This window comes from Sphingobacterium nematocida (assembly GCF_900168125.1).
In the GTDB taxonomy this organism is placed as follows: domain Bacteria; phylum Bacteroidota; class Bacteroidia; order Sphingobacteriales; family Sphingobacteriaceae; genus Sphingobacterium; species Sphingobacterium nematocida.
Window position 1 is genome coordinate 115,344 of sequence record NZ_FUZF01000010.1, and the last position, 52,924, is coordinate 168,267.

A 52,924-nucleotide genomic window follows, 5' to 3' on the forward strand; every position below is an offset into this window, starting at 1 on the left:
GATAATCTAAAGTTCTTTTTTGGGTATCAGATCGGTCATATGTATGGTCGTTACTTTATGTGGAACTTTGTGGGTAGACAGAATGATGTACAAGGGCACGGTTCTGTTTTGGAAGGGAATTGGATTTCTGGAATAAAACCTATTGATAATGTGTTTGTGGGCGGTCAGTATGACTTGCCGGAATCGGAAAAACAGAATCCATCGCGTAATACTTACTTCTTTCTGCCTTTATTGCTGGGATTGATAGGTGCATATTGGCATTTTGGAAAGAACCAACGTGACGCAGGTGTTGTTATGCTGCTGTTTTTCTTTACAGGGTTAGCAATTGTTTTGTACTTAAATCAGACACCGCTACAACCGAGAGAGCGGGATTATGCATACGCAGGTTCTTTTTATGCGTTTTCCATTTGGATTGGGCTCGGGGTTCTTGCTCTTGCAGATTTTCTGAATAAAAAGGTTTCTGCTAAGACAGCAGGAATAGTCGCTTCTGTAGTGGGGTTATTTGCAGCGCCGGTATTACTGGCGTCGCAAAATTGGGATGATCACGATCGTTCACACAAGTTCTTGGCAAGGGACATGGCTAAGAATTATTTGGAGTCTTGTGCGCCTAATGCTATTTTATTTAGCTACGGAGACAATGATACCTATCCGCTATGGTATGTACAGGAAGTCGAGGGATTCCGAACGGATGTGCGTGTTGTTAACTTGAGTCTTTTGTCTTCTGATTGGTACATGCGTCAGATGTTGGAAAAAGTGAATGATGCAGATGCATTACCTATTAATATTGATCCTGAAAAATTTAAGGATGGTGTACGTGATGTTATTTATTACCAAGACTTTCAGATTCCAGGACATATAGAAGTGAAGAATTTGCTAGATATTATGTTGTCGGATAATGCGCAAAATAAAGTACAATTGCAGAGTGGTGACTGGGTGAATTTATTGCCTACGAAGAATATGAAGCTTACTGTTGATAAAAATGCAGTGTTGGCTAATAAAGTAGTGCCAAAAGGCTGGGAAGATGCGATTGTAGATACGATGCAATGGACCTATTCGATGAATTATGTGAGTCGTGCAGAGTTGTCTTTGATGGCTATATTGGCGAATAATAATTGGAAACGTCCTATTTACTTTACTTCTACTACTCCAGAGGTCAATTATATCGGCTTGGATAAATACTTGGTTTCTGAAGGTTTTTCGATGCGTCTGATGCCAGTTAATGTGGGCGATAGCACATCCGAGGATGGTTTTGCTCCGGTGACAGATATTGACGGTTTGTATAGTAATATCGTTAATAAATATAAGTGGGGTAATATTGGACAGTCTCCTTATCTGGATCCGGATTCTTACCGTTACATCAGTCTATATGTAAGTTCTATCTTTGGTGAGACGGCACAAAACTTATTGCATGAAGGCAAGAAAGAAGAGGCTCGTAAAGTGGTGTTGAATGCCTATGAAAATATGCCAAAGAAGACGTATCAGATGAGTGAGCCTATGAGTTATGTACTGTTAGTAGATGCGATGTATAAGACAGGAGAATCGGCAAAAGCGAAAGAAATAGCATTGCGTAATCTAGCTTTTATCGGAGATAACATGCGTTATTACACCTCCAATAAATTGTTGACCAACTTGGGCTCTGAGCGAAATGTACGTTTAGGGTTAATGGGACTTCAACGTTATAAAATGATAGCAGACGAGAGCAAAGATGCTGATGTTCAAAAATCCGTGGATGGATTGCTAAAAGAGTTCGGTTACTTTTTTGGTGAACAATAATATTTAATCGTATAAAACAGAACGGCCACTTAATTTTAAGTGGCCGTTCCGTTTTATAGTTTTTTTACTTTCCATCCCGACCATTCGGGACAAGTTAATGACAGATAAAAATCAAATAAAAATACATATAAAGGAAAAAAAGCCTATTTTTGGCTAAATATTCCCATAATGAAACAATCTATTTTATTAGACGGTCCCAAGTTTCAAATAACAATCAAGAGGTTGTGTCAGCAATTGATTGAAAATCACGGTGATTTTAGTAATGCAGCTTTAATAGGAATCCAACCTAGGGGTACTTATTTGGCAAATAGAATTGCTAAAGAGTTGAAAGAAATGATAGGAAGGGATGTCGATACCGGCGTGTTAGATATCACTTTTTTCAGAGATGATTTTCGGATGAAAGGTGCAACACCACTTTTGGCCAATAGTACACAGATCGATTTTATTGTTGAAGGTAAAAACATCATTTTTATCGATGATGTTTTATGGACAGGACGTACTATACGATCGGCCATGGATGCTATTCAAGCTTTTGGACGTTCGGAGGTTATCGAATTACTGGTACTTGTCGATCGCCGATTCTCCAGACAGATCCCAATTCAACCCGATTATATTGGAATTCAGGTCGACTCTATCGATTCTCAAAAGGTAATTGTGAGCTGGGAAGAAGTGGATAAAGAAGATAGTATAGTGTTAATTACGGAGAAAAAATAAGTGAGAACTAGCGTTTTTACTTTTAAATTTTTACTTTTTACTTTGAGAAAATGTCAACAACAGCAGAACAGTTAAGCACACGGCATCTACTTGGTATCAAGGACTTGACTGAAAGTGATATTCAACTTATCCTAGATACAGCAGCTAATTTCAAGGATGTTTTGAATAGACCTATAAAAAAAGTACCCTCTTTGCGCGATATCACTATTGCGAATGTCTTTTTTGAAAACTCAACACGGACACGTTTATCCTTTGAACTGGCGGAGAAGCGCTTGTCCGCTGATACGATCAATTTTGCAGCGTCTTCTTCTTCTGTTAGTAAGGGAGAAACGTTGATCGATACGGTCAATAATATTTTGGCAATGAAAGTCGACATGATCGTGATGCGGCATCCTTATGCAGGAGCTGGCGTTTTTCTGAGTAGACATGTTGATGCGCAGATTGTCAATGCGGGAGATGGGGCTCATGAGCATCCTACCCAAGCATTATTGGATTCGTTTTCTATCCGTGAAAGGTATGGGGATGTTGCCGGTCGCAAGGTGGCGATCATAGGAGATATCTTACATTCACGTGTGGCGCTATCTAATATTTTGTGTCTTCAAAAGCAAGGGGCTGAGGTGATGGTCTGTGGACCCACTACTTTGATTCCTAAATATATTACTTCATTGGGGGTTCGTGTAGAGCATGATTTAATGAAGGCACTTAACTGGTGTGATGTTGCTAATATGTTGCGTATTCAGTTAGAGCGACAAGATATAGCTTATTTCCCTTCCTTGCGCGAGTATTCTATGCTGTATGGTCTTAATAAAGAAATATTAGATTCTTTAAACAAGGAAATTACTATTATGCATCCAGGGCCTATTAATAGGGGGGTGGAAATTACTTCAGATGTTGCTGATAGTAAACATTCGATTATATTGGATCAGGTCGAAAATGGGGTGGCTGTACGCATGGCTGTGCTGTATTTGTTGGCCGGAAAAAGAGGTTAAAGGTTGTTAAACCTTGTTAAATATTGATAAGCCATCAAAATATTGATGGCTTTATTTTTACCTTTCCTATTAGATCAACGTGGTACATACTATTGACTGTAGCGCGTTTTGGATGAGTTATTAACAGGTGTTAACAACTTTTGGGTAAAACTTGATAATGATGCCTTAATTTAGTATACTGAATAAAAAGTATCAACTTGAAAGAGGATTCTGGCATAATAAGTGGTAGGATCAGACTATTTAGAATTTTATAACACACACATAAAGATTTAAGCACCGATATGTACAAAAAGATTTACGGATTAGGGGTCGCATTGAGCTTAATGACTTTGCCTACATTTGGTCAACAAACGGCTTGGCAAGACATTAATAAGGCTTATAAGACGGGGTTAGAATTGTTTGAGAGAGGCAAGTATAGTTCTGCGGCGAAGCAATTTGATAAAGTCGAACAGTTGCGTACAAAATCTACCCTTCAATTGGATGAAACCGAAGAGTTGACGTTATTAAAAGAAGGAGTTCGTTTTTACCAAGCAGTATGTGCTTTAGAACTGGGCGATTCTGACGCAGAGGTACAGTTTTTAAAATATATCAAAGATTACCCTTCCAGTGCTAACTCTAAAGCTGCTTTTTTTCAAATTGGACGTTCGTATTATGCCAAAAAAGACTACGTAAAGGCAATTGAGTGGTTTACAAAAATTGATTCTAAAAATTTGGCGGGAGCGGAAAATACAGAATACCGATTTAAATTGGGATATGCCCGTTTCATGACCAACGACTATAAATCAGCAAAACCGTTGTTTGAAAAGCTAAAGGATGAGCGTAGCCAATTTCAAGAAGCATCGATTTATTATTATGCCTATTTGTGCTATTTGGACGCGGAATATAAGACCGCATTAAATGAGTTCGAGCGTTTGAACGGTTCGAAGACATTTGAGAATAGCTACCCTTATTATATTACGGCGTTGTATTTCTTGGATAAGCGCTATGACGATGTCCTGAGCTATGCACTACCTATCTTGCAAACGACTAAACAGGAGCATGAAACTGAAATGTTTAGGGTAATTGGTGCTACCTACTTTATTAAGGGCGACTTAGCGAAATCTAAAGAGTTTTACGATAAGTTTCAAGCTCAGGATCAAGGTAAGACACAAAATAACCAAGATAGTTATCAGATCGGATATATCGCTTACAAGTTGAAGGATTATCCAAAAGCAATTTCGGAACTGGAGAAACTGACTGAACCGGATGCATATTACCAAAGTGCTATGGTGACATTGGGAGATGCTTTCTTGAAAACTGATAATAAGCAAAGTGCTCGTAATGCATTTTTTAGGGCCTCTAAGTTGGATTTTGATCCGCAATTGAAGGAGGAGGGATTGTTTAATTATGCGAAGCTCTCCTATGAACTGGATTTTCATCAGGTGGCGCTAGATGCGATTCAGGAATACCTCGGAACATATAAGCAAACGAAACGTAAAGAAGAAGCGAATACATTATTAGCAGAAATTCTTTTGAGTACAAAGAGTTACCGTGCGGCGGTTGATGTTCTTGAGTCTATTGATCGTACCTCCAAAGAAACGAAGAGTGCATATCAGAAAGTAACATATTACCGTGGCTTGGAGTTTTATAATGAGCGCGCATTTGAAAATGCGATCTCTATGTTTATGCGTTCTGAAGCTAATCGTTTTGATGAAGAAATCTATGCTTTGTCTAACTATTGGAAAGCAGAAGCCATGTACGAAGTACGAAAATATAAAGAGGCTGTAGCAAGTTTTAATAAATTTTTACAGCTTCCTGCTGCGCGTAATACGGATGTTTATCATTACGCCAATTATGCATTAGCTTATGCTGCATTCCGGAATGACAATTTTAATACTTCGGCCAACTATTTCGAGCGTTTTTTGGCAGGTGGCGGAAAAGATGGAATTGAACTAAATACCCGAAATGATGCAATTGCTCGTCTGGCGGATTCTTATTTTGCGACAAAAAATTATGGTAAGGCTATGTCTTATTATGATCGTCTAATCAGCTCGAATGCACAGAGTCAGGACTATGCATTATTCCAGCGTGGAATTATCCAAGGACTTCAAGGTAATAATGATGCGAAGCTAGCGACATTAAATTCTGTTATTGCGAAGTATCCAAAATCGAATTATGCGGATGATGTTGCCTTCGAGGTGCCTTATACCTATTTCTTAATGGGGCAATATGATAAGGCTATTTCCGGATTGCAGTCTATGGTCGAAAAGTATCCACGTAGTTCGTATGTGCCGCGCGCGTTATTGACTATTGGTCTGGTACAATACAATCAGGATAACAATGATGCTGCACTTGCTACTTTTCAACGTGTCGTGAATCAATACGCTACAACAGATGAAGCAAAACAGGCTATACGTTCGATTGAGAATATTTATCTGGATAAAAATGATGCTACTGGATACATCAAGTATGCAACATCAACGAACATCGGAAATTTATCTACCTCTGAACAAGATGCACACACCTTTGCCGTAGCTAAGAATCTTTTTGATAGACAGAATTGGCAGGGGGCTGTGGAAGCTATAAACGCGTATTTTGATAAATTTCCTAAACCGATTCAAGAGAAATTTGCTCGTTTTATCCGTGGAGAAAGTTATGCTAATTTAGGTAAGGATAAGGAGGCGTTGCATGATTTCAATATTATTATGAATGATTGGACATCTGCTTATACGGAGAAAACTTTGATTAGTGTTTCTAAGTTGCACTTGCGCAATAAAGCCTATAATGAAGCTGTACAGGTGTTGAAGAAGCTTGAGCTAACTTCAGAGTATAAGGAGAATTATGGCTTTGCTATTAAAAATTTATTGGTGAGTTATTTTAATATAGGTGACTACATCGAGACTTTGAATTACGCAAACTTGTTGAAAGGTTATGAGAAGTCTTCGGAAGAGGATATTGCTTTAGCACATCTGTATGCTGCAAAGGCCTATCTGGCGACTACGAAATGGGCGGATGCTACAAAGGAGTTGAATTTGGCGGCATTGAAGTCGAAAACCGAAACAGGAGCGGAAGCACGCTATTTAGTAGCGGAGCAGCAAGTTAAAGCAAAGCAGTACGACAAAGCTATTCAATCAGCTTTTGATATTTCGAATACATTTTCATCGTATGATTACTGGGTAGCCAAAGGATTTATCTTAATGGCGGATGCTTACATCGGAAAAGGTGACAAGTTTCAAGCTAAGGCTACTTTAGAGAGTGTAATTGATAATTACGAGAATAAAGAAGATGGTATATTGAAAGCTGCCAAAGATCGTTTACAAAAGCTTAAATAAGAAGAAATAGGAAATAAGATGAAACCGAGTCTGATGCGGTCGGACGAGCTCTCATCTTCCATAAAGAAATATAATTAGATGAAGTTGCATAAAACAGTTTTTAAAAATTACGCAATAGTTGCTTTGCTCTTGGGGGCCGGATATCAAGGCTATGCTCAACAAGATCCAACTAAGCCAGTAACGATAGATTCTTTTGATGTCGTACGTGATTATAAGCCTATTCTTGCGGATGCGGTGAAAATACGCCGTAGTCCTGATATGAGTAATAAGCGTAGTTATATGCCCAAGTTGAGTTATGGTAGTGTACCTGATAAAAAGTTGGATATTAACACCGGGCTTAAAGAGCTTAACGTACAGCAACTGCCTTTTACGAAGACACAGGATATCACGAGTAATTATGTGAAGTTGGGAGTTGGAAATTTAGGTACGATACTGGGCGAGGCTTACATCGCAGTTGAAGATTATGAAAACATGCGCTTTGGTGGATTTGTTAAGCATCTTAACCAAAAGGGCTCGTTGGATGATCAGAAATTCTCCAGACAGGAGGTTGGCGTTTTTGGCCGTCGTGTTTTATCGGCCTTTACCGTAGATGGAGTTTTGGGATATAATAGATATGGTACCCGTTTTTATGGAATCCCGGTTGACGTAAATGGTTTGACGCTGAATCCTTCGCGGGAAGCACAACGTTTTAATGATATTTATTTTACGGGCGAGTTGACCAGTAATTTTGACCCAAACAATGAAGAAGCACTTTCTTATTCGGCTAAGGTAGATGCCTATACGTATAAAGATAAATTTGAGGCCAGTGAGAATTCTGTAGCATTGTCCGGATATCTGAATAAACGGTTGAGGACTTTTAATATAGGTGCTAATATGGCCGTGGATGTAAACTCGATAGGAGGAAGCTCAAATGTAGCCAAGGATACGAAGTTTAAGAATTCTCTTGCGAATATTAATCCTTACATCAGTCTGAAGGGAACAAATTATACGTTGACACTAGGGGCCAATATTGTTTCTGAATTTGGGGATAGTACACGTTTTAATGTGTTTCCATCTGCAGAAGTCGATTTTTCTCTTGTACCGGGATATATTCATCTTTTTGGAGGTATAAATGGTGGCGTACAAAAGGCTTCATTTAAGACGTTCTCTCAAACAAACCCTTACTTAGGACCAGACTTAGCTTATCAGAATATGGTTGAGCGTCTGAATTTCTTTGGAGGTATCAAGGGAAATGCCGGTGCAACATTTGGCTACAAAGCGAAAGTTATGTACAAGTCGTTGGAAGGTATGCCGCTTTTTGTGAACAGTCAAGAGCGTCCATTCCAATTTGATTTGGTTTATGATGGTAACGGCGATGACAAAGTGAAGTATCTTGGCGTTGAGGGAGAGATTAACGTACGCTTGTCTGAATTGGTTAATTTAGGCGGTAGATTGAATATTGATAATTATACCATGGCTAAAGAAGAGGAAGCTTGGTTTACACCAAAACTTCGGTTGGCAGCTAATGCTCGCTTTAATATCTCTGAAAAGCTGTATATCGATGCAGAGGCTTTATTTCACGGAATGTCTTATGCGAAGACTTTTCAGTATGACAGTAGCTTAAATCCTGCTTTGTTGCCAAATTCTTATAAAAAAGAAACTGTTCCTGAGTTTTTTGATTTGAGCGCTGGTGCGGAGTATAAGGCATTGTCCAATTTAGGGATTTTTGTAAAAGCCAATAATATTCTGAACAAAGAATATCAAAGATATATGTACTATCCGAAGTTAGGATTTAATGTGATCGGTGGCGTTAATTTTTCATTTTAATAAAAATAGATTATAACTTTGCACCTTACGGTGCTCCAGAAAAAGATGAATTTAGGAAGGCAAATACATACATTACTTAAGCGACAGACGTCCGTCTATGTGAATAGGTTGGGGGTGTTTAAGCGTGTGCACACACCCGCTACTTTTGATGCTAAACGCCATGTCTTTTTGCCTCCTATTACTTTTATCGAGTTTGATAGTGTTGCGACCGATGGCTATGATTTCGTAACCTATGTGCAACAGGCCAATCAGCTTGACCGTCATGAAGCCGAATTACTGGTTGAACAGTCTGTTGCTACTGTATTGGATAAATTGAATCAGTCCGGTCAGGTTAGCTTAGACAATCTCGGACAACTGATCAGTTACGGCAATTCGTACGTTTTTAAACCACTTGATCTCTCGGGATTTAATTATACTGCGGTAGAGGACAATTTTTCTCATGATGATACCGTAGTAACCAAAGATAGTATAGAGACCGAGCAGGCAACAATAGCAACGGAGGTTGCGAGTACGGATAATTTCAAGAGTGAAGAGATCTCGGATGATGCGATTAAAGCGGACTCCGAAGTTAATATGGAACCTGTACAGGAGCCTGTTGAAGCGCCGAATACTGTTTTAGAAGAACCGGATACAGCAGGTGGCGAAGAACTCTTGTTGCCTACTGAACGTAAATCTACAAGCGCTTATGTGTATGCTTTAGTTGGGGTCATTGCTGTAGCTTTACTGGGGGGCTTGTATTACTACAGTACTTATATGCAGGAAAGTCCTGTTTTGGTAGCTAACGAGCAAGTGATAGTTCCATTGGATACAACGACAACTGATACGTTAGTGGCAGAATTACCTGTGGATTCGACGTTGATTAAACAAGATTCTGTACATTCATCCTCTGACTTGCAGCCCGACCAGGAGAAAATTGAAGAAGCGACTCCTCCTCCTGTCAACCATAAATACACTATCGTTATAGGAACGCATCGGACACTTGCACAGGCTTATGAAGAAGCTGAGGCATTTAATAAAGATGGACATAAATCAGTTCGCGTGATTACCCCCAACTTGGCTAAGAACCTAAAGCGGGTTGTTTGGGATACTTATGCGAGCAAAGAAGAAAGAGACTCGGCTTTGCGTTATGTGAAGAAGCATATCAAGACAGATGCTTGGCCGGATCTGATTAAATAGAGAACATAAACCTGTAAACAAATATTTTTTAACGCTATGTCATTATTACAAGGCAATCTACCCGTAGATACATTAAACCAAGTGCAACAACAATCGGTACAACTTGCTACACAAGAGGAAAACCTGAATTTACTTCAGCTGATGATGAAGGGGGGCTGGATTATGATTCCGATTCTTTTATTGTTTTTCTTGGGGCTCGTAATTTTTATCGAACGCTATATTACGATTCGTAATGCATCGAAGACAGATGGTAGTCTGATGGCGCAGATTAAAAGCAATGTGCTTTCTGGTAAATTGGATTCAGCGATTGCGGTGTGTAGATCCAGCAACTCTGCTTTGGCTCGTATGTTGCAAAAAGGGTTAACACGTGTTGGACGCCCCATTAAGGATATTGAAGGGGCTATTGAAAATGCTGGTAAGCTCGAAGTAGCCCGTTTGGAGAAGAATATAAACATCTTAGGAATTATTGCCGGTATTGCGCCGATGCTAGGTTTCGTAGGGACCATCTTTGGAGTTATCCAGATCTTTCGTGATGTAGAGATTGCAGGAGGTATAGATATTGGTTCTGTTTCTGGAGGTTTGTATGTCAAAATGATCGCATCTGCTTCTGGTCTTACGATTGGTATTTTGGCCTATATTGGTTATCATATTTTAAATATGATGGTCGAACGTCTTATTTTAAAGATGGAAACTGAAGCGGTAGAATTTATCGATTTATTGGACGAGCCAGGGGTTTAAATTTTCAGCGATGAATCTAAGAAATAGAAGAAACAGACCTACAGCAGAGGTGCATACGGCGGCATTGAATGATATCATGTTTTTCTTGATGCTGTTCTTTCTGTTGGCATCTGCAGTGGCTAATCCACAGGTTGTAAAATTATTGCTTCCAAAATCAAGTGCAGGAGAGCAATCTGTAGCAAAGAAGACGATTACGGTATCTATTACTAGTGATTTGGCTTATCATATCGATAAGCAAGTCGTTCCGTATGAAGTGTTGGAACAAACCTTACAGGCACAGATGAATACAGGAGAGGAAGTGACTATTATGCTGTACGCAGATAGTAGTGTGCCGATTCAGAATGTGATCGCTGTAATGGACGTCGCGAATAGGTTGAAAATAAAATTGGTTTTAGCGACTGAGCCTAAAAAGGATTAATAAAGCAATGCATCGATCGTATTAAACATTTGATGATTAATATGGTCTAAGCTTTTAAAATATAAGTACTATGTATTATCATCTCAAGGAAGAAAACAATATGCCAAAGGCCCTGGGGTATTCTGCTCTAGTAATGGCTGTATTGGGGGTAATTAGCTTCTTTATTGTGTTTGGACAACCTGAAATTCCTGAAATTGGTATGGGGGGAATAATAGTGAACTATGGGACGTCTGATGAGGGAATGGGCGATGATTATATGAGTGTAGAGGAGCCATCCATGGATGAGAATGCAAACGATGTGAGACCGGATCGGATTGTCCCTACAGAAACACCTACACCAACACCGACCCAACAGGTAGCTGATAAGGTTGTGGCAACACAAGATATGGAAGATGCGCCTGCTGTAGCAAAAGCGGAAAAGGCGGTGAAAACCCCGGCTGCGGAGACCACTAAAGAAACGAAGAAAAGCACTCCTGCGGTTAATACCAATGCTTTGTATAAAGGAAAGAAAAATAATGGTACTGGAACAGGAGATGGTACGGGCTCTACTCCTGGAAATCAAGGTTCTGAATTGGGAGACCCTTTAGCCTCAAATTATGGTGAGGGTGGTTCCGGATTTGGTAATGCGATGATTTCTTTGGCCAATAGAAAATTTACAGTCGCACCAAAAATTGATGATAATGGACAACAAGCCGGGATCGTGGCGGTGGAGTTTAAGGTAGATAAGAATGGAGTGATCACTTATGCCCGAGCCGGAGCTAAAGGAACTACTATTTCGGATGGTGGACTTTGGTCAAAATGTGAACGTGCGGTAAGAGGAGCTCGATTAAACCAGATTGCTAATGCTCCCGACAGCCAAACCGGTATTATCAAATTCAATTTCAAATTAAGATAGAAATCATTTATGTATACATATACGGAAGCAATCGACTATCTATACAGTCGATTGCCTATGTTTACAAGGGATGGGGCTTCGGCCTATAAGAAAGATTTGGATCGTACCATAGCGCTGTGTGATGCGGTAGGAAACCCTCAAAATAGGTATAAGACTATTCATGTCGCCGGTACCAACGGCAAAGGTTCCTCTTCACACATGTTGGCTTCTATTTTAAATGCTGCCGGTTATAAGACTGGGCTATATACCTCGCCTCATTTGGTTGATTTTAGAGAACGTATCCGTATTAATGGGGAGCAGATCGATCCGCAGTTTGTTGTGGACTACGTAAATAGCCAAAAGCAGCTTATTGAAGAAATACAACCCTCTTTTTTTGAAGCTACTGTCGCACTGGCATTCGACTACTTTGCCGTGAAACAAGTGGATGTGGCTGTCATTGAAGTCGGATTGGGGGGGCGATTAGATAGTACCAACATTATTCATCCAGATGTAGCCTTGATTACTAATATAGGCATGGATCATATGAATCTATTGGGCAATAGCCTGGAAGAGATTACTGTTGAGAAGGCCGGAATTATTAAAGCAAATACGCCAGTAGTTATCTCTGAAAGTAACTCTATAACAGCTCCAATCTTTATAAATCGGGCAGCTGAAATGGATGCAGGCTTGTTTTTTGCAGATCAATTTATTAAAGCCCGGTGTATTGAAAAGACCTCTACTTATCAAAAAATAGAAATTGTTTCAGCAGATTCTACGGAAGAATTTGAATTGGATCTGACGGGGTCGTATCAATTGAAAAACGTTTTGGGAGTTCTTGGTGTTGTTGAGCAATTACGAAAATTGGGTTATACCATCTCGACAGAACACGTACGATTGGGGCTTGCAGGAGTTCAACGTCGAACAGGATTACAAGGACGGTGGCAAACGCTATCTACAGAACCTTTAATCATTTGTGATACCGGACATAATGAAGATGGCATCAAGGAGGTGATAAAAAATCTGGAAGGACTACATTTTGAGCAACTGCATGTTGTTATTGGAGCGATGAAAGATAAGGACTTGGATCACATGTTGCCATACCTTCCCAAGGATGCTCTTTATTACTTTTCTAATCCAGATATGCCTCGTGCTATGGGGGCTGAAGAGTTAGCCGAAAAAGCACTTTCCTACGGTTTGAAAGGCAATGTCTGTGGTACAGTGGAAAATGCCCTGAACACAGCGAAAGTTGCCTACCGCCAAGGTGATTTAATTTTTGTAGGTGGTTCTAATTTTGTAGTTGCTGAGGTACTTGCGAGTAATCAGTGATGAGTGACGAGTGATTAGTTATGTACTTGTCACTCGTTACTCCATCAATTTGTCATCCTATTTCATTTCCTCTTTTAAGAAGCGTCCAGTCTCACTGTTCTTTTGTTTGATTAGATCCTCTGGCAATCCCGCAAACATCAATTTTCCTCCTTCTCTACCACCTTCTGGCCCCATATCAATAACCCAATCTGCAGTCTTTATCACATCTAGGTTGTGTTCGATAATCAATACGGTATTTCCTCTATTGACCAGTCTGTTGATTACGCCTAATAAGACGTTTACATCTTCAAAGTGTAATCCGGTTGTGGGTTCATCTAAGATGTAAAATGTGTTGCCTGTATCTTTTTTGGAAAGTTCAGTAGCCAATTTTACACGCTGTGCTTCTCCACCAGATAGTGTGGTGGAAGATTGCCCCAGTGTAATGTAGCCCAAGCCCACATCTTCTAGAGTTTTGATCTTGCGATGGATAGATGGGATATGTTCAAAGAATGCCACTGCATCGTGTATACTCATGTCCAATACATCCGATATTGATTTGCCTTTGTATCTTACCTCTAAGGTTTCGCGGTTGTAACGTTTGCCATGACAGGTTTCGCAAGGTACCTGTACATCTGGGAGAAAGTTCATCTCAATGATTTTCATACCCGCCCCTTGACAGGTCTCACATCTTCCTCCTTTGACATTGAATGAAAATTGCCCAGGCTTATACCCTCTAATCTTTGCTTCAGGTAATTGTACGAAAAGGGTTCTAATGTCGGAGAAGACGCCGGTATAGGTGGAAGGGTTTGAGCGGGGGGTACGTCCGATAGGACTTTGATCTATTTCAATAACCTTATCAATATGTTCAAGTCCTTCTATACTTTTGTAGGGCATAGGGGTGGCTTTTGCCCGAAAGAAGTGTTTATTGAGAATTGGATATAAAGTTCCCGTAATTAGACTTGATTTTCCAGAACCCGATACACCAGTCACCAGTATTAATTTGCCAAGAGGAAAGTCTACTGAAACGTTTTTTAGATTATTCCCGCTGCTACCTTTTAATGATAAGGTATGTCCGTTTCCAGTGCGACGTTCTTTGGGTATTTGAACTTCTTTTTTGCCGTTCAGATAATCTGCGGTCAAGGAGTCTGCTTGGAGGATTTGCGCTGGCTTACCTTGTGCAACGACCTGTCCGCCATGAAGACCCGCTGCAGGTCCCATATCGATTACATAGTCGGCGTGGAGTATCATATCTTTATCGTGCTCTACGACAAGTATCGAATTGCCGATATCCCGAAGGTTTTTTAAGGAATTAATTAGTCGCTCATTGTCTCGTTGATGAAGACCTATACTAGGCTCATCAAGGATGTATAATACATTGACCAATTGGGAACCAATTTGAGTGGCTAGACGTATTCGCTGTGCCTCGCCCCCTGAAAGGGTTTTTGATGAGCGGTCCAATGTAAGGTAGTTTAGACCTACATCCAGCAAAAAGCCTAGGCGCGTACGGATTTCTTTTAGAATCTCTACCGCGATTACTTTTTGCCGCTCGTCTATTCGTTCTTCGATATTTTCTAGCCAAGCCATTAACGAAGAAATATCCATTGCGGCTAAGTCGCTGATGTTTTTATTGTCTAGCTTAAAGTGTAGGGACTCTTGTTTTAATCGAGCACCTTTACAGGTAGGGCAACATACCTTTGTCCTGAAGTCTTCTAATGCAGGTGCATCGTCATTCGATTTTCCAGCGTATTCTTCCAGCATTTTGAAGATGCCTGAGAAGTTTACTTTGTATTCGCGTGCCCCGTATGAGCCGTAGGATACCGTCAAGGAGATCGGTTCGTCGGCTCCAAAAAGTAAGGTGTCGATTTGATCTTCCGTGAGCTTCTCGACGGGGGTAGTTAGCGTAAATTCAAACTTTTGTGCTACCGCTTTCAAGACGGCGAAGTTCCAGGATTCTCTAAAAGGTCCAAGAGGTACGATAGCTCCCTTTTGTATACTTAGTTTACGATCTGGGATAACGATTTTTTTGTCGATTTCAAATATATAGCCCAAGCCGTCACACTTTGGGCAGGCGCCATAAGGGGAATTGAAAGAGAAGGTATTAGGTTGCGGTTCGTCATAGGAAATACCGGACTCGGCATCCATAAGATAACGGCTAAAAAATTGTTCCTTGGTATTCTCTTTGTTCGCAATCTTAATAATTCCCTTTGCGGACTTCATGGCCTGAAGAACGGAGGTATAAAGGCGTTTTCGATCATCATTCTCCACGATGACACGATCTACAACAATCTCAATATCGTGTATTTTATAACGGTCTACCTGCATCTTGGGGACGAGATCCATCAATTCGCCATCAACACGTACTTTAGTATATCCTTGTTTGCGGATTTGCTCAAACAATTCTCTATAATGTCCTTTACGTCCCTTGACTATAGGTGCAAGGATATAGATCGCTTCATTTATAAAGTCTTCTAAGATACGATCTACAATCTGATCTTCAGACATTCTTTGCATACGCTTGCCACTGACATAGGAGAATGCTTCGCTAGCTCGCGCATATAAAAGACGCAAGAAATCGTATATTTCGGTAATAGTACCTACAGTAGATCTCGGATTTTTGCTGGTTGTTTTTTGTTCTATTGAAATTACTGGGCTCAATCCGGATATTTTATCCACGTCGGGTCGCTCCATTCCACCCAGAAACTGACGGCTATACGCTGAAAATGTCTCCATGTATCGGCGTTGACCTTCAGCATATATCGTGTCAAAAGCTAAGGATGATTTACCAGAGCCGCTTAATCCGGTAATGACGACTAACTCGTTTCTAGGGAAGGCTATATCGATGTTTTTAAGGTTATGTACACGTGCACCAAATACCTCTACTTCATTCTGATCTCCTAAATCTACTGCTTTTGTTTTTGACATGGAACGTTAAGTTTTTGCAACTTGCAAAGTTACTGAATATTCGTCGGACTTTATAGGGCGCGTACCATATGCTTACATAAATTCGCTTTTATATTTCGACTCAAATATATGGCGTTTAAAGTCGAATTTATGTAGGTTTGTAAATAGGACGGATTAAACCGAATATGGGTGAAAAAACTAGATTTAAGTAAGCACGAAAAGGAGACCATAGACCAGGCTTTGTTGCACTGGCAGGAGCAGGGGCTGTTGGATGAAAATAAAGTTTTGGAGTTACAGGATAATGTAGATGAACGGAGCTTTGAATGGAAGGTGTTGGCACGATATGCTTTCTGGGTGGCTCTGGCTTCTTTGATCTTTTCAGTGGTATCGTTGTTTGCGGATGATATGCTTGTTCGTTTTGTGGAACGTTTTTACGAAACACCTAATATTGTATTTTGTCTTTTCTTTGCTGCCTTGGCCGCGCTTTTTTATTTTTTAGGCTTTAGAAATAAAAAGCTGTATCCGGATAAAACGTTTTCTAACGAGACGCTTATGCTCGCTGGCTCTTTCGCTACCGCTGCCAGTATCGGGTTTTTAGGTCAGATTCTAGATCGTAATACACACTATTTTACGATTCTATTTTTCCTCTCAATTTTGATTTATGCAGTTTTGGCTGTTAAACTTAAATCTAAATTAATATGGGTATTTACCCTAGTGGCTTTAGGCATCTGGTTTGCGACAGAAACAGCACTGCATAGTGAATGGGGCTGGAAGTTCTGGGGAATGAACTTCCCATTGCGTTTCACCATTTTTGGCGCGTTGCTTACCGCTTTTTCTATTTGGATTCAACCCAGATGGCATACTTTAGTCTATTTTCAGTCTACAAGTTTTGTGATAGGTCTGTTGTATTCGATGATTGCCTTATGGTGTCTATCTATATTTGGGAATTACAGTGATTTTGATGCTTGGACTAAGATACGTCAATATGAGATTTTGTATTGGGGAATATTAGCTATCGCGATATCTTTGGGGCTCGCTATATACGGATTGAAGAAGAAGGATTCTGTAATACGTGACATTGGTTTTGTCTTTTTCCTACTGAATCTTTATACTCGTTTTGTGGAATATCTTTGGGACAATATTAATCGTACTATATTTTTTCTGTTGCTCGCAATCTCCTTTTGGCTTGTGGGACGGTGGTCTGAAAAAATATGGAAAAAAAAGAGCACCGTTTAGGCGCTCTCTTTTATTTGAGTTAAGCAATCTTGATGCTATAGGTAATATCTACGCCTCCAGCGGCTAGCATATCGTGAACAGAACAATATTTTTTGACGGCTAGTTCGGCTGCCTTTTGGGCTTTAACTTCGTCAATATCTCCCTTTAGTAGAAAGCTAATGTGGATTTTGGTGAAAATATTTGGGACTTCATCTCTCCTCTGTCCTTCTACTTCAACTGAAATGTCTTGAATATCCTGTCTTTGTTTCTGTAGAATAGTCGTCAAATCGAATACACTACAAGATCCTAATGCCATTAACACCAATTCCATAGGACGTACTCCTTTTCCTTCTCCTCCGATGGAAGCGGGACCATCTATGTTAATTTTTACTGTTGAGGAATCACTGGATGCCTCGAAATGTACAGCTTTATTAATTCGTTGTAATGTTGTTTTCATATGTGTTTAACTTGTCTTTTAATGGTCATATGGAATATCCAAACTATTTTCATCAGTGTTTGTGCAGTTCTGCTACATGAATATTTCATATGTTTAATTTGTTTCATCCACCTTTCATTGGATTCTTTATCAAACTTATATAAAATGCCTGAAATTAAATAGAAAAGAGCCGCTTTTCTATCAAAAGCGGCTCTTTTTTGAATAAATATCATCCTTAAGGCATTTTTACGCCGCGATATTTGGTGGCATCTACTTTGTCGAGTTGACTGCCATATTTCGCATTGGTCGCTTCAATAAAGATGTTTGCCATGATAGCGTATCCCATAGGGGTAAGGTGAATCCCATCTAATGAAAATACGTTGCCAGTGATATATTTATTACTAATAACGACCCCATTGTACACATATCCGTTCTTAACCTTATTCAAGAAAGAATGTATATCTGCTAGTGCAAGATTTCGGTTTTTAGCAACTTCTTGAATCTTCTCATTATACTGCGCAATACGTGTTTGTACTTCTACCACCTCTGCCTCGTCCAATACATATTTACTTTCAATGGGATTATTAGGATGGAGACCATAAGGAATTTTTTGTGCATTAGGCTTTCCTAATAAACCTGAAGAAGCAAAAGGCAGTACAAACATATCTTTGTCAGTAGCAGGTCTTGTCCCGGTTTTCGTTTCAATAAAGAGGGCAGTAACAGCCGGCCCGCCTTGAGCTTGGGAGGCAGCACTCGCTGCTTGTAATAAGGCCTGTCTGGTCACCGTAGTTAGAAAAGGAACAGCCGATACGTCTGGAATGGTAGCTATTACTCCTTTGCGTCCGTTTGTGGTTAAATCGGTAATAAATTTTCGAAGATTGATTCCAAATGTTGCAGTATCTGTCAGTTTGTTGGTATCATCACTATGTACCGCTCCATTGGTAGCATAGCCCAATGCATCGTTATTGCCTAGACTAAAAGAAAAGAATGTATGATTTTTGGATGTTGCAAACTGGCGATAAGTAGTGAGCGCCGCATTGTCTGCTAATAGTCTTTCAAAATATGGGTTGCCAACTTGCGAACCTAGACCTGCTATATCAATCATATCTAGTCGCATTCCAGGGACACCTAGATTATTTATCTCATCTGTATATTTTGTGTATAAGGGCTTCCCTGTTGGTGATACGCCTCTTACAGCCAGTTTGTCTGTTACCACTTCAGTTACGGGTTGACCATTTACCAGATCTTTTAATCGGATATAGCCCGAACCATTGGATTGGCTTTCAGTAAAGAAAGGTGATTTGAAATCACCACCACCTTGAGCCTTCATCTTTTCGGCAATTAGTAGGGGAAAAGCCCGTTGCTGTCCTTCCAAGTATAACCCGCCATCTGCGAAACCTGCAGTAAGGGAATTACCGATAGCGATGTATTTGGTGAAATCGGGTTTTGAAGCTCCTGTGTTTTCTTTTGGGGTTGCATTATCTATTTCTGGGGCACAAGACGCGACTAGAGCGCAGGCAGCAAGAACTATATAAAGTTTAACGTTGTTGTGGAGTAAATTCATGATAATTACCATTTATAGGTGAATGAAATTGCTGGCGCATGAATATTGGTTTTGAATGTCCCGTTCAAACCTGTTACAGTATTTGTTACTGTACGTTCCAAAATTCGTTGGAAGGTATAAGCTCCTGTCAAATCGAATTTCTCGGAAAGCATGTATGTAAAACCTAGTGACCCCATGACACGGTTATTGTCGGGAGTCTCCGCATATACATACTGAGGCCTTACTGGCGTATAGACATAGCCCGCACCTGTACGGATATCTAATTTATCAGTTGCCTTATAATTTAAACCAACTTTTCCAGAAAATGCCTTTTGGTAGTTTTTAGGCTGATAGGTGTCTTCTAAAGCAGCGGTATTGTCTTTGTAATCAAATGTTAATGACTTGTAGACGTCGTAGCCTATGAATGTCGCATCACCAGCAAAGTCTAGTTTCTCACTGATTGGGAATGTGACGCCTACATTAAAAGAAGCTGGTAAGGGTAATTCTGCATCAAAAGTGGTGGTTGGAAACGAAGAGGCGAGTACATCCGGTACTGAAAATTTAGCGTCCCCATCTTTTAATTTAGTGATCACTTTAGAGCGGTAGCTCAATGATATTGCAAACTCATCTTCTAAGTTGTAATGGACCCCTACATTATAGCCCGTTCCGGTCCCCATGCCTGACAGTTCTGCGCGGCCAGGTTGTCCGTTGGAGTCAAAAACAGGGATTGATCTTGATAGATCAACGAAACCTAGATTGTAAACAAAACCTCCACCTATGCTAAATGCATCCGTAATCTTAAAGCTTAAAGTGGGCTGTATGTATATTGCACGCATCTGTAGATGGTTTAACTCAAATCTACCGGGCCAGTCTTGCCCCCAGTCCACCGCACCCCCAAATGGGGTATAGACACCAAGACCGGCTTTCCACCACGTGTTTTTAGGGCCGAAGGTTGCAAAAACTGAAAAGGGAGGCGTGATTTGAAATTTGGTGTCATACTGTTGCGTAGCATTGACTTCCTTAAAGGCCGACCTGTACATGATGGTCGTGGCGCCTGCAGAAACTGCATTGTGATTCATTTTTGCCAGAGCTCCTGGATTGTAGAATATACTGGATTCATCGACAAATAACGCCGAGCCAGCACCAGCCATCCCCAAGGCCTTTATGCCTTGAGTGTTCACTTGAGAGCCTTGTGCGAATAAGAGAGTAGGGCTAGCTAATAGAAAGGATAAAAGTAATTTTTTCATAAGCTTATTTGGTTACCAGAGTCTTTAAAATACAATGCTAACATAGTATTTTTTTTGCAAATAAAATAATTTATTGTCTTTTTTAAATAGGTGTATTCCTCTAAAATTGCTATATTGAAACATTAAAAATTATTATCATGAGTCAAGTTTTGTTTAAAGGTATAACAGTCAACACAGCAGGAAGTTTGCCTGCCGTTGGATCTAAAGCTCCGGAATTTTCATTAACCGCTGCTGATCTCTCTCAGAAATCGTTATCGGATTTTTCAGGGAAGAGAATTGTTTTAAATATTTTTCCAAGCATTGATACAGGAACCTGTGCAATGTCAGTACGCACATTCAATCAAAAGGTTTCGGCTCTGGAGAATACGGTGGTTCTATGTATTTCTAAAGATTTACCCTTTGCGCAGGGGAGATTCTGTGCCGCTGAGGGGATAGAAAATGTTGTTACACTATCAGAATATAAAGACAATAGTTTTTCGGAAGCTTATGGCGTCCGTTTCTCAGATGGTCCTTTGCAAGGCTTGTTAAGCCGCGCTGTTGTAGTTGTTGATGAAAGCGGTAATGTATGCTATACGGAACAGGTTGCAGAGACGACCAATGAACCGAATTACGAAGCGGCTATAGCATCCTTGTAGGCGCGCTGAACCGGTAAAAAAGCATCTCTTTTGTCTAGCAAGGTTTGGATAAAAAGAGATGCTTTTTGCTTTTATATAACACTTCTGTTGTTGGCGGATAAAAAGTTAATGCAAATAATTGTTTTTTTCGAACTGGTATTCGTGAATCCAATGCATTTTATCTAAGTTTGGCTAATTTTTCATTATGAAGGAATCTACTATTCAAAAGGTAGCACTTATTACAGGTGTTACAGGACAAGACGGAGCTTATCTGGCTGAGTTTTTATTAAAAAAGGGCTATTTGGTGCACGGGTTGAAAAGAAGAAGTTCTCTTTTTAATACGGATCGTATTGATCATTTATACCAGGATCCGCATTTGGACAACCGGAATTTTGTCCTACATTACGGTGATCTAACAGATTCAACTAATCTTATCCGTATTATCCAGGAGACTCAACCTGATGAAATCTATAATCTTGCTGCACAGTCGCATGTTAAGGTAAGTTTTGATACACCCGAGTATACTGCAAATGCGGATGGTATAGGCACATTGCGTATACTCGAAGCTGTTCGGCTTTTGGGATTGATTGAAAAGACGAAAATATATCAAGCTTCTACTTCCGAATTATATGGCTTGGTACAAGCGGTACCTCAGAGTGAGACAACCCCATTCTATCCTAGAAGCCCGTATGCTGTAGCAAAGATGTACGGTTACTGGATTACGGTCAACTATCGAGAAGCATATAATATGTATGCGTGTAATGGAATTTTATTTAATCACGAAAGTCCTGTTCGAGGGGAAACATTTGTGACGCGTAAAATATCAAGAGCTGTGGCTAAGATTGCTTTGGGATTGCAAAGTAAATTATTTTTAGGAAATCTTTCTGCTCAACGCGATTGGGGGCATGCTAAGGATTATGTGGAAGCCATGTGGCTCATCTTGCAGCAGGATGTTGCCGAGGATTTTGTAATCGCTACTGGGGTAACGACTACGGTTCGTGATTTTGTACAGATGAGTTTTGCAGAACTTGGTATAACGGTCGAGTTTAGCGGTAAAGATGAATTGGAGAAGGGTGTTATCATAGATCGTGACGATAATCGATTACGCGAACTAGGAATAGACCCCGAAGGCGTAAAATTGGGACAGACAGTAGTGAAAGTGGATCCGAGATATTATAGACCTACGGAGGTCGATTTATTGATTGGCGACCCAACGAAAGCACAGACTAAGCTCAATTGGAAACCTAAGTATGATCTACAAATGTTGGTGTCGGAGATGGTTTTGTCAGATCTCCGCTTGATGCGTAAAGAACAATATCTGAAAGAAGGTGGTTTCGAGACACTTAACTATTTCGAGTAAGGTGGTTTTTGGAATAGTTTTTGTTGAGTATTTTCCAGCTATGGAAAATATAAGTTTAAACGCGATTTGGGGTAAAATAGAAGGTCTGATATGGAAGTGAGAAATACATCCGTCGAGAGTGAGGTTCCGAATAACAAGAAAGATAATTCGAAGATTTATTTTTTTATGATTGCTATAGCTTCGCTCCTTGCAACGAACATATATTTTTATGTAAAGTTTAAGTCTTCAGGAGAGAAGTTGTATACCGTAGCTTTACAAAAAGAGAATCTACAGATCGAAATTGATAGGATAGAAGCTGAATTAGACAATATCAAGAACCAAAATGTAGAAGGGTTACCGGAGAGTTTAATTCAAGAAGAGCAATTTGCACGCAAGATTATTGATGATTTACGCACGGAACTTGAAACTTCGAATATTTCTGATGCCCAGATTCAAGCAGCGAAAGATCAAATTCAGAAGCTAAAGAAAAATGTCTCTTCATTGAAAGATGAGGTTGGTGAATTGAAGCTTCAGAACGACGTGCTCTTGAAACAAAATAAAGAGTTAAGTTCAACCGTTAAAGAGAAGACTGACCAGGTTGAAAACCTGAGAGAGAGAAACGAACGTTTAAATGAAAAAGTTAGCGTGGCGTCTTCGATAAAAGTCTCCAATGTCTTGGTTAATGGTGTGGAGAAAACACGAAAAGGTGTTTTGGAAATAGAAACGAAAGCTAAGCGTGTTGATGATTTACAGATACGATTTAGTATAGCTGATAATCCATTAGCTAAAGAAGGTAGTAAAGAAGTTTTTGTTCGGGTGATTGATCCTCAGGGTAATCTTATTGCTAGAACAGGAGACGTTTTTTATGTTCATGGTGACAAACTGCAATATACGTTTAAGGAGGTAATCAACTTTACGAATAAAGGTGAAGAGTATCAGTTCTTATGGCGTGATGCAGATCGCTTTAAGAAGGGTGCTTATACGGTGTTGTTGTATGCTGATAATGCCATAATGGGGCGATCTAGTGTAGTTCTGAAATAGCAAGTATTTATTTCTTACAAATATTTATAGCGAGGTTAGGCCTCGCTTTTTTTTTTGAAACTGTCCGTATTATTGAATGATTATACTTTTTAAGGAGTCGAAAGAGCTTAAAGTAAGCTCTTTCGACTCCTTTGCGTTCGCTTTCCTATTCTCTCTCGAGAGATGGCAAGCTGACAATCCGTGACACAGTAAAAGAAAACGGCATATAGACTACTTTGGTCTATATGCCGTTTTTATTGGATCTTATTGATATTACTATTTGTCGTAATTCTCTTTCTTAGGGAAGATGAGTGATGCAATAACACTAAGTGCCAAGATGCTCAATATGATGATCAACGAATGTGTTGTCGTAAATCCCCATCCTTTTAACCAGTCGTGAAGTAACATTTTTGCACCTATAAATATCAGAAGGAATGCCAATCCTACCTTTAGATAGTGGAACTTATGGATGATGTTTACTAATAGAAAGAACATTGATCTTAGTCCTAATACCGCAAAAATGTTGGAGAAAAATACGATATATGGATCTTTGGTTACCGAGAATATCGCAGGAATAGAGTCTACAGCGAAAATCAGATCGGTAAATTCAATAACCAAAAGAACAAGAAATAGCGGTGTCATGTAGCGTACACCATTCTCAATATGGAAAAAATGTCCTCCATCCATGTTTGGTGTTACCTTAAAGTATTTAGAAGCAAACTTAACAACAGCATGGTTTTGTGGATCGACTTCTTCTTCTTGGTTTCTGTTGATGTACATCATAAATCCAGTGTAGACCAAAAAAGCACCAAATACATAGAGTATCCAGCCGAATTTGGCTATTAGTGCAGCGCCAACGAAAATGAATATACAACGTAATATAATAGCACCGAGGATCCCCCATACTAATACTTTGTGGTAAAAGCGTTCTGGAATACCAAAGGAGGAGAATAATAACACCATGACAAATATATTGTCTACAGACAAGGCGTACTCAACAACATAACCTGTCAAATACTCTAATGTAAGGTTCTTATTGTAAATATGTATACTAGCAGCAAGATCATTCTCTATGATCTTGATATCATGATAATGCTTGGCGACAACTTCTTTTAGTCGTGCTAAATCATGGACATCGTGCAGTTCGTTGCCCCAATAATATAACACCATACCAAAACCTAAGGCAAATAGAATCCATATAACGGACATAATTGCTGCGGCTTTTAAGCTTACGGGTTTGTCACTTTTGCTGAACAGACCAAGATCTATTGCCAACATGAGGATTATGAATATGATAAACCCTCCAAAAAACATTACTTCATTGCTCATTTTTATTTATTTCTTTCTGTCGTAAATTTAACTAGTTGTTTTAATCCTTCTTTATATAGATTATCTGGGAATTTGGCTAAGATGTCGAAGGCTTCCTGTTGAAACTGTAACATCTTTTGCGTAGCATAATCTAAGCCTCCACTAGCACGTACAAATTGAATTACTTCCTCTACTTTTTCGGAGTTTTCATTGTGATTTTTCACGAGATTGATAATTCTCCGCTTTTCAGATGTTGATGTATGTGCGAGAGCATATATCAATGGTAATGTCATCTTTTTTTCTTTAATGTCGTTGCCTACAGGTTTACCGATATCATCTAGTCCAAAGTCAAATAGATCATCTTTAATCTGAAATGCTAAGCCAACTTTCTCACCAAATAGTCGCATTAACTCTACTGTATCTGTATCTGCTTTTGCGGAAGATGCACCGGATGCGCAACATGAAGCGATAAGAGATGCGGTTTTTTTACGGATAATCTCGTAATAAATTTCTTCTTTGATATCCAGCTTTCGAGCTTTCTCGATTTGTAAGAGCTCGCCTTCACTCATTTGTTCAACAGCCTCGGAAACAATCTTCAACAGGGCATGTTCTTCGTGATTTACCGAGAGTAGTAGTCCCTTAGATAGTAGAAAATCACCTACTAGGACTGCCACTTTATTTTTCCATAATGCATTTATAGAGAAAAAACCTCTCCGTTCATTCGCATTGTCTACGACATCATCATGTACTAGGGAAGCTGTATGGAGAAGCTCGACCAAGGATGCTCCTCTGTAGGTTGATTCTGTAATCTCTCCACACAGACCCGCAGCAAAAAATACAAACATAGGACGCATTTGCTTTCCTTTCTGTTTGTATAAATACTGGGTTATAATATCTAAAAGTGGAACAGAGCTTTGCATGGACTGCTTAAACTTTGTTTCGAATATCGAAAGCTCTGTTGCTATGGGGCGTTGTATCTCCTTTAAACTAAGCATGAATGATGGTAAATACCAATTAGCGTCTATTTATACGCAATAAAGATAACAAAAATACATTAGATAGAATCTACGGATTCTTCTAATTTAGCATACCATTCTGCTCCATACTCTCTTATAAGTGGATCTTTTAAAAATTTATAAACGGGTACCTGCAATTCTTTTCCGAAACTACAGGCATCTTTACAAATATGCCATCTGTCGTAATGCAACACGTCAAATTGGGGGTAATGGGTGGTGCGGATAGGGTACAGGTGGCAGGAGATAGGCTTCTTCCAGTCTACTTCACCTAGTTCATATGCTTTTTCAATAGCACATTTTGTTATCCCGTTTTCCCAAGTCACATAGGCGCATTCTTTATTACCATCTACGCACGGAGTCGTTAAGTCTCCATCTCCATCGATGACATGTGTACCTTGCTCTTCTACAGCTTGAATACCCTCAGGGGTCATATAAGCTTTTATTTTTGGATATATTTCTTTTAATATCGCTTTTTCCGACTCGCGTAAAGGCGCGCCGGCATCACCTTCTACACAGCAAATGCCTTTGCATTTGGAAAGGTTGCAAACAAAATCATTACTTATCAAGTCCTCGTGGACCAATACATTATCAACCTCAATCATGATCTTAATTATTTTGAATAACTTGCTTTTTTTCCCAACTCATATTTCAATCCCTCTGCCTTGGTCAAATCCATGGTAACCGATCCGATTAAGATTTCTACCTGAGCTTTAACGGGAATACGATTGCCGTCATTGGTTACCCACAAGTATAATTTACTGTCTTTTTTAAAGATACGTCCTGGCTTGATTTCTGGACTTAATTTAATACAATCTAATGTGCCTAGACTTGTTTTTATCTGTTCAGTGCCTACGTAGAAGACTTTTAGTTCGGCAACCTCATCGTTTAAGAAGTAGGGGATTTTGAAGGAGTCTCCACTTTTAAGCGAGGAAAGATCTAGATTTCGTGAAAAATAGTAGGCTGATAAGAGATCGAAAATCTGGGATGTTCTCCCTTTAAAAGTGCCTTTCGCCCCTTTAACAGTTCCATTTCTATGGTCGAACGTAGCATATTCTTTTCTTGTATAACTATTTTCATGGATATCCTCGGTATAGAGATAGGGTTGGTAGGTATTGCCGTCTATATACGAGTCGTATTTATTTCTTACGGTGTAAAATATGGAGAATGCAGACGAAGTCTGCCCAAACGCATTAAGATGAAATGTATTCTTATTGCTAAATTGCAGTTGTGATTTATTGACTGATAACACGCCATTCGCCGCAGAAATTACACCGTATCTTAGTTTGTAAGATAGCTTTTCGCCTTCTTTAAAAGTAGGTTCTTTAAGGTAGGGAAGTGTTTGCGCTGAGCCCCATGACAACATAGCACATAGGATAAGTAATAAGCTGTAGAATTTTCTCATAGATATAGGACAGGTGGAAATGGTAGAAGGTTTAACTTTTACGTTTGAAGACCGGTACAGTGGAGCAGGGTTCGCCGTACATGATACTCTTTGCAACCTGTGTAAGTTTATGGGTGAACAATACGAATGCACTTTCTGGTATAAATACATCTCCGCATCCTTTGACTACAATGCGTTGATCTTGATATTGTGTATAGTCTATTCCTTGTATAGCCTCTGAAAAAATATCGCGTATAATCTCTTCTTGTGATCCAAAGTGTAGGGATTTAGCAAATGGGCTTAACACATTTGATAGGATCATATAGGCCCAAGTGGGTACGATTGCATCTGTAGAACAGGTAATTCCAATGTGTTTGCCCTCGTATTGGCTCCAATCATGCTCTTTCACAAAAGCTCTAAAATCCTTTTCTTTCAGTATTAAACCATGGAAAAGGTTGTCCTTTATATCATAGACAAAAATACGCTCTTTTGCGGGAGCATACTGCGCTAAATCTATGGTTATCAATCCACTTTGAGCGACCTTATTAACAATATTTTCTTGGATATCCATTGACTAGAAATAAAATAGCCGAACATGATATCATGTTCGGCTATAAAATTAGCTATAATATCTTAATAAAACCTAATGCGATTGTCATCAATCTTCGCATTGTCTTGGAGGGCTTTAAAGATTGAACCCCAAGAACGTTGCTGCTTCGATGCCATCATTTGTTTTTGTTGGTTTTTACGCTCTGTATCTACCATTTCTTTAGGATTTACAAAGCTATTTACTTGAACAGCATATATACCTTGCGTGCCTTCTATCGCTTTAGATGGTTTATTAGGCTGTAATCCAAATACAGTACCTATTACTGTACTTTCTAAAGAAACACCTGGAATAACAGGGTTTGCCAATACGATATTTTCTACTGCGATAGCAGATTTACCAACTTTTTGTGCCACTTGATCAATAGAAGTTGCTCCGTTGAGCGCATTGTTCATTTTTTCCTTAAGCATGCGAGCTTTTACTAGGTTTTTGACCCCTAGCTCGATATCACCTTTGATTGCATCAAGCGATTGTATTCCTTTAGGATTGATCGCTTTAACTTTAGCTACAATAAAGTTGTTTTCTGTTTCGTATACTTTGTCAGAGACTTCATCTTTCTTTGCGTCAAAAATCCAGCGGATTAATTCTCTTGAAGCTTCCGCTCCATTTAGTGAGTTATCCATTGGTTGTACGCGAGCAGCTTTTTGTACATTTAGATTTTGTTGCTTTGCTGTTTCTTCGAAATTAGCGGCGTTTGCTGAAGTGAAGAATGCATTGGCTTTAGCATAGACAGCATCAGTTGTTTCTTTTCCTGCAGAAATCACCTTATCTAAAATCGCAGCTTTAACGATTTTAGAATTTCCTATTTGCTTTTCGATTTTTAAGATGTGAACGCCGAACTGCGATTCAACGACCACTACATCTCCAGCTTTGCCATTAAATGCTGCTTCCTCAAAAGGACCAACCATTTGACCTCTAGTGAAAGTGCCTAAATCTCCTCCATTAGCCTTGCTTCCAGGATCTTGACTGAACTCAACCGCTAAAGATGAGAAACTTTCTCCTTTTGCAATAAGACCTTTAATTGAATCCGCTTTCGCTTTTGCTTTATCAATTCCTCCTTCAGCTGTTGCATTTAAAAGAATGTGACTAGCTTTCACCGAATCTGGGCTAAATTTAGAGTCAATTATTTTGGCAATTTCGTAAGCACCGTTAGATAAGAATGGGCCTACAGTAGTACCTTTAGCAGCATTGAATATAACCGAATCTAATGCTGGGCTAACCTGGCCTTTTCTGTAATAAGTTACCGGGTATTTATTATCCGAGCTTCCTACCACAAACAAAGAATCGTTTGTTGAAGCTGCTAGTTCGCCTTTTAGTGTTTGAATTGTAGCTAAAGTGCTTGCTGAATCTTTGGCTGTTGCACTAGCATCAAACAATACATATTCAACTGAACGAGTTTCTTCTGGGTTTTTAAAAGCATTTTTATGCTTGTCATAATATTCTTTGTAATCTGCGTCTGTTAGCTTGATATCTGCTTCATTGACCGAAGAATAATCTAGCAATACGTACTTGAAGTTAGCAAGTTTGTTTTTTGCCGTATATTCATCCTGAGCTTCCAATGCTGTAACGTAAACCGCGTTGCTCACTAAGTTTGAGTATTTTTCAGTCAACCTTTGTGTACGGATATTATCAAGGAGCAATTCCCATTGTTGAGCTACCTGAGCATTACCACCTTTAGCCTCATTAATAACTTGCGTTAGGTAATTACGGTCAAATTGCCCCGTTTGAGGATTGGTGAAAGTTTGCATAATCTGCGGAGACGGTGTCGGGCCTGTAATAAGATCGTTAAATTCTTTTTTACCAACCACTAGTCCTAGTTTTTCAATTTCGTTAGCAATCAATTCTTTAGATACAAATTGATTCCAAACTTGTTGGACAGCAAAATTTTTTATTTGTGGTGTTTCGGCACCCCCCATTTGTTGCTGGTACATTGCCGAAGTTTGTTCTACTTGAGCGTTGAAGTCTTGATAGTCAATTGAATTACCATTAATGTTACCTACTTCATTTTGCTTTTTCGCCCAAAATGGCATTCCGGACTGAATGATGTCCCCTAATAAAAATGCAACAATTGCTAAACCGATTACGAATATTACCAATCCAGCACGGTTACGCAAATTACCCATTAATCCCATATTCTCGTATTGTATTTATGTGTTCTTTAGTTATTTAATTGTGTTTTGTTAAAACAAGGCGCAAGATACAACTTTTATAAAAAAAAGAGTAAATTTTTATGATGTAAATAAAACTTATTTAAAGCTTTATGGTTTGTATGCGAATTAATTGCCGAATGAAGGAAATTGGCTCGTACTCGAAGGGATATAGAAACCTGTCATGTTTTGCCCATTAATGTTCCTAAACTCTGTGTCAGAGGTGAATGAAGTCGCCTGAAGGTTTCCTCGTGCGTCTTTGAATTCGAAAGATATGGGTACACTATTGTAATATATTTTCTGTTTCTCGTCGTAGTAAAGCTCTTCTGTTTTTATAATAGAACCATCGGACATATTTACAACAACATTCTTTTTGAATTCGGTAATTCCATCGAGCACCCGTTGTTTGCCATAGTCGGAGCGGATACGTTGACTTTCTCGTCCCATAGCATCATAAAATATAATCTGTAATCCTTTTTGAAATTCATAGTTACTGTTTTTATTCCCTGTCGTATCATGGTACACACGCATTTCAGGGCCAGTTAGTTGGGCTTTGACAATGGCGGAGTCACTGACGATGATTTTTACATCTTTAGAGATATCTACAGCTTCTTCTTTTTGAATATTTTCTATTTTACTTACTTCACGTAGATCGTTTTCGCAAGCGCTAAGCAAGAAAACCCCTATTGCGCTTAAAGACAATAGGGGAATAAGTGATAAAATATTTTTTGAGACTATAGTAATCTTAGTCATAGCTTCTTCTTCTGAACCAAGTGTCATTTAATGTAAAGCCTAGGTTTAAGTTGATATAACGTTCTCGAACCAGGTTGTTTGAAAGAGAACCCTGTTGGCCAAATTCCGCAGAAATATTGATTCTTGAAAAGGTCATTCCGAAATTTGTTTCAGGTAGTGGTAAACCGATCCCCACCGTAACTGCCATATCATTTATATTCCTGTCGTTATATTTTACTTGAGTTTGATTGTATCTAAACCCAAGTCTATAATCAACAATATTCCAGTATCTTACAGATGTAGGGTCTGGTTTTATCTGGCCACCCACAGCAAAACCGTAGTTTTTGCCTAAAGATGGTTCTCCTACACGAGTTTGAAAATCACTCCAATCCGCATACTTGAAGTCGGCACCTACCATCCAGTTATATCCTTTAGAGAGTGTGAATCCGATATTATGCTTCATAGGAAGGTTGATTTTACGTGCCAATCCTTCTTGAAATGAAACGGTGTCTAAGGCTATATTTTGAAAGTCTGGATCGGATGATGGCTCTGTTCTAGTTGCCAATAAGGTTGTTTTGCTTTTTACCGTATTGTTAAGAGATCCTGAGTAGCCTACAGTAAGGTTCAGTTTCCTGCTGATAGCTTTAGAGTATTGAATACCGTAATCTACTGTAGCACCTCTTATCAGACGGGTCTCTCTATAGCGTGCATTGTACATAGAGGGATCCGTAGGGAAAGAAACAGAAGAGATATCATTTAATTCTCCGAATAGAAAACCAATGTTAGCACCAACACTAAGTCCTTTTACTGGAGATACGCCATAACCGAAGAACGCTTTGTTAATTCCCCCTTCACCACTACTGGTTTCTAAAGAAACTAGGTTGGCGTTGCTTTTTACAGCTGTTGCATTGTATCCAACATCCGAATACGGCATCAGTCCAAATGCTAGACCACCAAACTTTTGAGATAATGGAACACCAATAGCAAGATGAGAGAATGCAAAATCAGAAGTATTATCCTTAGCGTTGCCTTTCGCAAGTTCTGTGGAATTTCCGTAAAGGCCTGCTTCAAATATCGTTCTAGAAAAGGCAGAATAACTTGCTGGGTTGGCTATATTTAGAATTGGCAGCCCCGATTGATAGCGTACAGCCGTAGATATTCCCCCCATGGAACGGGTCTGAGGGAGGAGGTCTTCTCGCATCTGCCCAAGACCAAATTTGGAATAGGGAGAATGTGACGTGGTGGTCTGGGCATATACCTGAATATTTACCAGGATTAAGCCTGTAGCAATTACGAGCTTTAAAGCCTTTTGGGCACTCAAAACATTGGATAGTTTATGCATATATTTTATCGTCTCCGCACTTCGGATGTCTTTTTCGTGTTATCTTGATAGGCCAATAACGAACTGGCGTTTTGAAATTGCCCGTTTAGGCACCTTGTAAAGGATTTATTTCGATACAAAACTATTTAAATTTTAATGAATCCTTTAGCTCATTTTGTTAAAAAAGGTTAAACGGCTGTTTTTCAGTTTTTTACATAAACTGAAAGTATATTATAGTTGCTATAATTATAAGGTATAGACTTTCATAAATCCATTTATTCTTAGCAAAAGAAAAATAATATGCCAAGTAGATTGCTAGTGGCGGTGCACATAGTAGAAAGTGATTAATATTGATCTTTTCATTTAAGTAAAATGATCCTCCAATTAACAAAAGCATATAGAAAAGCAGTTGAAAGGATTTACGTATGTGTACGATGCTCTTAAAGTATTGATCGCGTAGTACGGATAGGAAGAAAACTAATCCTATAATAATAGGCGCTACTACTAGATAGTCGTGATAATCGACGTGTAACGTACTGGGTAGAGGGTTTGTAAAAGGTGAAAATATCGCTTTAAATTCGTCGAAACGATTGGATAAGTAATATATAACACCTAATAAAAAATAGATGACGGAAAATCCCAAAAGGGGTGTTACCCATTCTCGCCAAATAAATGGTCTGAAGATAATTAAAGCTATCCATAGTAGAAGAAACATAACTATAAAAGGAAAGTATATCAGACTTCCCAATGCGACAATCATTCCCAAATCGAACATCAATCCCTTTACATCGGCTTGTTTATAGATGTTGAAAAGTTTACTCATCATCCATATCGTTATGAAATTACATATCAAGGTAGGAGATAGAACCAAGAAAGGTAGGAATAAACTGACCAAGGTCATGAATAGCAGAGCTGTCAGGAAATTTGGTTTTCCAAGAAAGTTAAAGTGATTAACAACTCTGTTCAACAGGAATGCTTGTAGTAGTGTTAATGCCAACGTTAATAAGACATTGGACACCGGAGCTAACCCTGCTCCAATCTCAATTCCAAAAAGATTATTAGCTGCCGGCTCCAGAAAGACTGGATGTAATTCTTCAGGGAGGTGCAAAAATGCTCCCAAACACAGAAACGCACCAATGATTGATACCGATAGGATATTGATTGGAGTGAATTTTCTATGTTGATTTATTAACATGGATAGATTAGATAGTCAGAAATTAGTGATTATTTATTCTCTAATTTCTTTACTTTTTTATCAATAGTAAATAGGTAAACATACATCCCAATAACAATTGTTAAAAGTACCATTACTACAACCCATATCTTTCCAGAGCTTCTAAGTGCTGTGGCCATTTCTATTTCAGAAGACTGCGCATATGAGGACAACATGGTCGCGAAAGTGAAGATAGATAGTAGACTTATTTTTTTCATATGTGTGTAACTTGTTTTTATTTAATATTGCAGGCGTGCTGCTTCGCGGTTATTCGTGTTTTGTCGTTTGTTTTAGTCGATTTGATTTGCTTTTCGATCTAACAATCTTAATCTATAACGCAAGGTACAGATCCATACTCCTGTCAGTATCCATCCGATAACGGCCGAATAAAATATGGGGCGCATATTGTTATCCATGTCTAAATCTCCAAATGTTGAGTTGCCTCCACTTCCAGGGTGTAGGGAGTCTGTCATTTTAGGGAGTATATACAGTAAGACAATCATTATGGGGAAGGCAAAAATGTTATAAACTGCAGAAATTTTAGCTCGCTTTTGCTCTTCGTCCAAGGCATTACGGAGCACTAAATATGCTAGATACATTAATGTAGCAATTGCCGATCCATTGGTTTTTGGGTCGCTTGGCCAGGCCTCGCCCCACGTAATGTTTGCCCATTGCATACCAGTTAAAAGACCTAAGAAGCAGAAGATTATGCCGGTATTTACAGCCTCTACAGCGATAAGGTCATGCTTAGGATTTCCATTGTTAAGGTACTTTATACTGTATACTACCGAAATGCCATATAAAGTAAACATAGCAAACCACATCGGTACATGAAAATAAACATTTCTTATGGTTTCGTGAAGAAGGAATAATTGAGGTACCGGCCCCATAAATCCGGCAATTACAGATGCACTAACTAAAAAAGCGGCTAGTATTTTCCACCAGTTTTTTCTCATTTTCTACTTGTTATTTTAATCCCTCCAAAGGTAAGGAAATAACAATAAAGAAATAGTAATAGTTATGACATTAATTGCGACAAGAACACCGATCTCATTGTAACTTTCGGCTCTATCCATTCCTTGTAGAGCATTTTGTGATAGTGTAATTAAAACAATTAATAAAGGGATGATGACCGGGAATGCTAAAATTGCCATTATTGTACTATTGTTGCCCGTTTTAGCGCTTATTCCTGATACCATAGTGAATACCGTAGCAAAACTTATTGCACCTAGTAGCACGGCTATATAATAGAAAACAGGGTCTCCTACTGGGTTTTTAAAAATCAGGGAATAAATAACGTAAGTAATTACCGAAAGCACTGTCATCAGTATCACGTTGTAAATTACTTTTGATATGATGATGGATTTTGGGCTTGCTATAGCATAATAGTACAGTTGTCTGTATTGGCTTTCCTGTACGAACGACCGGCTTATTGCGTTTATGGAAGCGAAGAGTAGGATAATCCAGAATAATGCGTTCCAAATTTGAGTATCTACTGATTTAAATGCTTGGTAGCACACAAATACAGTAGATACTACATATAATAAAATGCTGTTTATAGCATATTTAGAACGCCATTCTAAAGTAAGATCTTTATAGACTAATGTTTTGACCTGCTGAAAGAAACTCATGTACCACAAAGATACATATTTTGCTGTCTTCAGCATTTACTTTTCAAAATTAGGCTTTTGAAATATCTGACTTTAAATTTTCTGCTAGACTTTCTGTTTTGTCTGCAAGTTTGTGACTCGTGTCAGACGCTCTTCCTGCCCAGTCAGACGCTTTCTCTGATACTTTGTTTAGGACATCTTTACCTGCATCTTTAGCTTTTGATTTCCATTCACGTAAATCGTCTTTAGCTTCCTTAGCCAATCGGGATGCTCGTTTTGCCTCTCTTTTTGAAAGGTCTTTAAGCGACTTTGTCAAATCTTTAATACCGTCATTGGCTTTGTTCAATGTTTTCTTTCCATCTTCTGTGCCCAATAAGTAGTATGCGGCTGTTCCAACTGCCAACCCTAACAATGCAAATGCAACTAATCCATTCCTATTTTTCATCTTTATCAAAATTTGTTTTATTATCTATTCGATTTATACTCAATAAACAACCACCGTTCCAAAAAGTTTTTTGATACGGTGGATTAACAAAATTTAACTCCCTTTTTTACGCTAGAAAACAGGAGGAATGATTTTAGCTTAAACTTTTTTGACTAGACTGAAGTGTGTAAAGATGATGATAGAGACCCGATCCTTTAGATAGAAGCTCGAGATGATTGCCAAAGTCTGCTACACTTCCTTCATCAATTACGAGTATGCTGTCTGCGTTCTTGATGGTCGAAAGACGATGTGCTATAATGATCGAAGTCCTGTTTTTCATTAGCTCTTCGAGCGCTTCTTGCACCAACCTTTCCGATTCAGAATCCAAAGAAGAGGTCGCTTCATCGAGGATCAAAATCGCCGGGTCTTTTAACAGGGCTCTCGCTATGGCGATACGCTGACGTTGGCCTCCAGAAAGTTTTACACCTCTTTCACCAACTAAAGTGTCATAGCCGTCGGGAAATCCCATAATAAATTCATGGGCATTAGCCCGTTTGGCAGCTTCAATTATACTTTCAGCATTTGCGTCCAGCTTTCCGTAATTAATATTTTCGCGGATTGTTCCTCCAAAAAGCAAGACATCTTGAGGTACTATACCTACTTGATTGCGTATGTCGGTAATAGCAAAGCTACTGGAAGGTGTTTCATCATATCGTATTTCACCGGAGGATGGTTGGTAGAACTGAAGAATTAGAGAAGCCATTGTTGACTTTCCTGCCCCGCTAGGTCCTACAATAGCTATCTTCTGACCAGCATTTGCTGTGAAAGAGATGTTTTTCAATATCTTACATTCCGGGCGGGAGGGATAAGCAAATTCTACGTTGTCAAAGGTTAGCTTGCCCATGATATGGCGCTTTATATTTTTATCATCTTCGCTAACGCGGATGTTTTCGGTTTTCTCATTTAGAATTTCGATAACACGTTCGCTGGCGCCTAAAGCTCGTTGTAGGCCGGCATACAGTTCAGGAAAGCTTCCCATGGAACCAGCAACAAACATGGAGTATAATATGTAGGTGGTGAGGTCACCAACGGTGATTTCTCCTATGGATACAAGCGATGCGCCATACCAAATTACAGCTATGACCGCCCCGAATATGCAGAAGATAATAAATGAAGCAAACAAACCTCGATATGTTGCAGCTTTGACGGCAAGGTTGACCGCATTATCAAGTTTTTTGTTGTAACGTTGAGACTCGTAGTATTCGTTAACAAAGGCTTTAACATTAGATATGCCAAGCAGTGTTTCTTGTACGATGCTATTGGAGTCTGCTAATTGATCTTGGGTTTGTCGGGATAGATTACGAATAAACTTACCGAAAAAAATAGCCGCGACAACTAAAATAGGAAGTATGCATAGGTTCATTAATGCGAGCTTTGGCGATACCACTATTAATAGAAGTACACCAATGACAAGACTCATGCTTTGTCTTATGATTTCTGCCAATGTGGTCGTCATGGTGTCTTGAATCTGGGATAGATCCGACGAAAGTCTACTGTTGAGTTCACCTACTCTACGATTGGCGAAAAAATCAATGGGAAGTGTGATGAGTTTTAGGTACGATTCTCTACGGATGCTAGCTAATGCTTTTTCTGCTATTTCTACGAATAAGCGAATCCGAAAGAAAGACATTATGGATTGGAACAGCAAAATGCTAAGGGATAGTGCCCCGATGTATAGAACATCGGACTGAAGCCAAGGGTACGTTTGCTTTCCTTGTGCAGCATCGATCATAGCTCCGAGTAGGGCTGGAAAAGTTAGCATCGTTAAACTGGACATTATCAAAAAGATCATGCCAATGATAAATTTACCCTTATAAGGTTTCAAATAAGATAAAATTTGAGCAGCCTTTTTAAGTAATTCTTTGTTTAATTTGGGCTTAGGTAAATCATCGGAATGCGAATCACCACTGTTCAGTCTTGGTCTAGCCATTATTTTGTAATCTTAAAAGCATTTTGTTCCAGCCGACAAATGTAATGATATAAAGTAGCAGCCTTATCAAACTTTCGTCACATTTTGCGATTTCCGACGTTTGTAGAAGGTGAACGCTGCTCCGGCGATCAAGAGGAAGACTAGGCTGCCGAATAGGTATTTATTGTCTTGCTGATCTTCCTTGTCTAAATTTTCAATTTGTAATCTTAACCGCTCATTCTCCATTTGGAGTTTGGATATTGTTTTCATATAAGCTGTGACCTGTTGGTCGTACTCTGTTGCCAATGACTGAAAACGTTGCGCTTCACTGTCTTTAAGGTCGAGCAATTTGCGGGTTTCTATAAAAATCAAATTATCATTAATGACTACGGATTTTAAGATGTCAATTGATTGTTGCATGTCGCTTTTAGACTTAAATAGTCCAAAAATTCCTGTTTTTTTCTCTAAAGAAGAAGTGTAGTCGCCAAATCGTTTACTTCGTTGGTCCAAGAGGTCATTGACACGTTTGCGCTGAGATTCGAAGGAAAGGCTGTCGACAGTTGTCTGTGCATGGCTGTCGAATGCTATTAAATATAAGGGAATCAGAATGAAAAGGTAGTTAATTATAGACTTCATGTTTATTTACTGCGTTTTTATCGTTGTATGACTATGATTTTGCTCCATTGTTTAAAAAAGAAGATATTATTTTTTTAATTGTAGCGTTATTGAAGAACTTTCCGTCTTATGATAATAAACGAAACCAGTTATGAATAAATTACTTAAACTCCTTTTCTTCATTACGCCGATTCTGCTTTTTGCGGCATGTGACAAAGTCAATGAAAAAGATGTTGTTCAAATGCGTGTCCCTATCTTTGAGAAGATGGCTTCTATCCGCGCAGATGAGATATCCGTGTTGCCCGCAAAATCATTGCACACATCGGGCAAGATCTATATTTATGAAGACTACCTGTTCATTAATGAGCCTTTAGAAGGGATTCATATTTTTGATAATAGTAATCCCGCGAATCCAAAAGCTGTTTCATTTGTCAAAATACCTGGGAATGTAGATATGGCGATAAAAGATGATGCGCTATATGTTGATAGTTATGTTGATTTATTGACGTTCGATCTTTCCAACCCGTCAAAGCCGAACTTGATAGATAGAGAAAAGGATGTTTTTCAGTCTTTGTATGTCTATGGGTTTCAGCCCGGAAGAGAGGATGATCGTATTGTGGTCGGTTACAAGGACACTTTGGTGCGTTACGACAACGTCAATACGTATAATCCATTTGACCCGAAAAAAAATATGTATTACCTGAATAATTCAGCTTCTGAAGTCGGGAGTACCTACGGTCAGGGGGGATCCATGGCACGCTTTACGTTGGCGCAGGAGCATCTATACGCTGTCGATGCATCTACACTTCACCTTTTTGATGTTCGTGAGACCTCTAATCCCCGATTTGTGAAAAACATTCCTTTAGGCTGGGGGATAGAGACTATTTTCCCCTATAAAGACAAGCTGTTTATAGGATCGAATACGGGAATGTTTATCTACGATATTGCCAATGCGTCCAATCCAGTTCAGTTGGCGAGATATAGTCATGTACGCGCCTGTGATCCAGTGGTGGTCAATGATACGCACGCCTTTGTTACCTTGCGTACAGGAGCAATCTGTGCAGGGACAGCAAATGTATTGGAAGTGTTAGATATCAGAGACCTAAAGAATCCCGTATTGGTGAAATCTTACCAAATGCAAAATCCACATGGCTTGGCCCTTGCTGGAAATGTACTCTATCTTTGCGAAGGTAAGTACGGTTTCAAGAGTTTTAATGCTGCCGATGTTTTTGAGATCGGCAACAATCGATTGGAACATCTACAGAACCTGAATAGTACAGATGTGATTCCGGGTCCTAAATCGTTGATCGTTATCGGTGAAGATGGCGTATGTCAATACGATTATAGCGACAAATCCAAGTTGAAGCTGCTGAGTTGTATTTCCAGAAACATCGAGAAATAGGCGTATGAAATATCCATGTAGCACAGACTGTACAAATACGCATGCAAATAGTTTGGATATTCCATGTCGACCCGTCGGCACAAGATAATGACAATTAAAGAATAAATTATTTATATGAAATATCCATGTAGCACAGACTGCACAAATACGAATGACCGCGAAGCAGCATGCACACCAATTACAACAATTCGTGCATAATATACTTTGGATATTCCATATGACAACTGAATATCAAACCGAGCCTGCGAGCTCATGAAATAATTATACACATATGAAATATTTTTGCATTTTCTTAGGGCTTTTGTGTGGTCTATCTCCTGTTTTGGGACAAGAAAAGACATATACAAATCAGACGGAGGTTGGTACGTTGAGTTACGGGTTTTATCCCGGACAAGTAAGTTTTTCCGCCAGTACGTTTCATGGTGTGGAGTTTCACCGCAATTATGCCGTCGGGTTGAGTGTGGGTGTCGATAGGCTGCGGGTTGAAGATAATTTCACATTTTGGTCGTTGCCGATTGCTGTACGCGGTCGATATACATTGAGCCCTGAGCGAAAGACCGCTTTCTACGGGAGTCTCGATATAGGCTACGGGGTGGACGTGTTAAATAAGGAGAAGCGTACGGAAAATAACCTCGATACGTACAATGGTGGTGTTATTTGGAGCCCACAGGTAGGACTACGGATGAAACCTGAGGGTAAAAGGATGTTCTACTCTTTTAGCGCAGGCTATAAGTATACCGCCTTCGGCGTAAAACGATATTATAATTTGGGAGGCGGTATGGAAAGTCCAGTTTTGACGCAGGATTTACGGGGGTATCAAGCCATGCGAGAACAGCGCTATAATCTACACCGCTTATCGCTAATGGTCGGGATTGGTTTTTAACCGATAAACTCTACCATGATCGTTTCATCGGGGTAGAGCCCTAATAGATTGCTGGCATGTCCCTTATTAATCGCGATTTCCAAATAATCGGAGATCCCAAATAAACAGAGTTTTTCCCCCTCTGATACTTCATTGTAGTGCCAACTCATTTTATTTATAGTCTCATTTCGTTTAAAATGCAATATAAAGTTTCTCCCTTTTTGAACCTGATTGAATAAATCCTTGCTTATGTTAGAGATTACATTGCCAAAAGAATCAATATATGATGCATGCCCCTTTATGAAGTTGTTTTCGATGATAGGTAGCAATGTTACTTTTTGCAACGGTGTGTCGATCGGGGAGCCGAGGTTTTCAATCGGATTTCCTTCGGCGATATGGCAAGTTGCCTTGACAAGGATGTCTGCTAAAGGGAAATGCAGGAAACGAAGGTCTTGCATCATTTCTATTTCGAAAAGCTGTTCTGCCTTTTTATCCCCTAAGATAATGCTAAATATACCATTATCTGCGCCTACAAAGTAATGTCCATCAAATTTCATCGCTATATAGCGGCATCCTTCTTGAAATACCGTATCTATACCAATAAGGTGAACCGTTCCCTTCGGGAAATAATGATAGGCGTTTTGAAGGATAAATGCAGCATGCTGTATATTAAATGAGGGTATCTCATGTGTGATGTCTATTAAACGAACATCGGGTAGCAACGATACGATACTACCTTTTAATGCCGCCTGATAAAAATCGCGGTAACCTAAATCTGTTGTTAATGTTATTACTCCCATACTAACAGCCCGTTATCCTAAATCCGGGCTCTAAAACTATCATTTTGTACAAAAAAGCAAAGACAAAGTTAGCAAAACTAGTCCTCATAATGGACTTTCGCATTTAAAATAATGAATATTTTTCAGATTCATAAGATGTGAAAATATTAGTTTGTATTTTTGGATATAATTTACTTAGATAAGAATGTTTTTCATTCTACAAATAGAAAATCTTATCTATCTTTATCTACAGAAATTTATACTAAAAACCATATACTTTGAGTGAATTAGTCATCAATTTGGATAACGTAAATTTGGTCTCTCTGTGGGGGGCTCAAAATGAAAACTTTGAATCTATAAAAAATAGATTTCCTAAATTACGCCTGATAGCTAGAGGTACGGAATTGAAGGTCTTAGGTGAAGAAACTGAGCAACGTGTTTTTGATTCCATGTTTTCCTCAATTATGGATCATGTCGTCAAGTACAACGTTTTGGAGGCTTTGCAACTGGAAGAGCTATTAGGACTTCCTCCTCGAGATAAAGAGAGGGTAGAAAAAGATAAATTGGAAGAGGGACAGGGGGGGATTAAGGGGGAACCTATTGTCTACGGGCCAAATGGACTTATTGTCCGGGCGCGGACACCCAATCAACGTAAGATGGTGGATAGTATCACTAAAAATGATATCCTATTTGCAGTAGGTCCTGCCGGTACCGGAAAGACTTATACCGCAGTAGCTCTTGCTGTTAGAGCATTGCGGAACAAGGAAATTAAGCGCATCATTCTGACGCGCCCTGCCGTGGAGGCCGGAGAGAATCTGGGATTCTTGCCAGGTGATCTTAAAGAGAAAGTAGATCCTTATTTAAGGCCATTGTATGATGCATTGGATGATATGATTCCTGTAGAAAAGTTGAAGGGGTATCTAGAAAATAGAACTATCGAGGTTGCTCCTTTAGCGTTTATGCGAGGGCGTACACTTGACAATTGTTTTGTGATTTTGGATGAAGCGCAGAATGCCACAGATATGCAATTGAAAATGTTCTTGACTCGTATGGGCCCTACCGCCAAATTTATTGTCACGGGTGACCTGACACAGATTGATCTTCCTAAAAAGTCTCAGTCTGGTTTAGCTACCGCTATTAAGATACTGGACAATATCAGCGGAATAGATATTGTGTATCTTACGGGGAGTGATGTCGTTAGGCATAAACTAGTGAGGCGCATATTGGAGGCCTACGGAGATTTAAATGCAAATAATTAATACTAATATATACAACAAATAGGGGCGATATAATACGATGAGTGCAATAAAAGAAACCCATTTTAATTTTAATAAGCAGACAGGTTTTTACAGAGGTAAGGTGCGTGATGTTTATACCATAGATAATCAATACTTAGTGATGGTTGCATCAGACCGTATTTCAGCATTTGATGTGGTGCTCCCTCGTGCTATTCCTTTCAAAGGACAGGTTTTAAATCAGATTGCAGCCAAATTTTTGAAAGCTACAGCAGATATTATTCCCAACTGGGTTGTCACTGTTCCGGACCCCTCGGTTACGATTGGACAGATGTGCGATCCTTTTAAAGTGGAAATGGTGATTCGTGGCTATTTATCAGGTCATGCTTGGCGTACTTATCGTGAGGGGGGACGTGAGCTTTGTGGTGAAGTTCTGGCAGAAGGTTTAAAAGAAAATGATAAATTGGCAAAGCCAATTATAACCCCTACGACAAAGGCTGCTGTAGGACACGATATGGATATTTCCAAGGCGGAGATCTTAAGACAGGGTATTGTGAGTCCAGAAGACTACGAGCAATTGGAAACTTATGCGCATGCTCTTTATCAACGTGGTGTGGAGATTGCCAAAGAGCGGGGCCTTATCTTAGTGGATACGAAGTATGAATTTGGGAAGAAGGATGGAAAGATTTACCTGATCGATGAAATTCATACACCCGATTCTTCGCGTTATTTTTATGCGGAAGGGTATGAGGAGCGTCAGGCTAAAGGTGAAGCACAAAAGCAATTGTCCAAAGAGTTTGTTCGTCAATGGTTGATTGAGAACGGTTTTCAAGGAAAAGAAGGCCAACAAGTGCCGGAAATGACAGATGAAATAGTCCGTTCTATTTCAGAACGGTATATTGAGCTTTACGAGCATATTGCAGGAGAGCGCTTTGAATACCCAGAAGAAGGGGATGTGTTGAGCCGTGTAGAACGTAATGTCAACAACGCATTAGCGGCACTATAAAATTAAAATTATAATCGTGATGAAGGTTACGATGGTGATGAAGTTATTAAAATAAAATTAAAGATGCGATACACTATTGACAAACACGAGAGGTACGTGGTTATAGAACCACTTACTTCTGTATTGGATGCAGCGGCAGCGGCTTTTTTGAAGGGGGAGTTTATGCTTCGAAATACTTCGGGTCAACGTAATATTGTATTAGACCTAGCACAAGTACAGGATATCTGTGAAGAGGGGATTCGTATGGGCTTATTGGCCCATAGATTGTGTCAGGGGGCAGATGGAATGTTTATTATTACGGGGTTAACGCCTGCTGTGCAGCATATATTGAAGGTCGCCCATCTGGATAAATTTTTTACCATAGTCAAATCTATTACAGATGCCGAAGATCTTATCTTTAGTAATGAGATTCAGCGCGATTTGATAGGGGGTGTCTAGGAGATGAAGTTTGAGGTTCTGATCTTAGGGAATAGTTCTGCAACGCCCATTTATGATCGTCATCCTACGGCGCAGGTAGTAAATTTTAACGAGCAGTTGTTTCTGATTGATTGTGGCGAAGGGACACAAATGCAATTGCATCGTTATGGAATTAAGAGCAATAAAATATCCCGGATATTTATTAGTCATCTTCATGGAGATCATTATTTGGGACTTGTTGGTTTACTGTCTTCCATGAATCTAAATGGTCGTAAATCAGAATTACATCTGCATGGTCCTGCTCCACTGATGGACATCGTGAGTCTTCAGCTTAAACATTCAGATACTACACTCCGATATAACTTACAGTTTTATCCGACCAATCCAGAAATCGAAGAGGTAATTATGACCTCTCCGATGCTTACGGTGCGATCATTCCCTCTTGCCCATAGGGTGCCTACTACAGGCTTTCGGTTTGACGAAGGAAAAAGGTCAGCTTCTTTGATTTCCGAAAAGATTGCAGGATTGAATATCCCTACGGTATTTTTACAACAGCTGAAAAAAGGGATTGATTGCGATGGTTTGGATGGTGTTAAATACCGGGCATCAGAGTTGACGCGGCCTGCGCCCGCCTCTAGGAGTTACGCTTATTGTTCTGATACACGAGCATTTGCCCGGTATATGGAGGCCATACAGGGAGTCGACCTTTTGTATCACGAGACAACCTTTGAACATGATTTGTTGGGACGGGCTGTTGAAACCCTTCATAGTACCAGTCTCGAAGCAGCACAGGTCGCTGTACAAGTTGGTGCCAAACATTTGTTGATGGGGCATTATTCAGCCCGATATAAGGACTTGGAGCCTTTGCTTAACGAAGCTAAAACAATATTTGAAGAAAGCGAGCTGTCATTTGAGGGCAATTGGTATAAAGTTTAGTGATTCTGTAAATTTTTAACCATCTTTACTCCTCAATTTTAATGGACAACAAATATGTCTTTCAACTTAGATAACCTACTAAGGGACAATATCAAAAAACTGGTCCCTTATTCCTCCGCAAGAGATGAATTTAAAGGAGAAGCGTCTGTATTGCTAGATGCCAATGAAAATGCTTTTGGTTCCCCTTTGGACCATCATTATAACCGCTATCCCGATCCTTTGCAACATCAGGTTAAAGAAAGACTAGCTCAGATCAAAGGGGTGCCAGCAGATCATATCTTTTTAGGTAATGGAAGCGACGAAGCTATTGATATTCTGTATCGGGCATTTTGCAAACCTGGAGTAGACAATGTCATCTTGGTACCTCCCACTTATGGAATGTATGAGGTATCTGCTAATATTAATGATGTACAGATCCGTAAGGTCAACCTGACTGCAGAATATCAGTTGGATCTAGATGGGATTGCAGAGGCGCTTGATATGCATACTAAGATGATTTTTATCTGTTCGCCCAATAATCCTACAGGCAATAGCATCAATCGAAATGACATTGAGACTATTCTGACGCATTTCAAGGGTTTGGTCGTGATCGACGAGGCATACATTAATTTCTCTAAGCAACGTTCTTTCACGCAGGAACTTGCCGAGTATCCCAATCTTGTCATCCTTCAGACACTATCCAAGGCTTGGGGATTGGCCGCATTACGATTAGGGATGGCATTCGCAAGCAAAGAGATTATTCGGGTTTTTAACAAGATAAAACCTCCTTATAATATAAACCAGGCTACGCAGGATCTGGTATTGAAGGCCTTGGAAAATGTGGACATAGTTAATAATTGGATTCAGCAAACGGTAGCAGAAAGGGAGTTTCTGATAGGCGAGTTGTCTACGATAGAACAGGTTGCACACATCACTCCATCCGACGCTAACTTTATCTTGGTCAGATTGATTGAACCTCGCGAATTATATAACTTCTTGGTCAATCAAGGTATTATTGTTCGTGATCGCTCTAAAGTAGAATTGTGCGATGGCTGTTTACGGATGACCATAGGTACTACCGAAGAGAACAGTAAGTTGATCCGTGCTATTAAACAATTTTACAGCTAAACATTATGGAAAACCCTATAAAGAGAGTTTTATTTATAGATAGAGATGGGACGCTCATTCTAGAGCCCGAAGACGAACAAATCGATTCTTTTGCTAAGCTAAAATTCTATCCAGGCGCATTACAGTATCTTCCCCGTATCGCCCGTGAGTTGGATTTTGAATTGATTTTGGTTTCCAATCAAGATGGCTTAGGTACTGCATCACATCCAGAAGAAAACTTCTGGCCTGTGCATAATTTTGTGATTGATACATTTAAAGCAGAAGGCGTCTTCTTTGCTGAAGAGCATATTGACAAGACTTTTCCGCACGAAAATGCGGCAACACGTAAGCCGGGTATAGGTATGTTGACTGGGTATTTTGATAAAACAAAATATAACCTGACGGATTCATTTGTGATTGGAGATCGTGTCAACGATGTTAAATTGGCCCAAAATCTTGGTGCTAAGGCGATATGGTTACGCAATAATGATGAACTTGGAAAGGCTGAACAGGTAGCTATTACGGATGATTGTGTTGCTTTGCAGACATCTGATTGGAAAGCTGTTTATGAGTTTTTGAAACTGAGTACCCGTACAGCCGAGCATCATCGCAAAACGAATGAAACAGATATTTATATTAAGGTTAATCTTGATGGATCTGGCAAATCCGATATCCATACGGGACTTCCGTTTTTTGATCATATGTTGGATCAGATCGCTCGTCATGGCGCGATTGATTTGACCGTACATGCAAAAGGAGATCTTCATATCGACGAACATCATACCATAGAAGATACGGGTATAGCTTTAGGTGAGGTTTTTTTACAGGTATTGGGTGATAAGCGCGGTATCGAACGATATGCCTACACCTTACCGATGGACGATTGTCTGGCTCAGGTTGCTTTGGACTTTGGAGGTCGCAACTGGATTGTATGGGAAGCCGAGTTTAAGCGAGAAAAAATCGGAGACATGCCTACGGAGATGTTTTTTCACTTTTTTAAATCATTTTCGGACGCTGCAAAAGCTAATTTGAATATTAAAGCAGAAGGTGATAACGAACACCACAAAATTGAAGCTATTTTCAAAGCATTCGCCAAATCGATAAAAAAAGCTGTACGACGCGATGCTGAGAATATGCAGCTGCCAAGTACAAAAGGGGTATTATAGTAATTGTTAATGGTTAGTGATTAATGGTAAATGATTTTCAAACTTCTAATTTCTGACTTTTAACTACTAACATCTAACTACTAACAATGATAGGTATAGTTAATTATGGCGCGGGTAATATTTTTTCGTTAACCGCGGCGTTGGATCGAATCCAGGTAGGATATGGAATGATCAACAGCAAGGAAGATTTTGATCTTTATGATCGTGTCATTATTCCTGGTGTCGGACATGCAGGGGCTGCTATGACAAAACTTAGAGAAACCGGGCTGGTGGATACCATTCTTTTATTAGAAAAGCCGGTGTTAGGTATTTGCGTAGGGATGCAGCTATTAACTGCTTTTTCCGAAGAAGGGAATGCCGATCTTTTGTCTGTATTTCCATTAAACACGTTACATTTTGCCAATCGAGTGGAGCTAAAAGTCCCTCATATGGGATGGAATAGCATTATTCCTAAAATCAACTGTGCTTTGTTTACTGGAATACCAGATAATACTTATTTTTATTTCGTACACTCATACTTTATAGAACATAGTTCGGAATTTACAGCTGCGACCTGTACGTATGGGATAGCGTATTCAGCTGCGATTCAAAAGGATAATTTCTATGGGGTACAGTTTCATCCTGAAAAGTCAGGTGTGTACGGTGAGCGTTTATTATTGAATTTTTCTAAAATATAATTAAAAATTAAAGACTACTTTTGCAACCCTAGGCCTGTTATAAGGTAAGGGAGGAGAATAGGCTTTTTAACTTTTAACTTTTTAATTTTTACTTTACTATGTATATCATTCCAGCGATAGATGTTTTAGACAAGAAGGTAGTTCGACTAAGAGAAGGTTCTTACGAAGACGTTACTACTTATGACATTTCTTTAGAAGATCAAATGAAAAAGTACCATGCTAATGGTACTGAGATGGTACATATTATTGATTTGAATGGTGCGAAAGGCGATTTCTCTAATCAAGAATATCTTTTTGATATTGTACGTCGTACCGATATGAAAGTCCAATATGGAGGAGGTGTGCGCAGTATTGAAAAGGTAAAAGAACTTATTGACGCAGGTGTGTATCGTGTTATCGTAGGTACACAGGCTATTACTAATCCGACATTTTTAGAAGATCTCGCACAATTGAATGAAGGACGTGTCAAATATGCAAATCATATCGTGATTGCTATTGATGTCTTGGATGAGGTTATTAAGTATTCAGGGTGGTTGGAGAGTTCGCCAATCAAGCTTATGGAATATATCGATAGATGCCTTGCTTTAGGGTTTTTCCGCTTCCTATGTACCGACATCTCAAAAGATGGTAAATTAGGTGGTGCTGGTATCGATCTATATAAGAAACTATTGGATCATTCACCAATTATCAAATTAATTGGATCCGGCGGAATATCTTCAATGAAAGATATTGAAAACCTTAATGAATTAGGGCGATTAGAATCTTGTGTTGTAGGTAAAGCTATCTATGAGAATAAAATTTCTATTGACGAAATTAAAGACTGGAACTTAAAAACATTAATTAAATTTTAATCATCATATGCTGTAAAGCCGTATGCTATACGCTTAAGCCTACTGGCCTAAAGCCTATAGCTTACACTTCAAGTTTATAAAATATGTTAGCTAAGCGTATCATTCCATGTCTAGATGTTAAGGACGGGCGCACCGTTAAAGGGGTCAACTTTGTAGATCTTCGTGATGCAGGTGATCCGGTCGAACTGGCTTGGCAATATTCTCAACAAGGCGCGGATGAACTGGTCTTTTTAGACATCGCTGCTACCCATGAAGGGCGAAAGACCACGATCGATTTGGTGAAGGCTGTTGCTCGACAGGTTAATATCCCATTCACAATTGGTGGTGGTATTAACGAGATGCGTGATGCGGAGATTCTTTTAAACAGCGGTGCAGATAAAATATCGATCAATTCGGCTGCGGTCCGAAATCGGCAGTTGATTGACGATCTTGCTAAAGCATTTGGGGCACAGTTTGTTGTTGTGGCGGTAGATACGAGATTGATCGATGGAAAGAACTATGTGCACTTGAGCGGAGGAAGGGAAAAGACGGATATCCTTACTGAAGAATGGATAAAGGAAGCGGAAAGCCGGGGTGCAGGTGAGATTTTGTTAACGTCGATGGATCATGACGGAACAAAGAATGGGTTTGACAACGGTCTATTGGCTACGATTAATAAGCAGATTAATATCCCATTGATAGCATCAGGAGGAGCAGGCAATGAACAGCATTTTGTTGACGTATTTCAGCAAGCCAATGTTGACGCTGCTTTAGCTGCTTCCGTGTTTCATTATGGAGAGATCAGGATTCCAGAATTGAAAAATACATTACGTGCATCAGGAATAACGGTACGATAACATTGGAGACAGGCGATATTACATTGTCTAAATACGCAATACTTGGTACTCAATACTAATTAAAAAAATGATAGATTTTGAAAAAGGTGACGGTCTTGTCCCAGTAGTCATTCAGGATGTTCAGACACTAGAAGTTCTGATGTTGGGTTACATGAATGATGAAGCTTGGGAAAAGACACAAAAAGACCAAAAAGTGACCTTTTTCTCGCGGTCAAAGAATAGACTTTGGACCAAAGGGGAAGAAAGTGGTAATTTTTTATGGATGAAGAGTTTTCATATCGATTGTGATCAAGATACCATCCTTATAAAGGTTCAGCCTGCAGGGCCTACCTGCCATACCGGGAGTAGAAGTTGTTTCAACACCGCTTATGGGAATAATTTTATTGCTGAGTTGGAACGTATTATAGCACAACGCTATGAGTTCCCTTCTGAAGAGTCTTACGTCAATCATCTAAGAGCTAAAGGATTAAATAAGATAGCACAGAAGGTGGGTGAAGAGGCTGTTGAAACGGTGATAGCGGCTTTAGCGCAGACGGAAAGGGAATTTATCGATGAGACCTCTGATCTGATTTTCCATCTATTAGTACTGTTGCGAGAAAAAGGATTTTCATTAGAAACTATTGCCAAGAATCTAGAAGAACGACATAAATAAAAGAGTCGTTAGATAACTTTTTAAATGCCCCTAGTCAAGAGATTTGACTAGGGGCATTTTTGATTACTATCGGCTGGCATATTTTCGTTATGCGGCGATGCTTTTTTTATAGGTGTTGGCACCTCTCCATCAAGTGCTGTGATGCCGTATCATTTGATGGATAAACTGGAGCAACGGAACATTCGGATCTGTAGATTTCAGCTATGGATGTGGCGCTTTATGACTGGTTTCTATAGATAATTTACAATATTTTACTGTCCCGATTTGTCCAACAACACTTCTCGGTGATTTATTTCATTTTTTTTCTGTCCCCCTAGGTCTGTCTTAGCGTGACTTTTGATAACTGTCTGTTTTTTAGTTTTTTATTTTTCATTTGTCCACTTGTAATTGAGCCCTATTTCCTTTGGCTTGTCCACTAGTAGTGCATTTTGTCCCCATAGATGTCTACTTAGAATTCCGTTAATCCTTCTTTTTTATTGCAAACTTCGTTCAGGAAATAAGACCCAAAGTGACGATGGATTAGTGCCCGCTATGAAGTTTCTTATTCCCCAAACAAACGAGTTAGCTAAAGAAATAAACAAGCGAGGTGTTCACTCTCTATCGATCTCCTCAATTGCCAAACAAATTGGATGCTTTACGGCATCGCTAAAATATGAAGGTTATGAAAAAGTTAGAAAAGGTAAAGTTTCAGAACTCAATCATAGGAAGTGCGAAAGCAATTCTATGTTTATTGTTTGTGTTTGTCTCGGTTTTTATGGTAAAAGGACAAGAAAATACGGATAACCATATTAAACCAGTTATTAAACAGAAGTCTCAACAAGAACTGCAAGCAATTCAAGGCTTCCTTGCTTCTCCATCTGCATCATCTCAATCAACAATGAAAAAATCGGCGGGAGTGACAATGCAAAAAAGTACTGCTGCTAGTACAGTTTCTAGAGGACCTGCTAATAATTTTAAAGGCAAGAGTAAGGAAACGGCTTTAATGGAAATATTGCTGATAAAGAATCAAATTTTTGAATCAAAGGATATGCCGACATCCAGAAAGCGCCTTAATGTAAACTCACTGTTGGATGATCTAAAAGGAGTACTTTCTGAAGAAGAGTTTTCGCGACTCACAAGTGATCAGGATCTACTGAAGCAACTGGGTCTATTTGTAGATGAAACCCTTGAAAAACAATAAGCCCAAAACGTTACTGTGATGAAAACAAATATAAAATCTTTCGCCCTCAAGTGTACCATGCTTGTGCACTTGGCCATTTTTTCGATGGTTTCGAATCTTTTCGGGCAGGCAACTGTGACGAATAGTGCTCCTGATGCTGCGGCCATAGCTTTGGGATTGAACGCTAATGGACTTACTATATCTTCTCCACAAATAGTGCGTGGAGGTAATAATAATCAAATTGCGATCTTTACTAATGGTACGGCAGCAGGTTTGGGCGTGAATTCAGGTGTATTATTTTCTACAGGTAATGCTGTACAGAATATTACTCGGAAAAATCCAGCAGTACAGGAAACAGTTGAAGCACAATCTGGTTCTTATAGTGACCCCCAATTAACGGCGATAACAAGTAATGCGATATGGGATGCCGTTGTTTATACTTTCAAAATTACATTAACAGGTGGGGCTGACGCTCTGCGGATTGCCTATCAGTTTGGTTCGGAAGAGTACCCTGACTATGTGGGATCTGAGTATAATGATACTTTTGGTTTTTTTGTTAGGAAGGTTGGAACGACTACATGGACCAATATGGCTCGTTTACCCAATCCAGCTCAGACTGTTACCGCTATTAATAAGGTGAATTACGGAAATTATGGTCGACAAGGTTCCAATAGCAATGGATATGATGGTACAAATAACGCTTATTACCTTAATAATGGGCACACCACAACAACACGTTCTTGGCCCAATACCAACCAGCTTATATTAAATGACAATCCTGGGCCATTCCCTATACATGTGGAATATAATGGATTGACAAAATTAATTCAATATGATTTAGCAGGGCTAACCCCGGGCGGAGAGTATGAATTTAAAATTGCGATTGCCGATGCAGGAGACCGAAAATTGGATGCAGGTGTTTTTGTGTCGAAGATCGAGGGGGTATTCGGTGCGGATCTCGCTATTGAGAAAATGGTAGACAAACCGACTCCTTGTATAGATGATATCGTTGAATTTACCTTAACAGCTAAAAATATTGGTCCTGCGGCAGCCACCGGCGTTGTTGTGAATGATTTATTGCCTAATGGTTTTGAATATGATAGCCATACTGCACCCTCAGGAACGACTTATGTTCCTGCCAGTGGAATTTGGACAATTGGTAGTTTAGCTTTATATGGAGAATCTGTTTTAAAAATTAGAGCGAAAGTAAAAAGTACTGGAAACTATACAAACCAAGCTACCATTACAGGGACAAAAAATGATCCTGACGCTACTAATAATACTGCGACAGTAACTTTGGTTCCAACTATACCAACTATTACAGGTGTTCTGATCTTATGCCAAGAAAATACAACACAGCTATCGGGCTCCGGTACCGCTGCGGCTAGTAATGCTTGGACTTCTTCAAATACAACAGTTGCGACTGTTAGTTCCACTGGTCTAGTTACCGGTTTATCAGCTGGCACGACCACGATTACTTATAAGAATTCAAACGGTTGTACAACAACTGCATTGGTTACCGTAACAGCAAAAAACACGGTAACTGCGGGCACGCCAAGGTCAGTTTGTATCAATACAGCATTGACTGCAATCGAACATACTACCACAGGTGCAACAGGTATTAATGTAACTAATACAGGTTTACCAACAGGAGTTACAGCAACCTTTGCTAACAACAAGATTACGATCAGTGGTATTCCGAGCGTTGTTGGAGTTTTTACATACAACATTCCTTTAACAGGCGGATGTGGTAATGTGGCCGCTACCGGAACAATTACGGTTAAACCAGCCACTACGATCACTGTACAACCAGTTGCTCCGGCAGCATACTGTATCGGAGGTACTTCTACATTGGATGTTACCGCTACGGGCGATGGTACCCTGACCTACGAATGGTTCAAGGTGTCCGGTAGTACAACGACCTCTGTTGGTACGACCAAAACATATAGCTTGCCTACGTCGCTGACAGCAGGTACACATACCTACCGTGTTGTGGTAACAGGCGGTTGTGGTGCAGCAACGTCTACGGATGTTACTGTTACGGTTAAACCAGCCACTACGATCACTGTACAACCAGTTGCTCCGGCAGCATACTGTA

At 39.5% G+C, this 52,924-nt stretch carries 48 protein-coding genes (1 of these 48 running past the window's edge); 28 read left to right on the forward strand and 20 right to left on the reverse strand.

Going from position 1 to position 52,924, the window contains the following annotated elements:
• The 10 genes from B5X76_RS12050 to B5X76_RS12095 all read left to right on the forward strand — a co-directional run.
• Window positions 1–1,773, forward strand: partial view of a glycosyltransferase family 117 protein gene (locus B5X76_RS12050; RefSeq protein ID WP_245801031.1) — the 3' portion only. The gene continues 1,263 nt to the left of window position 1, outside the view; 1,773 of the gene's 3,036 nt are visible here — the last part of the coding sequence; the start codon falls outside the window, past its left edge; it ends in the stop codon at window positions 1,771–1,773.
• 168 nt (window positions 1,774–1,941) lie between these two features.
• Complete coding sequence (gene pyrR / locus B5X76_RS12055; protein ID WP_079643359.1) at window positions 1,942–2,487, forward strand: bifunctional pyr operon transcriptional regulator/uracil phosphoribosyltransferase PyrR; 546 nt, start codon at window positions 1,942–1,944, stop codon at window positions 2,485–2,487.
• A 50-nt stretch (window positions 2,488–2,537) separates the two neighbouring features.
• Window positions 2,538–3,476 carry an aspartate carbamoyltransferase catalytic subunit gene (locus B5X76_RS12060; RefSeq protein WP_079643360.1) on the forward strand — a complete coding sequence of 313 codons (939 nt, stop codon included), beginning with the start codon at window positions 2,538–2,540 and terminating at the stop codon, window positions 3,474–3,476.
• A gap of 281 nt (window positions 3,477–3,757) precedes the next feature.
• Window positions 3,758–6,787 (forward strand): tetratricopeptide repeat protein, encoded by a 3,030-nt coding sequence (locus B5X76_RS12065; RefSeq protein WP_079643361.1) that lies wholly within the window; start codon window positions 3,758–3,760, stop codon window positions 6,785–6,787.
• A 78-nt stretch (window positions 6,788–6,865) separates the two neighbouring features.
• Window positions 6,866–8,593: a TonB-dependent receptor gene (locus tag B5X76_RS12070; protein WP_079643362.1), complete on the forward strand. Its 1,728-nt coding sequence runs from the start codon at window positions 6,866–6,868 to the stop codon at window positions 8,591–8,593.
• A gap of 45 nt (window positions 8,594–8,638) precedes the next feature.
• On the forward strand, window positions 8,639–9,769 hold the full coding sequence (locus tag B5X76_RS12075; RefSeq protein ID WP_079643363.1) for a hypothetical protein: 1,131 nt from the start codon (window positions 8,639–8,641) through the stop codon (window positions 9,767–9,769).
• Between the two features lie 36 nt (window positions 9,770–9,805).
• A complete protein-coding gene (locus B5X76_RS12080; RefSeq protein WP_079643364.1) occupies window positions 9,806–10,507 on the forward strand; it encodes a MotA/TolQ/ExbB proton channel family protein in 702 nt (233 codons plus the stop codon).
• A gap of 10 nt (window positions 10,508–10,517) precedes the next feature.
• Window positions 10,518–10,925: an ExbD/TolR family protein gene (locus B5X76_RS12085; protein ID WP_079643365.1), complete on the forward strand. Its 408-nt coding sequence runs from the start codon at window positions 10,518–10,520 to the stop codon at window positions 10,923–10,925.
• 70 nt (window positions 10,926–10,995) lie between these two features.
• Entirely contained in the window at window positions 10,996–11,820 is an 825-nt protein-coding gene (locus tag B5X76_RS12090; protein ID WP_079643366.1) for an energy transducer TonB, read from the forward strand.
• Between the two features lie 9 nt (window positions 11,821–11,829).
• On the forward strand, window positions 11,830–13,125 hold the full coding sequence (locus B5X76_RS12095; RefSeq protein ID WP_079643367.1) for a bifunctional folylpolyglutamate synthase/dihydrofolate synthase: 1,296 nt from the start codon (window positions 11,830–11,832) through the stop codon (window positions 13,123–13,125).
• A 57-nt stretch (window positions 13,126–13,182) separates the two neighbouring features.
• On the opposite strand, the gene uvrA is transcribed toward B5X76_RS12095, so the two are convergent.
• A complete protein-coding gene (gene uvrA, locus B5X76_RS12100) occupies window positions 13,183–16,026 on the reverse strand; it encodes an excinuclease ABC subunit UvrA (protein WP_079643368.1) in 2,844 nt (947 codons plus the stop codon).
• Window positions 16,027–16,194: 168 nt separating this feature from the next.
• On the opposite strand from uvrA, the gene B5X76_RS12105 reads away from it, so the two are divergent.
• On the forward strand, window positions 16,195–17,241 hold the full coding sequence (locus B5X76_RS12105; RefSeq protein WP_079643369.1) for a DUF2157 domain-containing protein: 1,047 nt from the start codon (window positions 16,195–16,197) through the stop codon (window positions 17,239–17,241).
• A 19-nt stretch (window positions 17,242–17,260) separates the two neighbouring features.
• On the opposite strand, the gene B5X76_RS12110 is transcribed toward B5X76_RS12105, so the two are convergent.
• The 3 genes from B5X76_RS12110 to B5X76_RS12125 form a co-directional block, all read right to left on the reverse strand.
• The gene (locus tag B5X76_RS12110) at window positions 17,261–17,677 is read right to left on the reverse strand and encodes an OsmC family protein (RefSeq protein ID WP_079643370.1); all 417 of its coding nucleotides are present in this window, start codon (window positions 17,675–17,677) and stop codon (window positions 17,261–17,263) included.
• A 214-nt stretch (window positions 17,678–17,891) separates the two neighbouring features.
• Window positions 17,892–19,220 carry an SGNH/GDSL hydrolase family protein gene (locus B5X76_RS12120; RefSeq protein ID WP_079643412.1) on the reverse strand — a complete coding sequence of 443 codons (1,329 nt, stop codon included), beginning with the start codon at window positions 19,218–19,220 and terminating at the stop codon, window positions 17,892–17,894.
• A 5-nt stretch (window positions 19,221–19,225) separates the two neighbouring features.
• The gene (locus B5X76_RS12125; RefSeq protein WP_079643372.1) at window positions 19,226–20,446 is read right to left on the reverse strand and encodes an OmpP1/FadL family transporter; all 1,221 of its coding nucleotides are present in this window, start codon (window positions 20,444–20,446) and stop codon (window positions 19,226–19,228) included.
• Window positions 20,447–20,583: 137 nt separating this feature from the next.
• On the opposite strand from B5X76_RS12125, the gene tpx reads away from it, so the two are divergent.
• From tpx to B5X76_RS12140, 3 genes are all read left to right on the forward strand, one after another.
• Window positions 20,584–21,081, forward strand: a complete 498-nt coding sequence (tpx, locus tag B5X76_RS12130; RefSeq protein ID WP_079643373.1) for a thiol peroxidase — start codon at window positions 20,584–20,586, stop codon at window positions 21,079–21,081.
• A gap of 184 nt (window positions 21,082–21,265) precedes the next feature.
• Window positions 21,266–22,420 carry a GDP-mannose 4,6-dehydratase gene (gene gmd, locus B5X76_RS12135; RefSeq protein WP_079643374.1) on the forward strand — a complete coding sequence of 385 codons (1,155 nt, stop codon included), beginning with the start codon at window positions 21,266–21,268 and terminating at the stop codon, window positions 22,418–22,420.
• 90 nt (window positions 22,421–22,510) lie between these two features.
• Window positions 22,511–23,440, forward strand: a complete 930-nt coding sequence (locus B5X76_RS12140) for a hypothetical protein (RefSeq protein ID WP_079643375.1) — start codon at window positions 22,511–22,513, stop codon at window positions 23,438–23,440.
• A gap of 255 nt (window positions 23,441–23,695) precedes the next feature.
• Here B5X76_RS12140 and B5X76_RS12145 read toward each other — a convergent pair whose 3' ends face one another.
• The 15 genes from B5X76_RS12145 to B5X76_RS12215 all read right to left on the reverse strand — a co-directional run bounded on the left by B5X76_RS12145 (window position 23,696) and on the right by B5X76_RS12215 (window position 37,783).
• On the reverse strand, window positions 23,696–24,748 hold the full coding sequence (locus B5X76_RS12145) for a TerC/Alx family metal homeostasis membrane protein (protein WP_079643376.1): 1,053 nt from the start codon (window positions 24,746–24,748) through the stop codon (window positions 23,696–23,698).
• Window positions 24,749–24,750: 2 nt separating this feature from the next.
• The gene (locus B5X76_RS12150; protein ID WP_079643377.1) at window positions 24,751–25,722 is read right to left on the reverse strand and encodes a polyprenyl synthetase family protein; all 972 of its coding nucleotides are present in this window, start codon (window positions 25,720–25,722) and stop codon (window positions 24,751–24,753) included.
• Window positions 25,723–25,781: 59 nt separating this feature from the next.
• The gene (locus tag B5X76_RS12155; RefSeq protein ID WP_079643378.1) at window positions 25,782–26,345 is read right to left on the reverse strand and encodes a DUF3109 family protein; all 564 of its coding nucleotides are present in this window, start codon (window positions 26,343–26,345) and stop codon (window positions 25,782–25,784) included.
• Between the two features lie 8 nt (window positions 26,346–26,353).
• Window positions 26,354–27,145, reverse strand: a complete 792-nt coding sequence (locus B5X76_RS12160) for a DUF3108 domain-containing protein (RefSeq protein ID WP_079643379.1) — start codon at window positions 27,143–27,145, stop codon at window positions 26,354–26,356.
• Window positions 27,146–27,176: 31 nt separating this feature from the next.
• Complete coding sequence (locus tag B5X76_RS12165) at window positions 27,177–27,695, reverse strand: DUF2480 family protein (RefSeq protein WP_079643380.1); 519 nt, start codon at window positions 27,693–27,695, stop codon at window positions 27,177–27,179.
• A gap of 62 nt (window positions 27,696–27,757) precedes the next feature.
• Window positions 27,758–29,863 carry a peptidylprolyl isomerase gene (locus B5X76_RS12170; RefSeq protein ID WP_079643381.1) on the reverse strand — a complete coding sequence of 702 codons (2,106 nt, stop codon included), beginning with the start codon at window positions 29,861–29,863 and terminating at the stop codon, window positions 27,758–27,760.
• 144 nt (window positions 29,864–30,007) lie between these two features.
• On the reverse strand, window positions 30,008–30,631 hold the full coding sequence (locus B5X76_RS12175; RefSeq protein WP_079643413.1) for an LptA/OstA family protein: 624 nt from the start codon (window positions 30,629–30,631) through the stop codon (window positions 30,008–30,010).
• Window positions 30,624–31,952: a BamG family beta-barrel-assembly machinery protein gene (locus tag B5X76_RS12180; RefSeq protein ID WP_079643382.1), complete on the reverse strand. Its 1,329-nt coding sequence runs from the start codon at window positions 31,950–31,952 to the stop codon at window positions 30,624–30,626. The genes B5X76_RS12175 and B5X76_RS12180 overlap by 8 nt, the downstream gene beginning before the upstream one ends.
• A gap of 190 nt (window positions 31,953–32,142) precedes the next feature.
• A complete protein-coding gene (locus B5X76_RS12185; protein ID WP_079643383.1) occupies window positions 32,143–33,126 on the reverse strand; it encodes a DUF6427 family protein in 984 nt (327 codons plus the stop codon).
• Window positions 33,127–33,155: 29 nt separating this feature from the next.
• Window positions 33,156–33,362: a CcmD family protein gene (locus B5X76_RS12190; protein ID WP_079643384.1), complete on the reverse strand. Its 207-nt coding sequence runs from the start codon at window positions 33,360–33,362 to the stop codon at window positions 33,156–33,158.
• Between the two features lie 72 nt (window positions 33,363–33,434).
• Window positions 33,435–34,100 carry a cytochrome c biogenesis protein gene (gene ccsA / locus B5X76_RS12195; protein ID WP_079643385.1) on the reverse strand — a complete coding sequence of 222 codons (666 nt, stop codon included), beginning with the start codon at window positions 34,098–34,100 and terminating at the stop codon, window positions 33,435–33,437.
• Window positions 34,101–34,115: 15 nt separating this feature from the next.
• Window positions 34,116–34,775: a heme exporter protein CcmB gene (locus tag B5X76_RS12200; protein WP_079643414.1), complete on the reverse strand. Its 660-nt coding sequence runs from the start codon at window positions 34,773–34,775 to the stop codon at window positions 34,116–34,118.
• Window positions 34,776–34,824: 49 nt separating this feature from the next.
• Window positions 34,825–35,199 carry a YtxH domain-containing protein gene (locus B5X76_RS12205; RefSeq protein WP_079643386.1) on the reverse strand — a complete coding sequence of 125 codons (375 nt, stop codon included), beginning with the start codon at window positions 35,197–35,199 and terminating at the stop codon, window positions 34,825–34,827.
• A gap of 133 nt (window positions 35,200–35,332) precedes the next feature.
• Complete coding sequence (locus B5X76_RS12210; protein WP_079643387.1) at window positions 35,333–37,168, reverse strand: ABC transporter ATP-binding protein; 1,836 nt, start codon at window positions 37,166–37,168, stop codon at window positions 35,333–35,335.
• A 66-nt stretch (window positions 37,169–37,234) separates the two neighbouring features.
• Window positions 37,235–37,783 carry a hypothetical protein gene (locus tag B5X76_RS12215; protein WP_079643388.1) on the reverse strand — a complete coding sequence of 183 codons (549 nt, stop codon included), beginning with the start codon at window positions 37,781–37,783 and terminating at the stop codon, window positions 37,235–37,237.
• 130 nt (window positions 37,784–37,913) lie between these two features.
• On the opposite strand from B5X76_RS12215, the gene B5X76_RS12220 reads away from it, so the two are divergent.
• Window positions 37,914–39,164: an LVIVD repeat-containing protein gene (locus B5X76_RS12220; RefSeq protein WP_079643389.1), complete on the forward strand. Its 1,251-nt coding sequence runs from the start codon at window positions 37,914–37,916 to the stop codon at window positions 39,162–39,164.
• 271 nt (window positions 39,165–39,435) lie between these two features.
• Window positions 39,436–40,047: a hypothetical protein gene (locus B5X76_RS12225; RefSeq protein WP_139375288.1), complete on the forward strand. Its 612-nt coding sequence runs from the start codon at window positions 39,436–39,438 to the stop codon at window positions 40,045–40,047.
• Here the strand turns inward: B5X76_RS12225 and B5X76_RS12230 are convergent.
• The gene (locus B5X76_RS12230) at window positions 40,044–40,826 is read right to left on the reverse strand and encodes an SAM hydrolase/SAM-dependent halogenase family protein (RefSeq protein ID WP_079643391.1); all 783 of its coding nucleotides are present in this window, start codon (window positions 40,824–40,826) and stop codon (window positions 40,044–40,046) included. The two genes, B5X76_RS12225 and B5X76_RS12230, sit on opposite strands and share 4 nt — an antisense overlap.
• A 257-nt stretch (window positions 40,827–41,083) precedes the next feature.
• Between B5X76_RS12230 and B5X76_RS12235 the strand changes: the two genes are divergently transcribed.
• From B5X76_RS12235 to B5X76_RS12290, 12 genes are all read left to right on the forward strand, one after another.
• On the forward strand, window positions 41,084–42,064 hold the full coding sequence (locus B5X76_RS12235; RefSeq protein ID WP_079643392.1) for a PhoH family protein: 981 nt from the start codon (window positions 41,084–41,086) through the stop codon (window positions 42,062–42,064).
• 37 nt (window positions 42,065–42,101) lie between these two features.
• Window positions 42,102–43,046, forward strand: coding sequence for a phosphoribosylaminoimidazolesuccinocarboxamide synthase (locus B5X76_RS12240; protein WP_079643393.1), 945 nt, complete (start codon window positions 42,102–42,104; stop codon window positions 43,044–43,046).
• A 63-nt stretch (window positions 43,047–43,109) separates the two neighbouring features.
• On the forward strand, window positions 43,110–43,484 hold the full coding sequence (locus B5X76_RS12245) for an STAS domain-containing protein (RefSeq protein ID WP_079643394.1): 375 nt from the start codon (window positions 43,110–43,112) through the stop codon (window positions 43,482–43,484).
• Between the two features lie 3 nt (window positions 43,485–43,487).
• Entirely contained in the window at window positions 43,488–44,399 is a 912-nt protein-coding gene (locus B5X76_RS12250; RefSeq protein ID WP_079643395.1) for a ribonuclease Z, read from the forward strand.
• Between the two features lie 54 nt (window positions 44,400–44,453).
• The gene (gene hisC / locus B5X76_RS12255; protein ID WP_079643396.1) at window positions 44,454–45,506 is read left to right on the forward strand and encodes a histidinol-phosphate transaminase; all 1,053 of its coding nucleotides are present in this window, start codon (window positions 44,454–44,456) and stop codon (window positions 45,504–45,506) included.
• A gap of 5 nt (window positions 45,507–45,511) precedes the next feature.
• The gene (gene hisB / locus B5X76_RS12260) at window positions 45,512–46,651 is read left to right on the forward strand and encodes a bifunctional histidinol-phosphatase/imidazoleglycerol-phosphate dehydratase HisB (protein WP_079643397.1); all 1,140 of its coding nucleotides are present in this window, start codon (window positions 45,512–45,514) and stop codon (window positions 46,649–46,651) included.
• Window positions 46,652–46,737: 86 nt separating this feature from the next.
• Window positions 46,738–47,328 (forward strand): imidazole glycerol phosphate synthase subunit HisH, encoded by a 591-nt coding sequence (gene hisH / locus B5X76_RS12265; RefSeq protein WP_079643398.1) that lies wholly within the window; start codon window positions 46,738–46,740, stop codon window positions 47,326–47,328.
• 98 nt (window positions 47,329–47,426) lie between these two features.
• Window positions 47,427–48,179 (forward strand): 1-(5-phosphoribosyl)-5-[(5-phosphoribosylamino)methylideneamino]imidazole-4-carboxamide isomerase, encoded by a 753-nt coding sequence (locus B5X76_RS12270; RefSeq protein WP_079643399.1) that lies wholly within the window; start codon window positions 47,427–47,429, stop codon window positions 48,177–48,179.
• A gap of 83 nt (window positions 48,180–48,262) precedes the next feature.
• Window positions 48,263–49,015, forward strand: a complete 753-nt coding sequence (gene hisF, locus B5X76_RS12275) for an imidazole glycerol phosphate synthase subunit HisF (protein WP_079643400.1) — start codon at window positions 48,263–48,265, stop codon at window positions 49,013–49,015.
• Window positions 49,016–49,082: 67 nt separating this feature from the next.
• On the forward strand, window positions 49,083–49,667 hold the full coding sequence (gene hisIE / locus B5X76_RS12280; RefSeq protein ID WP_079643401.1) for a bifunctional phosphoribosyl-AMP cyclohydrolase/phosphoribosyl-ATP diphosphatase HisIE: 585 nt from the start codon (window positions 49,083–49,085) through the stop codon (window positions 49,665–49,667).
• Window positions 49,668–50,328: 661 nt separating this feature from the next.
• Window positions 50,329–50,847, forward strand: a complete 519-nt coding sequence (locus tag B5X76_RS12285) for a hypothetical protein (RefSeq protein ID WP_139375289.1) — start codon at window positions 50,329–50,331, stop codon at window positions 50,845–50,847.
• An 18-nt stretch (window positions 50,848–50,865) separates the two neighbouring features.
• Window positions 50,866–52,924, forward strand: a 2,059-nt coding sequence (locus tag B5X76_RS12290) for a choice-of-anchor L domain-containing protein (protein ID WP_139375290.1), incomplete at its 3' end; no start/stop codon positions are given.

Coding starts and splice junctions, on each gene's coding strand:
- hisIE (WP_079643401.1), top strand. CDS start 49,083: ATGATAGATTTTGAAAAAGGTGACGGTCTTGTCCCAGTAGTCATTCAG.
- B5X76_RS12095 (WP_079643367.1), top strand. CDS start 11,830: ATGTATACATATACGGAAGCAATCGACTATCTATACAGTCGATTGCCT.
- B5X76_RS12075 (WP_079643363.1), top strand. CDS start 8,639: ATGAATTTAGGAAGGCAAATACATACATTACTTAAGCGACAGACGTCC.
- B5X76_RS12080 (WP_079643364.1), top strand. CDS start 9,806: ATGTCATTATTACAAGGCAATCTACCCGTAGATACATTAAACCAAGTG.
- B5X76_RS12060 (WP_079643360.1), top strand. CDS start 2,538: ATGTCAACAACAGCAGAACAGTTAAGCACACGGCATCTACTTGGTATC.
- B5X76_RS12215 (WP_079643388.1), bottom strand. CDS start 37,783: ATGAAGTCTATAATTAACTACCTTTTCATTCTGATTCCCTTATATTTA.
- B5X76_RS12110 (WP_079643370.1), bottom strand. CDS start 17,677: ATGAAAACAACATTACAACGAATTAATAAAGCTGTACATTTCGAGGCA.
- hisC (WP_079643396.1), top strand. CDS start 44,454: ATGTCTTTCAACTTAGATAACCTACTAAGGGACAATATCAAAAAACTG.
- B5X76_RS12200 (WP_079643414.1), bottom strand. CDS start 34,775: ATGAGTTTCTTTCAGCAGGTCAAAACATTAGTCTATAAAGATCTTACT.
- B5X76_RS12210 (WP_079643387.1), bottom strand. CDS start 37,168: ATGGCTAGACCAAGACTGAACAGTGGTGATTCGCATTCCGATGATTTA.
- B5X76_RS12125 (WP_079643372.1), bottom strand. CDS start 20,446: ATGAAAAAATTACTTTTATCCTTTCTATTAGCTAGCCCTACTCTCTTA.
- B5X76_RS12285 (WP_139375289.1), top strand. CDS start 50,329: ATGAAAAAGTTAGAAAAGGTAAAGTTTCAGAACTCAATCATAGGAAGT.
- hisF (WP_079643400.1), top strand. CDS start 48,263: ATGTTAGCTAAGCGTATCATTCCATGTCTAGATGTTAAGGACGGGCGC.
- B5X76_RS12220 (WP_079643389.1), top strand. CDS start 37,914: ATGAATAAATTACTTAAACTCCTTTTCTTCATTACGCCGATTCTGCTT.
- B5X76_RS12175 (WP_079643413.1), bottom strand. CDS start 30,631: ATGACTAAGATTACTATAGTCTCAAAAAATATTTTATCACTTATTCCC.
- B5X76_RS12230 (WP_079643391.1), bottom strand. CDS start 40,826: ATGGGAGTAATAACATTAACAACAGATTTAGGTTACCGCGATTTTTAT.
- hisH (WP_079643398.1), top strand. CDS start 46,738: ATGATAGGTATAGTTAATTATGGCGCGGGTAATATTTTTTCGTTAACC.
- B5X76_RS12120 (WP_079643412.1), bottom strand. CDS start 19,220: ATGAATTTACTCCACAACAACGTTAAACTTTATATAGTTCTTGCTGCC.
- B5X76_RS12245 (WP_079643394.1), top strand. CDS start 43,110: ATGCGATACACTATTGACAAACACGAGAGGTACGTGGTTATAGAACCA.
- B5X76_RS12160 (WP_079643379.1), bottom strand. CDS start 27,145: ATGAGAAAATTCTACAGCTTATTACTTATCCTATGTGCTATGTTGTCA.
- B5X76_RS12170 (WP_079643381.1), bottom strand. CDS start 29,863: ATGGGATTAATGGGTAATTTGCGTAACCGTGCTGGATTGGTAATATTC.
- B5X76_RS12140 (WP_079643375.1), top strand. CDS start 22,511: ATGGAAGTGAGAAATACATCCGTCGAGAGTGAGGTTCCGAATAACAAG.
- hisB (WP_079643397.1), top strand. CDS start 45,512: ATGGAAAACCCTATAAAGAGAGTTTTATTTATAGATAGAGATGGGACG.
- B5X76_RS12205 (WP_079643386.1), bottom strand. CDS start 35,199: ATGAAAAATAGGAATGGATTAGTTGCATTTGCATTGTTAGGGTTGGCA.
- B5X76_RS12155 (WP_079643378.1), bottom strand. CDS start 26,345: ATGATTGAGGTTGATAATGTATTGGTCCACGAGGACTTGATAAGTAAT.
- B5X76_RS12165 (WP_079643380.1), bottom strand. CDS start 27,695: ATGGATATCCAAGAAAATATTGTTAATAAGGTCGCTCAAAGTGGATTG.
- B5X76_RS12150 (WP_079643377.1), bottom strand. CDS start 25,722: ATGCTTAGTTTAAAGGAGATACAACGCCCCATAGCAACAGAGCTTTCG.
- B5X76_RS12250 (WP_079643395.1), top strand. CDS start 43,488: ATGAAGTTTGAGGTTCTGATCTTAGGGAATAGTTCTGCAACGCCCATT.
- B5X76_RS12185 (WP_079643383.1), bottom strand. CDS start 33,126: ATGTTAATAAATCAACATAGAAAATTCACTCCAATCAATATCCTATCG.
- B5X76_RS12065 (WP_079643361.1), top strand. CDS start 3,758: ATGTACAAAAAGATTTACGGATTAGGGGTCGCATTGAGCTTAATGACT.
- B5X76_RS12090 (WP_079643366.1), top strand. CDS start 10,996: ATGTATTATCATCTCAAGGAAGAAAACAATATGCCAAAGGCCCTGGGG.
- B5X76_RS12145 (WP_079643376.1), bottom strand. CDS start 24,748: ATGAGCAATGAAGTAATGTTTTTTGGAGGGTTTATCATATTCATAATC.
- ccsA (WP_079643385.1), bottom strand. CDS start 34,100: ATGAGAAAAAACTGGTGGAAAATACTAGCCGCTTTTTTAGTTAGTGCA.
- tpx (WP_079643373.1), top strand. CDS start 20,584: ATGAGTCAAGTTTTGTTTAAAGGTATAACAGTCAACACAGCAGGAAGT.
- B5X76_RS12180 (WP_079643382.1), bottom strand. CDS start 31,952: ATGCATAAACTATCCAATGTTTTGAGTGCCCAAAAGGCTTTAAAGCTC.
- B5X76_RS12085 (WP_079643365.1), top strand. CDS start 10,518: ATGAATCTAAGAAATAGAAGAAACAGACCTACAGCAGAGGTGCATACG.
- B5X76_RS12270 (WP_079643399.1), top strand. CDS start 47,427: ATGTATATCATTCCAGCGATAGATGTTTTAGACAAGAAGGTAGTTCGA.
- B5X76_RS12240 (WP_079643393.1), top strand. CDS start 42,102: ATGAGTGCAATAAAAGAAACCCATTTTAATTTTAATAAGCAGACAGGT.
- pyrR (WP_079643359.1), top strand. CDS start 1,942: ATGAAACAATCTATTTTATTAGACGGTCCCAAGTTTCAAATAACAATC.
- B5X76_RS12190 (WP_079643384.1), bottom strand. CDS start 33,362: ATGAAAAAAATAAGTCTACTATCTATCTTCACTTTCGCGACCATGTTG.
- uvrA (WP_079643368.1), bottom strand. CDS start 16,026: ATGTCAAAAACAAAAGCAGTAGATTTAGGAGATCAGAATGAAGTAGAG.
- B5X76_RS12070 (WP_079643362.1), top strand. CDS start 6,866: ATGAAGTTGCATAAAACAGTTTTTAAAAATTACGCAATAGTTGCTTTG.
- gmd (WP_079643374.1), top strand. CDS start 21,266: ATGAAGGAATCTACTATTCAAAAGGTAGCACTTATTACAGGTGTTACA.
- B5X76_RS12225 (WP_139375288.1), top strand. CDS start 39,436: ATGAAATATTTTTGCATTTTCTTAGGGCTTTTGTGTGGTCTATCTCCT.